The following is a 57,671-nucleotide window of genomic DNA, read 5'->3' as shown; positions in this document are numbered from 1 at the left end:
GCCTATAGGAGATGTAGAGTTTGAAGAAGTCTACGAAATCTTTAAAGAGCAAGTTGTTGCAGGTGAAAAAGCAGGCTGTGATGTCATTCTCTGTGAAACTTTTACTGACCTTTATGAGCTTAAGGCAGCAGTTTTAGCAGCTAAAGAAAATACATCTTTACCTGTATTTTGTACGATGAGCTTTGAAGAGAATGGTAGAACTTTCTTTGGAACAAGCATCGAGAGTATGATTTTAACTTTGGAAGGTCTTGGTGTTTCAGCCCTTGGTGTGAATTGCTCTTTAGGGCCTAAGCAATTAAAGGAAATTGTAAAACGTATTACTAAGCTTAGCCATATCCCGGTTATGGTGCAGCCTAATGCTGGACTTCCCGTTATGCAGGGAGAAAATGTATACTATGATATTACGGCAGAAGAATTTGCAGAGATTATGAAAGAGTTTGCTGAGGATGGTGTGAGTATTTTAGGTGGATGTTGTGGAACAACACCAGAGTATATTGAGAAAACTGTGGATAAAACTAAAGACATACCTTATGAATTACCTGAAAGAGAAAAGGTGAGAGGTATATGTAGTAGTTCAGAGGTTGTTTATTTTGATGATGTCGTAGTTATTGGAGAACGACTTAATCCTACAGGCAAGAAAATGCTTCAACAAGCGCTTAGAAATCATGATATGGATTATGTTTTAAGAGAAGCCATTAAACAGCAAGAACAAGGAGCTCATATCCTAGATGTTAATATGGGATTACCTGATATCGATGAAGTAGAAATGCTAAAACAAGCGGTAGTAGAAGTACAAAGTATTGTAAGTTTACCACTACAAATTGACTCTTCTAATGTAGATGCCCTAGAGGCAGCAGTTAGGATTTATAATGGAAAGCCACTTATTAACTCTGTTAATGGTAAGAAGGAAAGCTTGGAGGCTGTTTTACCTATTGCTAAAAGATATGGGGCATGTATTTTAGGATTGACACTAGATGAAAAGGGAATTCCAGAAACAGCAGAGGAAAGGTTAATCGTAGCAAGGCGTATTGTAGATGCCGCAGTGAGAGAGGGTATACCTAAAGAAGATATTTTTATTGATTGTTTAGTTGTAACTGCTTCGGCCCAGCAGAGTCTTGTGAAAGAAACATTAAAGGCTGTGAGATTAGTTAAAGAGGAATTAGGTGTTAAGACGATTTTAGGAGTAAGTAATGTATCCTTTGGATTGCCACAGCGTCCTATTATTAATAAGACGATGTTAGCTATGGCACTTATAGAGGGACTAGATGCACCAATTATGAACCCTGGAGATGCAGGAATGATGGAAGCCATTTCAGCTTATAGAGTACTTATGGGAAAGGATCAAGACTCTAAGGCATATATAGATAAGTATTCTGGTGAAAATAGTAGTACAGGAGCTGCAATGAGCAATGCCGTTCATAATGAAATTATTATGAGCATGAATTTAGCTATTAAAAAGGGCTTGAAAGAAGAAGCTAAAACGGTTACTTTAGAATTAATGAAAGAAAAAAGTCCCCTAGAAATGATTGAGTCGGATATTGTTCCAGCTCTTAATGAAGTAGGAAAACTCTATGAAACGGGTGTGATTTTCTTACCACAGCTTATCAAATCAGCTGAAGCTGCTAAGGCAGCATTTGAGATTTTGCAAGTTGAAATGAGTAAGCAAAATGTAGAAGCTAGAACCACTAAGACAAAGGTGATTTTAGCCACCGTATATGGTGATATCCATGATATTGGCAAGAATATTGTAAAGGTCATTATGGAAAACTATAACTTTGAAGTAATTGATTTAGGTAAGGATGTACCTAGTGAGAGAGTAATCGAGGCAGTTAAAAAGCACGAGGTTAGAATTGTTGGATTAAGTGCACTTATGACGACCACTGTAAATAGTATGAAAGATACGATTACTTTACTTAGGAAAGAATGTGAAGAAGTAAAGGTTATAGTAGGTGGAGCAGTACTTACTCCAGAGTTAGCACAGTATGTAGGAGCTGACTATTTTGCTAAGGACGCAATGGAAACTGTACGTATTGCAAGTAGCCTTTAAAGATAACCAACAAAATCCTGTAGACTATTTGATTTTCCTTGAAATTTGTTATAAATTAGTATATAGGTAAAGGAGAAGATTATGAGAAAAATAGCTATTGTTACAGACACAGCATCAGACATTAGTATAGATGATGCTAAAAAGTATGATATTAAAATATTACATTATCAAATTGTTTATAAAGATAAGACTTATAAAGACCAATTAGAGATTACAGCAAAAGAAGTTATTGATACCTTAGAGGAAGAAGTACCGACAACTTCATTACCTTCTTTAGATGAAATACATGAAGTCTTTGATGAATTAGTAAAGGAAGGGTATAAAGAAGTTTTAGTTATTCCATTATCCTCAGGTTTATCAGGGTGTTTCAATGCCATCAACATGGTCAAGGAAGATTATCAGGACTTAAATGCAGTTGTATATGATTCACGTACTATTTCAGCAGCTCAAGCTGTTTTAGCTATTAAAGCAGCTGAAATGGCAGATGCAGGCTGTGAAATGAAACAAATTATTAGTGAACTAGATAAGATGAGAGAAAATCAAAATACTCTATTTATAGTAGATACACTTAAATATCTTTTATTAGGGGGGAGAATAGGACATGTATCTGCAGCAGTAGGTAAACTGCTTAATCTTAAACCAATTATTACAATTGGGGATGATGGTAAGTATGAAACTGTAGCTAAAGTAAGAGGCAGAGCTAAAGCAATTAGTTACTTTGTAAACAAAGCCCAAGAAATATTAAAGGATGGAAAAGAATACAAACTATACTTTTCACATGCGGCAGGAGAAGAAATTAAAGATAAAATTATTGCTTTAATTAAGGAAGTAAAACCAGATGTCAAGATTGAAGGAGTATGTTGGATTAGTCCAGTAGCTTGTGTTCATTGTGGGCCTGGTTATGTGGGAATGCTTATTCAGCGTATTTAATTTAAAGTAGGGGGGAAGAGCATGAACACTGATTTAATAGAAAATCAAGAAGAAAGTGTTGAATACTTGCAAATAGAATTACAGCAACAACGCGGAATGCTCTGGCTACTGGGAGAAATTATGAAAGCAGCCATGAACATTACTTCCTTTAAGCAGCTTATGTCTGTTTTAACAGATATGCTTATGGGAGTAATGGGAGTTACAACTTGCTATCTTTGGTTAAAAAGAGAAACAAGCGCAGTAGAAGATTATAAGGTTTATTTTAGAAGTATAGAGCTTAAAAATGAATTTAGAGAAATTAAGCATATTGCCATACCAGCTTCTATAAAAGGCGTAGCAGAATCTCACTCCTACTCAAAAGAAGAGATCAATGGATCATTAATTGACTGCATTAACATACCTTGTTCAAGGCTTGCAGTACCTCTTAAAAATTTTAACGATGATAGTATTTTTGGAGCTCTAGTTTTAGAACATGAGGAAGAAAATTTCTTTACAGCTAATACGATTGCTTTTTTCGAAACGCTAACTGTGTTTATTGCAACTAATGCTCAAAATTCCAAGTTATTACAAAGTGTATCGACGGAATCAATAACAGATCCCTTAACAGGAACTTACAATAGGCGTCATTTAGATCATATGCTAAAAGAAATATGTGTAGATAATAAGGATATGACAGTAGCCGTAGTGGATACAGATAACTTTAAATCTATTAATGATGTGTTAGGACATTTAGAGGGAGATGCTGTTTTAAAAGCGATTTCCCAGCTAGCTAAAGGCAGTGTAAAAGAATATGGAGGAGAAGTAATCCGCTATGGAGGTGATGAGTTTGTACTGCTCATTCCTAGACCTTTAGATGAAGCTATACATATATTAGAAGAATTTAGGCAAGCTGTATACTATATTCGTATAACATATGAATTAGCAACACCTATAACAGTAACACTTGGAGCATGCTCTTATCCTGCTATGGCAGCAACACCAGAGGAAGCTATTGAGGCGGCAGATAATGCCTTAATTAGAGGAAAAGTAAAGGGAAAAAATAGGGTTGTTTTAGCAACTGATGAGGATATTGAAGCTTGCCGAGTCAATAAGTTATAAAATAATCCCGAAGAATTAAGGAGTAAATACAATGGATAAAATTCGTGTAATGAGTGTATTTGGTACAAGGCCAGAAGCTGTGAAAATGGCACCGCTTGTAAAGGAGTTAGAGAAACATCAAGATATTGAAAGTCTTGTATGTGTTACAGCACAACATAGGGAAATGTTAGACCAAGTACTAGAACTTTTTGATATTAAACCTGATTATGATCTAGATATTATGAAGCAAAGGCAAACCTTAACAGGTATAACTAATCGTGTATTAGAAGGGCTCGACAAGGTTTTTGAAGAAGCAAAGCCTGATATTGTTTTAGTTCACGGGGACACAACGACTTCTTTCGCAGCAGCATTAGCAGCATTTTATAAACAAATAAAAGTAGGTCACGTAGAAGCAGGACTAAGAACTTATAACAAATATGAGCCATTTCCAGAAGAAATGAATCGTAAATTAACAGGTTCACTTGCGGATCTTCATTTTTCTCCTACCCCTCTGGCAAAAGAGAATCTGTTACGTGAGGCAGTAAGTGATGAGCATATTTATGTAACTGGTAATACAGTTATTGATGCTTTAAAAACAACTGTTGAAGCAGAATATAATTTTACCGTAGAAGAACTTAATACTATTGATTATACTAATAAACGTGTTATTACTATGACAGCTCATAGAAGAGAAAATCTCGGGCAGCCACTTCATAATATATGTGAGGCTATTAAAGAGGTTTTATTAGAAAATGAAGATACTGAACTTGTTTATGCAGTGCACAAAAATCCAGCAGTAAGAGAGGTGGCATTTGGGGTATTAGGAGATTTACCTAGAGTACATTTGGTAGAACCATTAGACCTTAAAGATATGCACAATCTTATGAAACGTTCTTATTTAGTTCTAACAGATTCAGGTGGGTTACAAGAAGAAGTACCATCTCTTGGAAAACCTGTTTTAGTACTTAGAAATGTAACTGAAAGACCAGAAGGTATTGAAGCAGGTACTTTAAAGCTTGCAGGAATTGAACAAGAAACAATTCATGCTCTTACTACAGAATTATTGACAGATAGAGCATTATATGACCAAATGGCACAAGCTAAGAATCCATTTGGTGATGGAGAAGCTTCAAGACGTATTGTAGAGGCTATTCTTTATGAATTTAATAAAGTAGAGACTAAACCAGCAGATTACTGCTATAAAGCCTAGAATAAAAAAGTAATACATCCTTATAAGTGTGGATGTATTACTTTTATTATTTATTGAGATAATAGGTGAAGAAACAAAATTTGTGATTATTAAATGGCTTATTTGCAGAAGCATAGAAAGGGTAATAATTAACAAAAAAAATATTATATGTTACCAATAAATCAGAAAAAAATTCTTGTATTTTAGGGAAAAAACGACATTTAGAAACAGTATATGACAAATATACATTTTGAAAGAAATGTATATTGTACAAGTATCCAGAAGCTGTTTCTCTTGAAATTTTATGGGTTTTACTATAAAGTATAATTAATATGGGTTATTATGTAGAAAGTAGGGTGTAAATCGTGAAAATTAGTTCGTGGGCTAAGAGTTTAAGTTTAATTTCCCAATTAGGGATAACAATGATTACACCTATTTTAATTTGTACTTTTATCGGGATATTCATTGATGAAAAAGTAAAGACAGCTCCAATTTTTACTATCATTTTTATTATTTTAGGAGTAGGGGCAGCTTTTAGAAATTTATTTTATTATACTAGTAAGCAGGCTAAGAAAGAGGATAAACATGAATAATGAAATGTTTAAGAAAAATTTCATGTTAATTTGCATGATATTGTTTTCATTAATTGTATATATTATAGGCATACTATTGGTAGCCGATAAGCTAGGCTGGACCTTAGGGATTACTTTTGGTTTAGTTTTTTCCTTACTTAAGTTAAAGCTTATGCAAAATACTATTGCAAAAGCTATTGCTATGCCGGAAGGAAAAGCACAAAAGTATGCAAACGTTCAGTATATGATTAGATATATTCTTACAGGTGTTGTACTGGTTATAGCAGCGCTAGAGCCAAGTATTAATTTGTTAGGTGTGTTTTTTGGACTTATTTCCATGAAGGTAGGTGCTTATGCACAGTTAGCCCTCAATAAAAAAGCACAGTAGAATTGGCAAATGGAACCTTTTAGGTTCTTTGCATATATATTTTAGATGGAAGGAGCGTGAGTAAGTGGGTGACAATCTAGATTTTGGTGCACAATTGTATTTTAAGCTCTTTGAAGTAAATGGTCAGCCTGTTTATCTAACTCAAACTATTGTTAGTACATGGCTTATTATGCTTGGACTTATCCTTGTGTCAGTTATTTTAAGAGTCAAAATGAGAAAATTCAAAGAAGTACCAGAAACAAAATTACAAACCACCGTTGAAATGATAGTAGATATGATCAATAACTTTACTATCTCCAGTATGGGACCAGCAGGGAAAAAGTTTGCGGGCTATTACGGTCCACTTCTTATTTATATTGCGGTTTGTAACTTATCTGGCCTTATTGGCATCAGACCACCGACAGCAGATTTTGCAACGACACTTGCCTTTGCACTCATTACATTCTTTATGATTCATGGCTTTGGTATTAAATCAAAAGGAGTTGGGTACTTTAAAGGTTTCTTGGAACCTTTCCCACTTTTACTGCCAATCAACATTATTGGTGAACTTGCAACGCCAGTTTCATTAAGTTTCCGTTTGTTTGGTAATATCCTAGGTGGATCAATTATTATGGGGCTTGTTTATGCGATGTTCCCTAAAATTGTAGTTTTCCTTGGTATACCAGCAGTGCTTCACGGATACTTTGACGTTTTTGCAGGTGCACTTCAAGCATTTATTTTCGTAATGCTTAGTATGACATTCGTGTCAAGTGCCATGGAATAGGAATGAGGTGAAAAAATGTCAGGATTTATGGACTTTTTGTTTGGTTGGATGCAAAATGTAGACCCTAAAGCGCTCATTTTAGCCTTTTCAGCAATCGGAGCAGGTTTTGCAATGATTGGCGGTATTGGGCCGGGAATCGGACAGGGTTATGCAGCAGGGAAAGCAGCGGAAGCTGTGGGGAAAAACCCAGGAGAAGGTAGTAAACCAGCTACACTTGTTATGCTTCTAGGAGCAGCTGTAGCAGAGACGTCAGGAATTTTCTCTCTGGTTATTGCTATTATTATGTTATTTGCTAATCCATTAGTAAATAAAACAGGTGTTGGTTTAGTGCTTGCATGTTCAGCAATTGGAGCAGGATTATCAATGATTGCAGGTATTGGACCTGGAGTTGGACAAGGTTATGCAGCAGGTAAAGCTGCAGAAGCAGTAGGTAATAGACCTAAGCTTCAAGCTACAATACTTAGAACTATGTTACTAGGTCAAGCAGTAGCGCAAACAACTGGTATTTATGCCCTAATTATTGCCTTATTATTACTCTTTGTAAACATCTTTTAAGACTACTTCTAGCAAAGTTCTAGATTATTATAGGATTTTAAGAGACAGCATGGGATAGGCATAAATAAAAAGATTTAAGTTAATTTAAATAATTTTAAAAGCAACTATTTAAGGAGGATTTTAATTATGGATAATCAACAAATCGATGGAAACGCTTTAATCTTAGCATGTTCAGCAATTGGTGCAGGTCTTGCTATGATCGCAGGTATTGGACCTGGTATTGGACAAGGTTATGCAGCTGGTAAAGGTGCAGAAGCAGTAGGTCGTCAACCAGAAGCTCAATCTACAATCGTAAGTACAATGCTTTTAGGAGCTGCTGTAGCAGAGACAACAGGTATTTACGGTCTTATCGTAGCTATTATTCTTTTATTCGCAAACCCACTTATTACAAAATACCAATCTTTATAAGAAGCGAATTAAAATAATAGCAACATAGACGAGAAAGGAGGGAGCTTCCCTTTGAATACATCATTAATTACTGTATTAGCTGCAACTGAGTTGCCAGGAAGAATCATAGGATTTGATGCTCAGTTACTAACTGATTTAGGGTTACAATTATTCTCTACTTTAGTTATTGTTGTAGCACTTTACTTCATTCTTCACAAACCAGTGACTGCGATGCTTGATAAGAGAAAACAAGCTATTGCGAATGAGATTAACGAAGCTAAAGCTACAAATGCAAATGCAGCTAAGCTTAAAGCAGATTATGAAGATAAAATCGCGGGTATTGAAGAAGAAGCAGCACAAATCCTTAAAGAGACTAGAGCAAAAGCTTTAGCTAGAGAAGAGCAAATGGTTGCAGAAGCTAAGAAAGAAATCGAAGCTATGAAAGCCAAAGCTGCAAATGACATTCTTCTTGAACAAGAACGTGTTAAAGATGAGATGAAAACTCAGCTTATTGATGTTTCTACTCTTATGGCAAGTAAATTTGTTGCCCTCTCAATAGATGAAAACAAACATCAAGAAATCATTGACGATATTATTAAAGAGATGGGGGATGTACAGTGGCTAAGTTAGTTGTTAAAAGATATGCTACTGCCCTATTTGATATCGCTAGTTCTGAAGGAAAAATGGCAACCTATGAAGAAGAGGTAAAAGTCATTATTAAAGCACTTCAGGATGAACCAGACTTTATGGCAGTTTTAGAAAATCATAAAGTTACAACAGAGGAAAAAATCAGTCTCCTTGAAACTATTTTTACAGGTAAAGTAGAAAACTCTATTTTAGGACTTTTAGTTTTACTTGTGAAAAAAGGTAGACAATCTGAAATGATAAATGTACTTGAAGGTTTCCTTGAACGTATTAAAAAGGAATCCGGTATTGTTAAAGCAACTGTTACATCGGCTGTAGCACTTAAAGAAGGCCAAGTAGAAGCTATTAAAGCAAAGCTTGAAGCAAGTACAAAAAGCAAAATAGAACTTGAAACAATCGTAGATGAAGGCATTATAGCAGGACTAGTGATTAGAGTTGGCGATAAAGTTGTAGACGCTAGTATTAAAGGCGAGATGCAAGCTTTAAAGAAACAATTATCAAAGCTTAGACCTGCATAGAAAGGGGTGTATTCAGTTAATGAATCTGAGACCAGAAGAAATCAGTAGTATTATTAAAGACCAGATTAAAAACTATAAAGCACACCTTCAGGCAGAAGAAGTTGGAACTGTTATCACTGTTGGTGACGGTATCGCACGTGTACATGGACTTGAAAAGGCTATGTCAGGTGAGCTTCTTGAGTTCCCAGGTGAAGTTTATGGTATGGTACAAAACTTAGAAGAAGACAACATCGGGGTTGTTCTCTTAGGTTCTGACCAAAACATCAAAGAGGGTGACACAGTTAAATCAACAGGACGTGTTGTAGAGGTACCAGTAGGTGATGCTCTTAGCGGGCGTGTTGTTAATGCACTTGGTCAACCTATCGATGGAAAAGGTCCAATTAACACAGATAAATTTAGACCAGTAGAACGTGTTGCATCAGGTGTTATCGACAGAAAATCAGTTGATACACCACTTCAAACAGGTCTTAAAGCAATCGATGCCATGGTACCAATCGGTCGTGGACAACGTGAGCTTATTATCGGAGATAGACAAACAGGTAAAACTGCTATTGCTATCGATACAATCATTAACCAAAAAGGTAAAGATTGTTTATGTATCTATGTTGCAATCGGGCAAAAAGCTTCAACTGTTGCACAATTAGTTAACGCTTTAGAAAAAGCAGATGCTATGAGCTATACAACAATCGTAGTAGCTACAGCTTCAGAAGCTGCACCTCTTCAATATCTTGCACCGTATGCAGGTGTTACAATGGGTGAAGAATGGATGGAACAAGGTAAGGACGTTCTTATCGTATATGATGATTTATCAAAACATGCGGTAGCTTATCGTACAATGTCATTACTTCTTCATAGACCACCAGGTCGTGAAGCTTATCCAGGGGATGTATTCTACTTACACTCTCGTCTTCTTGAAAGAGCTGCTAGACTTTCTGATGAACTTGGTGGCGGTTCAATCACTGCACTTCCAATTATTGAAACACAAGCAGGGGATATCTCAGCTTATATTCCAACAAACGTCATTTCTATTACAGATGGACAAATCTTCCTTGAAACAGAACTTTTCAACGCTGGTGTACGTCCTGCGGTTAACCCAGGTCTTTCAGTATCTCGTGTTGGTGGTGCTGCTCAAATCAAGGCAATGAAACAAGTAGCAGGTCCTATCCGTACAGAACTTGCACAGTACAGATCACTTGCTGCATTCGCACAGTTCGGTTCTGACCTTGATACTGCTACTAAAAATGCACTTGCACAAGGTGAACGTATTACAGAGATTCTTAAACAACCTCAGTACTCACCACTTGAAGTAAGTAAACAAGTTATTATTCTTTTTGCTGCAACTAGAAAGTTCCTTATGGATATTCCACTTTCAGAAGTAGCAAGATTCCAAAGCGAACTCTTTGATTTTGTAGATACTAAGTATCCAGAAATGTTAGTAGAAGTAGCTGGTAAAGAGGGTCTTACAAAAGAATTAGAAGCTAAATTAAATGACATCGTAACAGAATTTAAAAAAAGCTTTAGTATAAAGTAGAAAAGGGGTGAACGAGGATGGCGTCTTTGCAAGATATTAAAGGGCGAATCAGAAGTATCGATAGCACTAAGAAAATTACAAGTGCTATGAATCTTGTTGCTACCTCTAAGCTTAATAAAAGTAAAGAGGCAGCTCTTAAAACAAGACCCTTTTTCAATAAAATTCTTTCAACTATGCAATCAATTGCTGCTAATGCTAATGGACAAGGTTCACCTTTTCTTAAAGCAAATGGCTCAGATGTGAAAGCATATATTACTTTATCAGGAGATAAAGGACTTTGTGGTGGTTACAATTCAAATATTTGTAAGCTTACTATGGGTGCTATCGAAGATAAAGAAAAAACCCACTTAGTAGTTGTAGGGAGAAGAGGTATTGATCAATTTAGGTCAAAAGGTTTTACAGTAGCAAAAGGTGTAACTGATATTTCAGAGTCACCTACTTATTTCTCTGCAAAAGAGATTGCAGATTATGTAACTAACCTATTTTTAAAAGGGGAAATTGGAGAAGTTTATTTATCTTATACAAGCTTCAAATCAACCATCCAACAAGAACCAACGATGGTAAGAATTTTACCATTAGATATAAATCATGTTGAAAAACCAAAAAGTGAAGCAAACGAACCAAGCGATCTTTTAAGTTATGAACCATCACCAGAAGCTGTACTTGGATATATTATTCCAAGATATGTAGCGGATGTTATTTATGGTGCACTTTGTGAAGCAAGTGCTAGTGAAAATGGTGCGAGAATGACAGCTATGGATTCTGCTACAGAAAATGCGCAGGAGATCCAAGATAAGCTAAGCATTCAGTACAATAGAGCTAGACAAGCAGCTATTACACAAGAATTAACGGAAATCGTTGCGGGAGTAGGCGCACTCAAATAAGTAATAAAGGAGTGAACAAATAATGGCACAAAATGTAGGACATATTGTTCAAATCATCGGTCCTGTACTTGACGTTAAATTTAGTGCGGAACACATGCCAGCAATCTACAACGCTATTGAAGTTAAAAAACAAGATGGCACACTGCTTGTGGTAGAAGTTGCACAACATCTTGGAGATGATATCGTACGTTGTATTGCTATGTCTGCCACAGAAGGATTAGTTCGTGGTATGGAAGCAGTTGATACTGGCGCACCAATTTCAGTTCCAGTAGGTGAACAAACACTTGGACGTATCTTTAATGTTACAGGTCATGCTGTAGATGGAAAGCCAGATCCACAAGTAGAAAAATGGCCAATTCATAGAGAGGCTCCATCTTTCGAAGAACAATCAACATCAGCAGAAATCTTAGAAACAGGTATTAAAGTTGTTGACCTTATCTGTCCTTACCTTAAAGGTGGTAAAATCGGTTTATTCGGTGGTGCCGGTGTAGGTAAAACAGTACTTATTCAAGAACTTATTCGTAACATTGCTACAGAGCATGGTGGTTTCTCAGTATTCGCCGGTGTAGGTGAACGTACTCGTGAAGGAAATGACCTTTACCACGAAATGACTGACTCAGGCGTTATCGCTAAAACAACAATGGTGTTCGGTCAAATGAATGAGCCACCTGGTGCACGTATGCGTGTTGCTTTAACAGGTCTTACAATGGCTGAATATTTCCGTGATCAGTCAGGACAAGACGTACTTTTATTCGTAGATAATATTTTCCGTTTCACACAAGCAGGTTCAGAGGTTTCTGCGCTTCTTGGACGTACACCTAGTGCGGTAGGTTACCAACCAACTCTTGCAACAGAAATGGGTACACTTCAAGAACGTATTACATCGACTAAAAAAGGTTCTATTACATCTGTTCAAGCTGTATATGTTCCTGCCGATGACTTAACTGACCCAGCTCCAGCTACTACTTTCGCTCACTTAGATGCGAAAACAGTACTTTCTCGTGCTATTGTAGAACAAGGTATCTATCCAGCGGTAGACCCACTTGAATCTTCATCACGTGTACTTGATCCACAAATCGTTGGAGAAGAACACTATAGCGTAGCACGTGGGGTTCAATCTATTCTTCAACGTTACAAAGAACTTCAAGATATCATTGCTATCTTAGGTATGGATGAACTTAGTGAAGAAGATAAATTAACAGTTGGTCGTGCACGTAAAATTCAAAAATTCCTTTCTCAACCATTCTTCGTTGGGGAAATCTTTACAGGAACACCAGGACAATATGTACCAGTTAAAGAAACTGTTCGTAGCTTTAAAGAAATCCTTGAGGGTAAACATGATGAGCTTCCAGAAAACGCATTCTACATGGTTGGTACAATTGAAGATGCAGTTGCAAAAGCCAAAACTCTATAATTAGGGGGTTAATGATGGCAAAAAATAAAATGAGACTTCAAATCATCACACCGATGAAAACAATTTTAGATGAAGAGGTAGACTCAGTGATTCTTTCAACAACAGAAGGAGAAATGGGTATATTATACGACCATGAACCAGTTGTTGTGCTTCTTGGATATAAGACGCTGTCTTATACACAAGATGAGGTTAAAAAATATGCAACAACTTTAGGTGGTTTTGCAGAAATCACTAAAGATAAGATTGTAGTTTTAACAGATGCATCTGAGTTTGCGGATGAAATTGATTTGGAAAGAGCTAAAAGGGCAAAGGAACGTGCTGAAAAACGTTTATCAGATAGCAATATGGATCATCTCCGTGCTGAGATTGCGCTCAAGAAGGCTATTGCTAGAATCAATTTAAAAGAAAGTAAATAGTAGTATAAAAAGGCACCAATAAAGGTTTTCATAAACCTTTATTGGTGCCTTTTGAAGTAACAGGATTGAGGGGACTCTACAAGTAGATAATATACGCAAATCAAAAATGCTAAAGAACACTACAATTTAAATAATAAAGCATAAAGCAAATTACCGCTATGTAGTCCGGCTAGTGGACTTGCTTACAGCTGCTGTCTCACTCCGCTAAGAAACTCTAAATTCGTAATCCTTATGAACGGGCGAAAACTCGCAAGCTCAAACACTCGCCCTAAAACCCATAAGGATTACTTCGTTAAGAGTTTCTAAGCTCTGCTCCAAGGCATCTTCCAGCAAGTCCACTAGCCTCCCTACATAGCTACTATTTTGCAAAAATCAAACTATTAATAAACTTAAGAGTTCCCCACCCCTCCCATTTCTATCAAACGTTTTTGAGCTCACAAACATCTTTACGTACTTCTACTAGTGTACATGTACTGGTATCAAAGACTCTGGTAAGAAACTCTAAATTCGTAATGAGCAAAAACGCCATATAGACGTAGGAGAGAAGTAGTGGTAGACTTCTAATAATATTTTAAGGGACAAGGGGAGATTGAAGATGAAGATATTAGTGCTTTTGGCGAAGGGATTTGAAATGATGGAGTTTGCTCCTTTTGTGGATGTTATGGGTTGGGGAAGAAATGATTATGGTTATGATATTGAGGTAGTTACCTGTGGTTTTCAAAACCAGGTGATGAGTACTTTTAATATTCCAGTTATTGTGGATAAGACAATAGAGGAGATTGATATAGCAGAGTATGCGGCGTTGGCTATTCCAGGTGGGTTTGAAGAGTTTGGGTTTTATGAAGAAGCTTATGATGAGAGATTTTTAGAGTTAATACGTGAATTTGATAGTAATAATAAAGTAATAGCTACAATATGTGTTGGGGCACTTCCTGTTGGAAAGAGTGGGGTACTTGAGAATAGAAGGGCAACAACGTATCATTTAGGAGATGGTTATCGTCAAAAGCAGCTTAGAGAGTTTGGAGTTCAGGTGGTAAATGAGCCAGTTGTCATTGATGATAACGTTATTACTTCATACTGCCCAGAAACGGCATCTAGTGTAGCATTTAAGCTTTTAGAGAAATTAACCTCTACTGAGCAAATGGAAGTTGTAAAGAGTGCCATGGGTTTTAAATAATAACCCAATAATATGCCTGTCATATGTAATTAGAATTTCTCTAATGATAAAGGCTTTTAGGTACACATAAAGCTATAGCCTACTATGTGCGATGGAGAAGAATGTTGTTTCCTGGGAAATAAAGTCGAGTGAGATTTCGAGGTATAAAATATAGTGGGTTTTCTAAAAATAATGTAGAATATAAGCAAGTTGATAGTGAGAGAGGATTTTAAGATGACTTATGCAGATTTAATAATAGAATGGTTTGATAAAAATAAAAGAGATATGCCTTGGAGGAGAACTTCTGATCCTTATTGTATTTGGGTATCAGAAGTAATGCTTCAACAAACTCAAGTTGTGACAGTTATTCCGTATTACTTACGTTTTATAGAACGTTTTCCAAATGTGAGTGCTTTGGCTGAGGCTAGCCTTGAGGAAGTACATAACTACTGGCAAGGTCTTGGGTACTATAGACGTGGTGAAAATCTTTGGAAAGGTGCTAAGCTTATCGTAGATAAGTGGCAGGGAGAATTTCCGAGAGATCCTAAGCTTATTAAGGAGATTCCAGGAATAGGACCATATACTTTAGGCGCGATTTGTAGTATTGCTTTGCATTTGCCACTACCAGCAGTAGATGGAAATGTTATGAGAATATTAGCGCGCCAATTTTGTATAGGTGAGGATATTGCCAATCCTAAAAATAGGAAGCTTTTTGAAGATAAAGTAATGGAGCTTATGCCAAATGACCCTAATCGTTTCAATCAAGCCTTGATGGAACTAGGTGCTTTAATATGTACACCTAAAAATCCAAACTGCAAAGAATGTCCAATGAAACCTATTTGCGAGGCATATCAAAAGAATGTACAGGAAGAATATCCAGTAAAACTTAAGAAGGTTAAGGCAGTAGAATTAAATTATAAAGTATTACTCATTGAAAAAGGAAGCAAGATAGGAATGATCAAAAGGCCGGAAGAAGGTCTACTTGCAAATTTATGGGGATTTCCTATGATTGAAGAAAAAGATTGGGAAAGTATAGACCTAGAAGCAATAAAGCCTGTCTACTTAGAGCAAGTAACTCATGTGTTTACACATCGTAAGTGGCATATGAAACCAGTTACTTTGAATTGGTCGCAGCCACTAGAAAAAACATTGGGGCCGTTACTCCAAGAACAAGGTGAAATTCAATATATTGAAAAAAATAATCTTAAGAATTTGCCGATAGCCACTGCTTTTAAAAAAGTCATGAAGAAAAAGCAAGTAACTGTTTAGCTAAATAAATGGGAATTTGTCTGATCGTTTATGAGAAATGCTGCTGGGCGGAAATGAGAGAATAAGGGCTACCTTTCGGAATTCCACTCCGTATTTTTTGAAGCACTAAGGCTCACTTTTTTGATGAACGTGCGAAAACTCATTTCATTCAAACACTCGCACTAAAACCCATCAAAAAAGTTCGCCAAGTGCTTCTAAAAAATACTACGAAGTCATTCCTACAGGCATCCCTTATCCTCTCATTTCTTACAAGCATTATTAACCTCATAAACGTTCAAGCCCCTAAACGAGGAGTGCAGAAAAGACATAACAAAAAAATATTTCTCTTGAGAATATTTTATAAGAGTGACTTATACCGTTATTTTTTTAATTTTTATTGAATATAAAAGTATTTATTTCATTTTTTATTAGGGATTCGGCTCCTTGACTACATATACATAAGTGTAAAAACAAATAAATAACTTCCCACGGCATAATTACCACAGCTTCAACCTGAGGAACTGACCGGGTCAGCCAAGTCTCAATCTATTGTTATAGGTACCTCTGGACTTAAGGAAAATGTTCACTTGTGCGCTGCAAGGAAGGCGCCACTTATAAGTTGTTTTAAATGTTTTTATACCTAGCATTACCCAATAAAGTTTTAAACCAGAGTCTTAAGGTCTTAGCTTCCTAGCATAGGGTGCACCGGCCAAGACTTTTAGGAGCTCCTCACTCATTGGTTTGACTTTCATAACTAGTCTTCGTAGGCACTACGCTATATAACGCATACGTGCTGAGGAGCCATTTTGCGCCTTGTTTAAGGTCTACTTAGCTAGCTGCGAAAGTTCATTTCAAGAGTCTGGAACAAAAAATAGCTCTTCAAGTATTGATACTACTTGAAGAGCTATTTTTGTTGTCTCTAAATGCTATCAATAAAATGAATTGGCTTTTCTTTTTTCTTGAAAACACTTCAGGAGAGTGACTTTACACATTATTGTTGGTAGAACTGAGAGAGGGTGGCTGCCTGACGGGGTGACTTCGAAGTATTTTCAGTAGGCACTTAGCGAACGTTTTGGATGGTACTTAGCCCACGTGTTTGAGGGAACCGAGTTTGTGGGCGTTCATCCAAAAAAAGTGAGCTTAGTGCCTACTGAAAATGCGGAGCGGAACAACGGCAGGTAGCCACCCTCTCTCAGTTCCGCCCCAAATGGCTTATTAAAGCTACCGACAAATTTCTAGTTGTAAACTAATTGTAATATGATTATACATAAATATATCCTAAGAAATACTTATGTATGGCCCTTGAATGGTCGATAAAATATATGGAGTATTATAATTTTATTTAAAATTTCACATAGATGAACAAGACAGAGAGAGGGGAAACGGATGATATGAAAAAAGTTGTTTCTAAAATACTTGTATTTGTAATGGTGATTGCAAGCCTTCAGGGGATTAATTTAAATGAATTAATGGCAGCTGATACTAATTTATATGGATTTGAAATGCAGAAGAAGATACTTGCAGAAGATAGCAAAGGTTTGGAGCTAAGCAATAGAATAGGTACTGATTATACTGAGACAGCTGTAGCAAAATGGGATATCTCTAGTGCTGCAGATTATGTATTAACCTATTACATTGAAGCTATGGATAATACTACGCAAAAAGTAGAGTTAACACTTGAAAATGCCGGAGATGATAATGTAACGCTTTCTGGGAAAGTTTATAATCAAGATGGAAGTACCAAAAGTATTGATTATGTAGAAAGAGTGCTTAATAGTGGGTCCAATAGCTGGGAAAATAAAAGCAAAGAAATAGGAAAAACAGAATTTACTGCGGGTTTAAAGCTAGGAACTTATGCAAGTACTTATCAACAATATAATGTTAACCTTACCAACGTAAATGTAGCAGGAAAGAATTTAAATATTCGTTTGAAATTAGATGGGAAATTAGTATATGTATATACTACTGGAATTAGTAAGGGAAATATCAATGAATTTGAGCTAAAAGTAGATGGTACTACTCAAGCAAAACAATCATTTTTTAATGGACCTAAAAACTTTGAGATTAAACCAGTTCATTTAAAGGATAATACTTTAGAATCTATTGAAGTTATTGAGGACTTAACTAAAGAAACACCAGGTTCAAAGCCAGGAGTAAAATTAAGCTTCGCCCAAATTAAGGTTTTAGAAGGGGGAAAATACACGATACCTTCTAGTAGCACTAAGCTTGATGAAGTTGTAGTCAAATTACAGCCACAATATTCAATTGGTAGCTCAGTTCAAGATGGTGATGATAGTATTCGTCTGGATTTTAAACCTATGACTGGTGAAAAAATTAAGATTGATACTAAGGATAGTAGTTATACAGTTGGAGCGGTAGATACTAATGGTCAAATTAATATTTATTTGGCTAATGGAACTAATCTAGAAACAAGCGTCATCAAATGGGATGTACTTGAGCCTAGTATGGTAGTTGATTCGCTTTTTACTTATGGTAAAGATGCAGATATTTATAAGCCGGAAAATAAAGGGCATACTTATCTAGATTATAGTTTAAATAAAACAACAAATAATCAAGTGCAATTTACTATTAAACCATACAATATTAATTCAGCAGCTACTTATACTATCTTAAGCTCCAATACAAAAGATGGTCAGTTTACTGCAAGAACTACTTATGAATATGATCCTAATAAAACCAACAATAAAGAAATTACAACCTCTATTTCATCTACTAATGTTACTTATTTCAAGGTGAAAATAAAGATAGATAATAATGAATATGAATCACAGGTGGTTAGGTATAATCCAGGGGACTTTAGCCCTGTTCCTACAACTCCTTCCATTAAAAATATAGATAACGTATACGTTGTTCCAACTAATGAGAACAGCAATACCTCTAGTGCTAAAGCTATTGGATTTGATATAGAATGGTTTGCACCTTCTAACTTAAGGACTCTTTTAAATGGAGGTACTTTATATTATGAGATGCTTATACGTAAAGACAAGGATGACCTTGATCCGTTAAAGTCACCTCATTTGGCAGGGACTTCTGGTTATGCAGCATACTCCAAGGTATTTAAGGTAAGTCTAGATCCTGTAACAAATCAGATTATAGTAGAAACTGATTTAGGAACAGCGGGACAAAAGGATGTTACAGAAGAAAATGCTAATAAGATTATTAGATATAATGAGAGTAAAGGAACCTTCAAAATGGAGAATGTTTCTTTAATGAACTTTAGTGAAACCACTAAAGACTGGGAGCAAATAGAAATTCCTGAGGGGTATGACTATAATACAACAACCAAGTCTTTAAAAGAATCAGGAGCTGAAGCTAAGGATAGCTTAAAAGATATGGTTATACCAGGAAACTACTATGTATCTTTAAGAACAGTATATGTTGCAACAGATGATACTAAAAGAATCACTTATAGTAATGAATCTAATCTGGTATCCGTTGCTTTAGATATCACAAAGGAAGTAGTACCTGTACCTACAACAGTGGTAGCTGAGGATGCAAGTATTGATAAAACACAAGTTATAGAAGAAATTACATATTCTTATGTAGACATACAAGCATATGTTAAGAAGATGTTAGAACCGGCAGAACTTAAATTATATACTGGAACTAATAAAGATGAACGCTTTAGTGGGGAATATGAGTTCTACTTATATCAGAATAAAGATGCCCTTAAAAACAATGATCCTGATAAGATGGATGCAATGAGTTTAGGAAGTGACGCTATCTTAAATTTAGCTGATACCACTATTAATAGCCAATCAGCTATAGAGGTGTTAAAAGCAGGGGGCGTTATACCTTTTAAAGTCCATATTAGTTCTTTAATAGGAATAGGGCAAGGTAAACTCAAAATTAAAGGCTTAGATTCTAATACGGTATATTATTTGCAACTTAGAACGAAATTGTCACCAATAAGTGAAGCAGGACCGGTATCACCTAGAGTATCAGAGTTATCTAAGGTATTTACCTTTACGACAACCACAGAACCTATGCCACCAACACCAGAAGATAAAGTGCCACCAACACCAGAAAAAATCTGGATAGAGGAGCAAGCTAACAATAGTTCTGTCACTTTAGGTTGGGCACCAGCTAAGTTTGAAGAAGATGAAGATATAGACTTAACCTACTATGAATTCATAAGGACAGAAAAGCAGCTTACTAAGGATGAAGAGAAGCTAAGTGTTGAAAAGCTAGTACAAGGCAATGAATTAAATGTTGGTTTCCGTTCAGACAAAGATACAGCAAGAGCAGAAAATGAACCAGCTTACATGAGTACGTATACATATAAGAATCAAATATGGACTAACTTAGAGCCACTACAGCTTTCAAGTAAGTTCCAGCTTTATGATGATTCTTTAAATCCTAACAACATTTATTATTACTATGTAAGAACCGTGTGTATGGTTGATGGTAAACCTATTAAGTCAAAGTGGATTATGGTACCTGTAACAACAGCACCAGTACAACCACCTATTAATTTAAAAGTAGAGGCGCCAAAGACCTATTCACATGATACTAAGAGAGAAATTGTTATTAGTTTTGATGCGCCCGTGCCAGCAGATGCCAAAGTGCCAGATGAGTTTGCATTTGATATTGCAGTAAAAAGTGAATTAGATGATACCTATAAGCTAGATTACAGTGCAGTGAAATTAACTTCTGTTCAAGATGACAAGCTAACACCAGAAGGCTACACGCACTTTGTGTATAAGATTACAGGTTTAAAACCTAATAAACGTTATGATATTAAAGTAAGAATAGTGGATAAAACAAAAACACTTTTGGAGGGTGGTAATTATCCAACTTCTTTATACTGTGATAAGGTAAGTACGAGAACAGACTATGATGAAGATGAAGCAGAAAAAGATAATAAATTTGAAGAGTATCTCAAAAAGTTTGACTCAGAAGCTGAGAAGTTAAGAAGAAGACCGTATTGGGTAGTGGAACAAGGTGAAATCTATAAGTATAGAGAAAGTTACCTAAAAACAGAAATAGGCTTACAAAAAGAATATGCTTTAGTAGCAGAAGAGAATGCTAATTCACTATATTATTACATACCAGCTTCTGTAATGATAGATGAAAGTAATACGAATACAGTACTCAATGTAACTATTGGTAATCAGACATTAAACATTAGACCATATACCTTAACTAGCGAAAATACTGCCATTAAAACAGCCATAGAAAAAATGGCTTCTGATGAAATAGAAGATTATTATGTGGGCATCAAGTTCTATACCCAAAAAACGTCAGAAAGTATTAACGGGCAGGGAGCTTTGTCACCAAAGCTTAATGTTAATATGGAGCTAGTTTATATGAAGCAGCGTGATTATCTAACAGAAGATGATATTATGATTGCTTTAAATGATATTATTGCAGAGGAACGCAATAGTTTTATTAATAAGCTTGAGAAAGAAGTTTATAATGGTGTGATTGAAGAAGACGTATTAAATGAACTTATTACAGATTCTATGGCAGATATTGAAAAAGATCATGCAAGACAAGTTGATAAGTTAATGGATCGTTATATAAAAAGGACAGTGAAGATTACTGAATTAGATAAGCCACTGTTTATTATAAGCCAAATAGATGCATTTGCAGCAGATGCTTATTACTACAGTAATGGATGGGTTAATGTAGAAAGCTATCAAGTAGGAAAAGGTTTTGGTATTGAAGCAGATAAACTAGGAACCTATATCTTTGTAGGTCAAGCTGATCTTGCAAATACGGTACCAAGCTTAGGACCTTATCAAAGCTTCATAGGAAAATATGGCCTAACAGAGTTCTTTAGATTAGATACCTACATGATTAAAACAGCTGCGACAAAAGAACAAGTATATGGTGCTACAGCACGCGTACTAGGAGCTAAAAAAGGAACTGATTATATTGTATTTCTTAAAAATGCAGGGATAAAAGGTGTAACGAGTATAGGATTAAGTAAAAATATTAGACAAGATGAAGCTATTTATATTATGATGCAAGCTTATGAAAGATTACATAATAGAAAAGTGAGTTCAATAGTCATTAAAAATAAACAAGGCGTACAAAACATAGGTGCTTTCCAAAGCGTTTATCGTACATATGTTTATGCAGCAGTAGAACTTAAAATTGTAGATAATCCAAATTCAAGAGTTCTTCCAAGCAAAGAAATGACTGCAGAAGAAATTATCAAGATTCTTTATAAAGTGCAGGCACAATAGGAGGAAGATAACATGAAGAGACGACAAAGAGTAGCCGCATTATTAGCTGTTATAATGATGCTTAGCTATGTTAATGTATTTGCAGATATGCAGGAAAGACTACCAGTGGGTGGACTAGACTATGTGCAAGTCAGTCATACTTCCAATGATAATGGTGAAAATATTTTACCAAGTGCACAGGTAAGTTTTACAAAAGTAAAAAATGAACATAATCCACCAGTAACAGGGGATAATCATGCCACAGAGTTTTATGACCTTTTGTTAACGGATTCTTTAGGTGAAAAAGCTGAAGGTTCTATTAGCGTAGCAGAAGCCAATAAGACTCCAGGTGATAAGGCAACTATTAACCTTGAAGGTTATCTTGAGGATAGAAATGAATTTAAAAATGGTCGATTATATGAGTTAAAAGTACAACCAGGACATAACCATGTATCAGATGACGGGGAGAGATGGACAAAAGCACCACTTAACTCAGCTACTAAAGACCCAGTTAAGTACTTTGTTACAGACTTAAATACAATTGCTAGGGAAACAGAAGATAATATAGAGGTGGTTTGGGAATATATTCCTGGAGCTACTTACAAATTAGTTTACATTGCAAAAGAAGCTAATAATAAAAATGAAGTAGATGGTGTAGAAAATAACGTAGCAGGAGTAGGATCTAATTCAGTAACGCTTAAAGCCAATGATATGAATGTATTTACAGAAGGTGGCATTAGAAAAGTTAAATTTACTATTGATGATACAATTCCGGGTCAAAAGTACTCAGCTTATGTTATTGTAACAGGCATTTCAGGTACTTTTATAAAGGACAGTTGGAGCAATGTAGGTGTTAATACAACCACACCTAAAATTGCACATGCTACAAGAAGTATTAAATTAAACATTACTAACATAGGAAAAAATAGAATAGAGTTAAGCTGGAATGTACGTTCTTGGATGACTAGTGAAATAGAAATGGTTAAAATCTGGAGAAAAGTTGAAGGTGAACGTAATTACACACTTATTGGAACAATGAATAATGCTGACCTTACTGCTACAGATACAGGTAGGTTTGAGCATGACGAACCGAAAAAGACTAGCTTGTATTACGTTGAATTCTTCATCAAAGGTGAAAGTAACACTATTAAGACCAATGAAGAACCTTATGTACCGTACGAATTAAGTGAACAGCCTCTAAAGCCACAAGTACCAGAGCCTTTTAATTCTTCTATTTCTTTAGAGGAGTTGAGTACCACTAAAAATAATTATTTAGTTAAAAATGATGATGTTACAGTGGATAAAATGAAAGATAATACTTTCCATACTAAAAGCTTAACTCCGCTGCAAGTACAACTTGTTTGGGATGCTCCAATGAAGAAAAATGAAAATGGTAAAACCGTTCCTGAACATGAAATGCTATATGATATTTGGGTTACAGAAAGCAATGAACAGCTTGATGATACTGCTACAAAGCCTATTTTAGAAAACTTTTCTATACCAGAAGGTCAAGATGATAGTTTAATTAAAACACAAGCTAGTAAGGAAGTCGTTGGTTTTAAGACTCTTTTAACGCAGTACACTAATAAAACTGGTAGTGTTAAAAATCTACTTTCTAATAAAACCTACTATATTAAAATTGTAGCTAAAAGAGACTATAGTGGAACCTATGTGGAATCTCAGCCAACAGTAGTAGCGATTACAATTGATAAAAAAGGTGATATTTCAAGACCACCAGTATTAGCAAAGCCTCCACTTCGTGTACAAGAAGGAGGAATAGAACAAAATGCTATTACAATTGAGTGGCTAGAAAAATGGTATGAAATTAAAGCAAAAGACCCTTCTCGGTATAGCGCTGATGCCGATGAATATTTCCTTGCAAAAATGTGGAATAGCGTGGTTTATACAGGAGGAATACCAGAGATTAAATTTAAAGCAGGGCAAAATCTTACTGAACATCGTCTTATCAATGAGAATGAACTGAAGGCAGTTAAGGCAGCTGTGCCTAACTATAGTGCTAATTATGAAGATAGGGAAGTAAGCCTAGGAGAAGATGTTAAATATGAAGTAAAACCTATTTTATATGATGATGTGGTACTTGCTTTAAAATCTGACACCACTTCCCCAAGCGCCATTAAAATTGAAAAATGGATTGTAGAAAATGAAAGTGATTCAGTAGAGGGATGGACTACTATCACACCAAGTGATGTTAACCATAATGATGGTTTATCTTGGAAGGATTACAAAGTATCAAATCTCAAAGCAAATACAAGATATGTCATTCTCATTAGAGCTTACCGTACTTTAGAAGATGGAACAAAGCTCATGCAAACTTTCCCAAGCTTTGTTATTGCTACCACAGACTCGGATTTTGAGGAACCAGAAGCAATACCTATGGTACCAGTGCTTAATCCAAATGGTGTAACAGACAGTAGTGTATCTGTCTGGTGGCAGTATAATGAAGACTTTAACTATGAGATTGTATATAGTCGTTTAGACAACCCGGAATCTGCTATTAGCTGGCCAGTAGAGATTTCTACAGTGCCAGGAGAAGATAATTATGTGTCTAATGGGGCAAAAGCACAGGTAACTATAACAGGACTTATGCCAGATACCACCTATAATGTATGGATTAGAGCAAAACAGAAAAAAGGTGATAAGGTATCTGCTTGGAGTAATCCAGTTACTCAAACAACCTTATCAATAGAAAAGCCAGATGTACCAAGAGGATTAGGACCAGCTGCGTATCAAAGCATATTAGAAATCGGTCAAGATTTCATGCCAGTAACAGGAGACTACATTACAGTAGAATGGCTTAAAGATGTGGAGGATGTAGAAGCCACAGATGAGAGCTTAAAAGCCTATTCATACGTATTAGAATTCGCTAATAATCCAGAGTTTTTAGATGCTGTTGTAGTGAATACCAGTGATGCTGGAAAAGGTAGTTATGAAGTATTAGCTAAGAATATGGTAAAATTCACAGGGTTAGATGCTAATAAACCTTATTATGTAAGAGTTAAAACAGTACTTACTTTTACAGATCCAGAAAGTAAAAGAGAAATTGTTAAAGAATCAGATTTCTGTGCTATCGTTAGAATTATGACTAAGACTTCAGATGGGGAATATGATGGCGGGGATAATGACAATATTGTTATTTATCCAGAAGCAATAGTAGATAGTTATACTAATGGGGTTTGGACAAAAGAAATTGTAGACACAGCTAAAATCATTTCTCAAATCCAAAACGCTAATAAATACTTCCTTACAATAACAATGGAAAATTATAAAAATAAATATGATGCTGATGTAAGACGATTAAAGATGCCTAAAAATATAGTGGATGCTCTTATTAATCAAGGCATGGCACTAAAGGTTATCACTAATGTCGGCATTTATGAAATTCCAGGCAAGGCGCTTAAAATTTATTCTAATCAATATAGTGCAAGAGATATGGTGCAATTTGATTTGACTAAAGCTACAACCACGAATCTTTTAGCTATAGGAAGAAGCTATCCAGAAGCTTTTGTTAAAGGAGAACGCTTTGCGGTAATGTTTAGAGGTAACAATAAAAACACAGTTGTACAGAAGCTAGATGATTATATGAAGGTAAAACTTAAACTAGAATTAGTAGGTGAGTACAACTTTGCCAATATCAACACTTATATGTATAGTTACAATACCAATACATGGAGTAAACAAAACCCAGTTATTGAAACACAAACAGATAGCTATTTTGTGTATAGCACACCTTATACAGGTTTACATGCCCTATATGAAAGAGTGACAACAACAAGTAGTTCAAGCTCTACATATGTAATGGATGAATTAAAAGCAGCTTATGACATTAGAGGGCTTGGAGATATTTATTTTATGCAAGATTATGTTTATGGCAATCAGTACATTCAGTTAGTAATGGGAATTGCGCAAAATAAATCTTCTATCGATTTAACAGCTAGCGTTACTAATGATTTAAGAAATAAAGCTAGAACATCAGGTATTTATATGAGTCAAGGTTCAGGAGTAGTTACTAAGGAGCAAGCTATAGCTGGCGTAGTGAAACTCTACGAATTAAAGCAAGGTTATCAGGTAAAGCCATCTAAAGTAACCCTTACAGGAGTAAGTAGTACTTATAAAGATGCGGTTGGTAAAGCTTATGCATTAGGACTTATTGATGAAACCATTAATCCATCAGGAAAAGTAACCTATAGTGAACTTTGTGATTGGATTATACAAGTAATTGAATAATAACTGAATAAAAATTAAAAAAGCATCCCATACTCTAAAAAACATAAGAGGAAGGGTGCTTTTTTATGAATAGAAGAAATATGCTACTTGTAGCGGTTATTATGATTTTATGTACAACCTACATATTTGGATTTGAATATTACGATAGAATGCCTGATAGGCTACAACAGCTAAGTAAGCAAATAAATGTGCCAGAGATAAAAGTTACAGAAGTAGGAGTGGAACTTAGTGGTATCCATTATGGAGAAAAGCTAGATCTTCAAACGCTAGTAGTTAAGGAAAATGAAGTGATAGAAGCTCTCGCCCATGAAGTGAGCTGTTCTAAACTTTGTCAGGCTTTTCACTATAATCCATCAGAAACTAGTATAGAAGAGACAACTAACCAAATCAAAGTATCAGCAGTTAATAAAGAAGATGAGACACCTTATAAGTTAACCATTAAAAATCAAAAAGATAAAAATGATAATACCTACTATGATTTAAGACTTACAAGCATGGATAATTTGGAACAGTTAGATATGAGAAGAGGCAGAGCAAAAGATCTCTTTAGAAAATGGGGAGCTAAGCCTAAGGAAAGTATTTACTTTAAAGCTGAATTAATAGAAGAAGTATCAAATGAGAAGCGTTTGACGCTAGTGGAAACTATTTTTAATAATCTTAAAGGGAAAATGATTAATGTGTATCAAGATGATAGAGATAGCCACACTGTAGCGTACTATGGCTATACGAAAGAAGTGCCAGAATATATAGAAGGAGCAGATGGTAACAAAACTAATATCCAAATTAGCTTTATCTATAATGAAATAACAGATAAAACAGAATGCATTATAGCGTTTCCTTTTTATAATGCACCATTTTAATTCATAAACTTGTCTCACTTTCATATACTTGTATAAGCAGATTTTTATTTTAGATAGTGAGGGAGGGACTACTGTGAAAGAATATCTTAAGTCAGCTGCTATTATAGGATTATGTTTGTTTTTAATCCCTATGATTATTGTATATGCCAGTGGGTATGATACAGGGAAACTATTAAAAACTATTGAAGATGCTAATGGGGAGGAAACTCATGGAGCATCTCTAGATATTATAAATGAAGAAACACTAATAGGTATATTAGCTAAAGAGATTCCTTATACTTATGAAGAAGAAGCTATCAAGGTACAAGCTGTAGTGACTAGGACTTATATGGCAAGACGTATTCTAGGTATTCAAAGTAAAGGAGCTCTTAAAGGTTATTCGGTAGAAGAAATGAAGGCTATCTGGCAAGATGATTATGATAAAAATTATGCTATTTATAAGGCAGCTGTGGAAAGTACGTATTATGAGATGATTTTTTATGATAATCAACCTATAGAGGCTTTATATCATAGTGCCAGTGCAGGGAAAACAAGGAATGCAGCAAGTATTTATAATAAAGACATTCCATATCTGCAAAGTGTGGATAGCAAAGTAGATCATATTAGTAAACAAGTCAGATTGGCGAAAGGAAAAACAACAGAACTTATCAAAACGAAATATCCAGAATTGATAGTAGATATAGGTACCTTAGAAAATCAAATACAAATCATTGAGAAAGATGAAGCAGACTATGTAAAAAGTATTCAAGTTGGAAATGTAACTCTTAAAGGGGAAGAAATTAAGGAGTTATTAGATTTACCATCTAGCTGCTTTAAGGTGTATGCTTCTGAAGATGAATTGATTTTTGATGTGAGGGGCATAGGTCAAGGGATAGGGCTTAGTCAAAATGGTGCCAATGAACTAGCTAAACAAGGTATGAATTATAAGGATATTATCAAATATTACTATACAGATGTGATGATAGAAAAATACGAGATTCAAAATTAAAATATGAATTAAAATATTTAGAAAGATTGAATAATAATGGGAATCTCTGGCGATAATTAGGATGTCGGAGGTGTTAATTATGAAAATTAAAAAATTAGGACAATTTCTAAAGAAGTATGGTTTTTATGTAGCCGTTAGTGTGATTTCTGTAGGTGCACTTGTAGCCATCTTCGTATTACCAAGTCAAGAAGGCAATGTTAAAAATGAAGCGAATCCTTATGCAAAAAATGAGAAAACAGACGGAATGCTTCAAGGAGATCTTCCCAATAATGTTATTATTGATGAAGAAGATGAACTTGACCAAACAGATAAGGTTACACAAAATGAAGCCACAGTTCAAGAAGATGAAACAAAAGCTTCAGAAGAGGTTACTAATAATACAACAGCAAAGGATGAAGTAAAACCAGAGGTTAAGACAGAAACCTTTGAATCTACTACAGCATCAGTAACAGAGGAACCTTTCTTTGCTGATGGGGATAACTTTAGTTGGCCAGTAGAAGGTAAGATTGTTGTACCTTATACAGATGAGGCTACAAAATATTGGTTTAGTGAATCACTTAATCAAACCATGCGTACCTTTGGTATTTGTATTGCAGCTAATGAAAATACAGAAGTAAAGGCTATAGCCAAAGGTACAATTGTTAAGATTGTAGATGATTCATCTAGTATTTTAGAGCCAGGTATGCCTTATGTAGGAAAGACAATGGTTATCGATCATGGTAATGGTTATGTAAGTGTATATGGTTTCCAAGGTGGAACAGTAAATGAAGATCTTTTAGGCCAAGTTGTTAATGAAGGGGATGTACTAGGTACAATTGGTACACCTAAAGGTGCATTCATTAATGTAGGTGATAATCTCTACTTACAAGTAAAGCATAATGACAAAGTTGTTAGTCCTATGGATTTCTTAAAAGACAGTGAAGAAACAGCTAGCGTGAAAACAGACAGCGTGGATGTTGGCTTTGCTACAAAATAACAATGATATAAAATAAAACAGGAGATGCTATGCCATCTCCTGTTTTATTTTATATTAAATAGTATTGCGGAATGTATTTGATTGCTACAAATCGGATAAAAGTATAAGAGTTTTAAAAATATAGTATATTTTGTTTAAAGATGATAAAATAGGATTGATTTCAAGATTATACATTATAAAAAATAATATTAGAGGGTAAAATATGTTATTTAATTCTATTAGTTTTTTAATCTTTTTCCCCCTTGTTACATTAGGGTATTTTATAATTCCTTACAAATGGAGATGGATTTGGCTACTGATTGCTAGTTACTATTTCTATATGAGCTGGAATCCAGTATATGCATTACTTATTGCCACATCTACTTTTATTACATACTTGTGTGGGGTTTTATTGCAAAGTACGGAACGTATAGAAGATGAGGAAAAGCGTATACGGCTTAGAAAGACTTGGTTAATACTAAGTCTAGTTATTAACTTTTCCATTTTATTTTTCTATAAGTACTACAATTTTTTAGGAGACAATATTAATAGAGTCATGGAACATTTCGCTATTAATATGCAAGTACCTTATTTTGATGTTATGTTACCAGTAGGTATCTCTTTTTATACTTTCCAAGCTATTGGGTATACCATGGATGTTTATAGAAGAGACATTAAAGCAGAAATGCATTTAGGAAAGTATGCTTTATTTATTTCCTTCTTTCCACAGCTTGTAGCTGGACCTATTGAGCGTTCAGGTAATTTGTTAAGACAGTTTTATGAAAAGCATACCTTTGATTTAGAAAGGGCTAAACGAGGCTTTGTGCTGATGCTATGGGGGTTCTTCCAAAAGGTAGTTATTGCTGATCGTGTAGCAATTCTAGTGAATCAGGTTTATGGCAATTATGAAGCTTATGCAGGCTTTGAGATTGCGTTAGCAACAGTATTATTTAGTATTCAAATATATTGTGATTTTGCAGGTTATACTTATATTGCTATTGGCGCTGCTAAAATCATGGGCTTTGAATTGATGCAGAACTTTGATACACCGTATTTTGCTAAATCAATTAAAGAATTTTGGCGTAGATGGCATATTTCTCTTAGTGGTTGGTTTAAAGATTATTTGTACATACCTCTAGGTGGTAGTCGCTGCAATAGACTTAAACGATATAGAAATATTATGATTACTTTTTTAGTAAGTGGTATATGGCATGGAAGTGGCTGGAACTACATTATTTGGGGAGGCCTACATGGTATGTATCAAGTTGTAGGAGATATCATAACACCAGTTAGACAAAGAGTGGCTAGGTTTTTCGGGTTAAGCAAAGAAAAGTTTTCTTATAAATCCTTACAAGTATTAACTACTTTTATTTTAGTAGATTTTGCTTGGATCTTCTTTAGAACAGCTGATTTAACAAGTGCACTTGGAATCATTAAGCAAATGTTTAGTAGTTTTAATCCGTGGATATTCTTTGATCAAAGCTTATATCAACTAGGTTTAGATCAAAAGGATTTTGGAGTTATGATGATTTCTATTATCCTTATGATTGGAGTAGAACTAGTAGGCAAGCACTTCGATTTTGAAGAAGCTATTGCTAAAGAACACTGTGTATTTACTTGGGCAGTGTTTATGGTAATCATTCTTGGTATATTGATTTTTGGTGTATATGGCCCAGGTTATGCAGCGAGTCAGTTTATTTATTTTCAATTTTAGTAGAGGATAGGAGTGAAACAGATGCAAAAAGGGGCGATAGAATTACTAGCTTGTATCCTGATATTTGGAATGGTTTTTAGTGGTACTACAAGGGTCTTTCAAATGAAACAGTTAGAGGAACCATGGGATATGACTAGAAAAGTAGAGGGGATTAAAAATGAAGAAAAAGATAGTGTTGATGTCATGTACTTTGGCTCAAGTCATATGTATACTAGTATTAACCCAGTTGTTGTTTGGGAAGAACAAGGCATCCCATCCTACATATTAGCAACACAAAAACAGCCTTTTTGGATTTCTTATTATTATATGAGAGAAGCGCTCAAATATCAAAAACCTAAAGTAGTAGTACTTGATATCTATAGAAGTGATTTTTTAGAAGAATATGAAGAAGAAAGTGTTAATAGAGCAGCTATTGACTTACTAGATTTTTCTTATAACAAAGCACAAATGATAGAGGCAAGTGTGCCAAAAGAAGAGCGGGCTTCTTATTATGTGAATTTGATTAAATATCATGGGCGCTGGAAAGAGTTAACCAAGGAAGATTTTGACTGGAGCTATCGTACGAAGCAAGATCCATTAAAAGGATATGTTTGTTTATACCCTACTACACCTATAGATAGAAGACAAAGTCTAGAAGAGGTGACAGAGGTTCAGGATATGAGTGATAAGACCAAAGAATATCTTATGAAAATCATAGAATTATCTAAAAAGAAAGGCTTTGAACTCGTACTTTATAAAGCACCTTCTAATGCTACAAAAGAGCAAAAGGCCTACTATAATGCTGTAGAAGCTATTGCAAAGGAGAACAATATTCATTTTATTGACTATAATATGCTTTATAAAGAAGTAGGACTGGATTTAAGTAAAGATTTCTATGATGAGAATCATGTTAATTTACTAGGTGCCAAGAAAGTAAGTAAGCATTTTAGTGCTTACTTAGCAGATGAGTTTCAGTTAGAAGATAAGAGAAACAAAGTAAGCTATAAAGAAACATGGGATCAAGCTGTGCAAATAAATGAAAGATGGGAAAAAGCCTATGAGCTCAGAAATATAGTGAACTTAAAGGATTATGTAGAAGCTGTAAAAGCAGAAGATTATGTGGTATTATTCACTACCGTTTCAAATGTTTCGCTAGATACTGTCTCAGAGGAAAGCTTAAAGGTGTGTCAAGACTTTGGCTTACTACAAAAAGAAAAGTTAAAAGGACATTACATAGCTATAATGAAAGATGGAGAAATACCTTATGAAGTAGACAGAGAAGCTCTAAATGATGCAATAAGAGACTTAGGATTACCTATTGAAGTGGCTTATAATGATCAAGAAAGATATACACTTAGTAATATAGATTATAAGGACCATAATTATTTTACTAGTAGAGGTAATATGAATATTATTGTATATGATAAAAAGCTCAATAAGATAGTAAGTAATGTACTAGTAGATTTAAAGACACAAGGTAAAATTGTACAATAAATAAAGAACTCTTCCTTAACTGTTGCCCCTAAGAGTCATCAGTTAAGGAAGAGTTTATTCATTTATAGCAGAAGATGGTTAATTAACGAAGGTAAGTACCATCTGTACCTAATTTACCTTTTACAGTATTGCTAGTAGTATCTAATACATAAACTCGCATATTTGCTTTTGAAATAGAATCAGATACTAATTTTCCGTTGGTTACATTAATCGTTTTACCAGTGATAACTTCAATATATTTTCCATTTGGAATGTTGTTAAAGGTAGCTTGACTAGACAAAGCAATAAGTGCAAATGAATAGGTATCAGCATCTTGATAAGCTCGTTTAAAAGCCATATTACCACTAATATCTTGAACACTATATTGGCCCTTTTGAAGAGCAGGAATAGATCTTCTAATAATATTTAAACGTTGAATATGTTTTGATAATGGGTGGTTTAAGGTTTCAGCCATTTTTCCACTAGCAGAACTATAAACACCAAAGTCAGTTACATTTACATCACCCTCAATATAATCTCCAAAATAAGCTCTTCCAGTAGTACTAAGAGGCGCATTAGGACCTACATCAATAGGAGCACCCTTCATAAATTCAATTTCACTACCATAGTAAATGGTTGGGATGCCTCTAAAAGTAAACATTAAATTTAAATTTTCAGCCCAAGTATCCTGGCTGCCAGAGAAACGTTTATTTTCAGGTGCATTATCAGGAGCATAATCGTGAGAGTCAACGTAAGTTACATTAAAGGTTGCATCATTATAATATTGATCTCCACTTACAGCGACATTAAAAGCATCGGAAGCGTTACCAAAATTCCAGTGCATAGGGAAATCGATAACATCTAAGCCACTACGCTCATTCCAATTAGGTGTATGGTAAGAATTTCCTTGCAACAGGTGGTTAGTACTAGTTGGCTGGCTACTAGGATTCATATTATCATTCCAAAAAGCAGAAGTAGAGTTTACTCTCTCTGCTAAGGTATCCCAGGCATAATCCTTGGAATCCTGCCAAGTGTAAAATGGAGCAGAGACGTTAGGAATATTACTGTTCCATACTTGGCGATATCTAGTACATACTTCACCAAACATAAAGAAATCATTGTTACCACTTTGTTTAGCAGTAGATAATAGCTGTGGAATAAAATTATTGTTTAATGTTAATCTAGAAATATGTTTAACGGTATCTAATCTGAAACCATCTACACCCATTTCAATATATTTAGAATAGGAATCTACTAAATAATTACTAACAGTAAGGTTCTCGGTATTTAGGTCTACACAGTCACCAGCAATTTGTCCTGTTTGAACGGTATAACCTTCCCAAGATAAAGATTTTTCGTGATGATAAATCTTGTTAGTATCTTCTTCATCAGTTTTCATGGCATTCAGTCTTGCTTGATACTGAGCCTCAGGTGTTAAGTCATCATAGTTAGCAGGTAATTTACCATCTGAGATATCAACTAGACAATCAGAAGAGCTTAAATCTCCTTGTTTAGTAAAGAGAGGATAGATATTTTCCTCACCAAAATTACCAGTATGATTCCAAACAACATCTTGAATGATTTTAAGACCTTTTTCGTGACAAGCATTAATCAAATCTTGATAAGTAGCCCCAGTAGACTCATATCGACTATCTACCTCACTATGATCTATAGCATGATAGCCGTGATAATCATAACCACTAGCATTTTCAACAACAGGTGTAATCCAAATGGCACTAAAACCTAAGGCTTTAATATAATCTAGTTTTTCGATAAGACCTTTAAAGTCTCCACGCCATGCAGGGTCAGAATCAGGATTTCCCGCTTTTTTATCATCCCAGCAATGGATATTATTGCTTGAGTCACCATCGTAAAATCTACTAGTCATGACAAAATAGATTGTTTCATCTCTAAAGTCACTATTGCCATAGTTAAATTCAACTGGATCAGGTGACTCATAAGGAGGTTCTGGATCAGGAGGATTTTCTGGGTCATTATCAGGATTATGGTCATACCATTTGCCTGCCTTATACCACCATTCACCTTTGGTTTGTGATAAGTCAGCAGTTTGGCTACTGCCGTTATTGCTAAAGATTAAATTAGTGCTAGAGGTATTGAGTTCATAGCCATACCAGTCATTACCTTCACTAGTCATACTTACTCCAGGCCATTTTACCGTGGCTAAAGTAGGAGTTGCTTTCCAGTAATACAGTGTAGCTGGAGAATTACTCTTATAATGAACTTTGATAGTATCTAGGGTAGGAGTAGGGGTAGGAGTAGGGGTAGGAGTAGGGGTAGGAGTAGGGGTAGGAGTAGGGGTAGGAGTAGGAGTAGGAGTAGGAGTAGGTGTAGGAATTGGTTCAGGATTAGTGTCGTACCAAGTACCATTCATATACCACCAGTTACCTTTAGTCAAATTAAGATCTTTAGTTTGATTACTACCCTTGTTGCTAAAGATTAAATTTGTAGAATTGGCATTTAATGTATACGTATACCAATTATTATCTTCCTTAGCCATAGATACACCAGGCCAACTTACACCGGGTAAACTAGGGCTAGCTCCCCAATAATAAATATATGGAGAAGACAAAACACTCTTTAAATGAACAACTATTTGGGAATCACAAGGAGCTTCAGGATTATAATCTGTCCAAACACCATTCATATACCACCATTCACCAGATGTTCTTGAAAGGTCTGCTGTTTGTGAACCTTTAGCATTATTAATAATTAAATTAGCACTAGATACATCTAAGACATAAGAATACCAGTTATTACCATCATTTTGCATAGGTACGCCGGGCCAATTAACTGTAGTGGTAGATGGATTAGTTTGCCAGTAATAGATGTAGCTACTTCCCCAAGTGCTTTTGAAATGTACAGTTAGTGAATTGTTAGCTCCTAATGTGGAAACGTTACCAAACAATAGTGAAAACAACATACACATTGCAGCTAATAAACTAGTACATTTTCTGATACTTCTTTTACGTTTCATATTTTACCCCCTTAGAATTTTTGTATATATTACAATAAACATAGAATGTTTACTAAAATATATATAGTGATTATACAATTTTAATCAATAAAAATTCAATATATTTTATATAATTTACAAAATTAAAATTTAAAACAGAAGATTGTTAGTTATTTAAGATATAGCTAGTATTCTTATAAAGAAAGCAAAAAAGCTAGAAAGGGTGATAATCTTGTCCTACTGAGACGTATTTTAAATGAAAATAATAAGTTGTATAATTTCCTAGCAAAAAGCTTAATTTATTTGTAATAAGTAGGAAGGGCCTCGCATAAGATTAAATCAAGAGCCAGAGTTAAGGGGGGCCTTTTCTTGAAAGCCTATATAGAAGAAAGAGCCATAGAGTCAGCAAAGTTTATTATTAATTCTAATGCTACTGTAAGGGAAACTGCAAAGAAGTTTGGGATTAGTAAAAGTACGGTTCATAAAGATGTAACAGAAAGACTAGAGAAGATTAATCCTAAACTTGCCAATGAGGCAAGGAAGGTTTTAGAACTAAATAAGGCAGAAAGACACCTAAGAGGTGGCTTGGCTACAAAAGAAAAATATTCTAGCTTAATTAAATAATTTTAATACATAGCACCTCATTTTGAGGTGCTATAATTATTTTTTAATTTTTTGCAAAAAATAGAGTTTTAATGTTATAATATGCTAAAAGAAGTGAACCCTAAAATACAATTTTACTATAACAAAGGAGAATTCAAATGTTTGGAATGGGAGCGGATATCGGAATTGATTTAGGGACTGCCTATGTACTTGTTTATGTGAAAGGGAAGGGCATTGTCCTTAGAGAACCATCGGTGGTAGCAATAAAGGAGAAGACTAAGGAAGTCATAGCTGTAGGAGAAGAAGCAAGACGTATGTTAGGCAGAACACCGGGGAGCATTACTACTGTTAGGCCTCTTAGACAAGGTGTTATATCAGACTATGACGCTACAGAACAAATGCTAAAGTATTTTATTCACAAAGCTATTGGTCACAGACTTGTAAAACCACGCATTGGAGTATGTGTTCCTAGTGGTGTTACTGAGGTGGAAAAAAAGGCGGTAGAAGATGCTACAAAACAAGCAGGAGCCAGATATGTTGATACGATAGAGGAACCTATTGCAGCAGCTATTGGTGCAGGCATAGATATTTCGCGTCCATGTGGAAGTATGATTGTAGACATAGGTGGGGGAACAACGGATATAGCAGTTATTTCATTAGGAGGAGCAGTTGTAAAAAAATCCTTAAAAATAGCCGGAGATGAGTTTGACGATACTATTATTAAGTATATGAGAAAGAAATATAGCCTTCTTATTGGAGAAAGAACAGCAGAAGAGATAAAAATTAATGTTGGAAGTGTATTTAAAAGAGAAGTTCCAGCCGAAATAGAAATTAGAGGTCGTAATTTAGTATCAGGATTACCAAGAAATATGGTAGTAACTTCAGAAGAAATTAGACAGGCCTTAGAAGAACCAGTAACAAGTATTGTTGATGGTATCCGATCTGTGTTAGAAATAACACCACCAGAATTAGCTTCTGATATTTCAGATAGGGGAATTGTGCTTACAGGTGGTGGAAGTCTTATTCAAGGTCTTGATCAGCTTATTTTGCAGGAGACAGGAATAAATGCAGTGATTGCAGATGATGCTATGTCATGTGTAGCTATCGGAACAGGTATGTGGGTTGAATATAGATATGCTAAAGGAGTAAGAGAAAGAGATTAAAAAAAGGAGGCCTTTAGATGGTAAGAGGACTTTATACAGCTGCCACAGGTATGAATGTACAGGCAAAAAGGTTAGAGATTATTTCTAATGATCTAGCTAATACAACGACTACTGGATATAAAAAAGATGTTGCAGTAGTTTCTTCTTTTCAAGAAGTATTAATGACGAGATTAAATGACACTCAAAACCAAGTGCCTAATAATGGACCAATAGGTAATATTACTTATGGGGCAAAGATTGACGAGGTCTATACAGATTTTACTCAAGGTTCAGTTATTTCAACAGGGGAAATGGTTGATGTGGCTATTCAAGGAGATGGCTTTTTTGTAGTGCAAACTCCAAATGGAGAAGCTTACACAAGAGATGGTAATTTTTCTATTAATCAATATGGAGATTTAGTGACTAAAGAAGGCTATCCTGTTATGGGATTAGATGGTCCCATTACTTTAGGCGAAGAATTTCTGGCCACTGGTGGAGATGTAGTGATTAGCAGTCAAGGAGAAGTAACATTAGATGGTCAGTATATTGATACCTTAGAATTAGCTAGATTTGAAGACAGTAGGGCATTAACAAAAATGGACAATAACTTATATAGTAGTACGGCGGCTAGGCTGCCTTTTGAAGGGCAGCTCATTCAGGGCTATTTAGAATCAGCCAATGTTAATCCTGTAACTGCTATGGTAGATATGATTACCGTTTCAAGAGCATATGAAACAAATCAAAAAATGATTCAAGTACAAGATAGTTTACTTGGTAAAGCTGTTAATGAATTAGGTAGAGTATAGGAGGAAGAATATGATTAGAGCATTATATACAGCGGCTTCAGGTATGACCGCCCAGCAACTTAATGTAGATACCATTTCTAATAACATGGCTAATGTTAATACAGCAGCTTATAAAAAAGAAACAACTAACTTTAAAAGCTTGCTCTATACAACGATGGGAGAAGCTAATGATCCTAATGCACAGGCGACACCTACAGTTAAACAAGTAGGGCATGGTGTACGTGCGCTAGCTAATTCTAGAGATTATACAAATGGCATTCTTCAAGAAACAGGTAATGAATCAGACCTTGCTTTAGTTGGAAATGGTTTTTTTGCTATTGGTCAGACAGATGGTTCTGAGGTTTATACTAGGGATGGTAGCTTTAGATTTGCTATGATTCCTGATGAAGGAAGTTATGCGTTAGTTACAGCCGATGGGCATCCAGTACTATCTACAGAAGGTGAGTCTATTGTAGTAGGGACAGAAATTCCTATGGATAAGCTTGAAATAGGGCAAGATGGAAATATTTATTATTTAGATGAGACAGGACTCGAAATGGATGTAGCTCAAATAAGAATTGTTCAATTTGCTAATAGAGCAGGACTTGAGGCTGTAGGAGATAACCTTTATAAAGAAACACCAGCTTCCGGAGAGCCTTTAGCAGAGGTTGATGATGATGGCTTAACTAAAACAACGATTCGTACAGGTTACCTAGAAGGTTCCAATGTACAAATAGCACAGGAAATGGTTAACTTAATTATTGCTCAAAGAGCTTATGAAATTAACTCAACAGCTATTAAAGCAGCCGATGATATGTTAGGACAAGCTAATCAGCTTAAGAGCTAAGGAGGATAGCTAGATGGAAATTTCAGGGGTTTCAAGTCTATTAGATTTGCAAAAGCAAGTAGCTACGGAGTCTGCTGATACAGCAGGAACAAAAGATTTTGAGGCTATTTTATCAGAAGCTATGGCAAAGAAAGATGACACAGAACTAAAAGAAGCTTGTGATGAACTTGAAGGTTATATGCTCAGCATGATGTTTAAGCAAATGAAATCATCTATGCTTTCAGGGGATAGTTTGATAGCTAAAGGTGATTATGAATCTATGTTTGAGGATACTTACATCAATAATTTATGTGATGAAATGGTTAAAGCAGGGGGCATCGGTCTTTCTGATGCTATGTATAAACAAATGACCAATACATATGCTGCTCAAATGCAGATTAGTGATGAAAATAAAGCAGCAATGGCTAATGAAGCTATCAAAACCGAAGAGGAAGTTTAAGAAATGTTCCTCTTGTTGACAATAAAAAATAATAATGTTAAAATAAATCGAAAATAGAATAAAAATTCTTATCCAGAGAGGTGGAGGGACAGGGCCCTATGAAACCCGGCAACCTAGTTTAAAGCTAAGGTGCCAATTCCCACGTATTTATTACGTAAGATGAGGATGACTGTGCGAACGCTAACCCCTCATTTTTAATGAGGGGTTTTTTATATGGTTTTCTGTCTTACACAAAATTAAAGGAGGCTATGATATGGCAAAAAGATTATTTACTTCAGAATCAGTAACAGAAGGGCATCCAGATAAAATTGCTGACCAAATCTCTGATGCAGTTTTAGATGCTATTTTTGCGCAAGATCCAAATGCAAGAGTTGCTTGTGAAACAGCACTTACAACAGGTCTTGTATTAGTAATGGGAGAAATTACAACAAATTGTTATGTAGATATCAATAAAACAGTTCGTGACACTATTAATGAAATTGGTTACAACGCACCAGAGTATGGTTTTGACGGACACTCATGTGGTGTAATTGTAGCACTTGATGAACAATCAGCAGATATTGCTATGGGTGTCAACAAAGCTTTAGAAGCTAAAAAAGGTGAGATGACAGATGATGCAATTGAAGCTATTGGCGCAGGGGATCAAGGAATGATGTTTGGCTTTGCTTGTGATGAAACACCAGAACTTATGCCAATGCCAATTTCACTTGCTCATAGATTATCAAAACGTTTATCAGAAGTACGTAAAGATGGTACTTTAAATTATCTTAGACCAGATGGTAAAACACAAGTTACTGTGGAGTATGATGGAGATACACCAATAAGAGTTGATGCAATCGTTGTTTCAACGCAACACGCAGCAGAAGTAACCCAAGAACAAATTCATGCAGACATTATGGAATATGTTATTAAACCAATTGTTCCAGAGAACTTATTGGATGCAGATACAAAATATTTTATTAATCCGACCGGACGTTTCGTAATTGGTGGACCAGTAGGAGACTCAGGTCTTACAGGACGTAAAATCATTGTAGACACTTACGGGGGTTATGCAAGTCATGGTGGCGGTGCTTTCTCTGGAAAAGATCCAACTAAAGTAGACCGTTCAGCAGCTTATGCAGCTAGATACGTAGCTAAAAACATTGTAGCAGCAGGTCTTGCTAAAAAATGTGAAATTGAGCTTGCATATGCTATTGGTGTAGCACAGCCAGTATCAGTACTCGTAAATACACATGGTACAGGTGTTGTTAGTGATGAAGTATTAGTAGAACTTGTTCGTAATAACTTTGACCTTAGACCAGCAGGTATTATTAAGATGTTAGATCTTAGAAGACCTATCTACAAACAAACAGCAGCTTATGGACACTTTGGTCGTATTGATGTGGATTTACCATGGGAAAGAACTGATAAAGCTGAAATATTAAAAGCTGCAGCAGAGAAGTAGGCGACTAGAATATAATCCGTATAGGAAAGCTTTGGTTGAATCCTGCTGTCTAGAGTGCCTTTTAGAAGAGTATATGAATTGTGAGATGAGAGAGTAAGAGAGTGATTAAAATAAAAAAGCGTTGTTACGAGGAAAAATCGTAGCAACGCTTTTTGCATGAACAAGAATTAATATTACAACTACATTACAATTATTAATTAATCATAAATTCTAGTGGTATCGAAATCTAAATGTGCTATAGTATTCTGTATAAATAAAAAAATATTTTATTAATTTGGTTTATGGAGGGGATTTGTAATGAAGAAAAAAGTATTAGCCTTATTGGTAACATTTGTAATGATGTTTACTATGGTAGGTTGTAATGCTCAAGGTGTAGAACTAATTAATGAGTTAAAGACAGTTTCTACATGGGAAGCGATGGAGACAAAAAGTAATTTAGACGTAAGCTTTACTTATCAAGGAGAATCATTTAAGGCAAATGCAGAAGTTGTAAGTTATTCAAATAGTAAAGACTTACAGATGGAAGCTACTATGACTATTAAGAATGTTGAATTTTCTGGTCAAAAGATTGACGTTACAAAAGCACCATTTAAAATTTCACCTATTAAATTCTATATGGATGGTATGAAGTTCTATGTAAGTACAAGCTTTATTAAAGATGTAGCGGCTATGGCAGGTGTTGATCCATCAACATTAGTAGATGTAAGTAAAGACTATTTAGCTCTTGATTTAACAAGTGCTATGGAAATGTCAGGAATGAGCAAAGAGCAAATAACGAAACTATCAAGTCAAGGTTTTGATATTTATGCTAATTCTAAAGTAGAGGTTCCAGTTACCAAAAAAGATAACACTTATACTGTTGAACTTAAAGATTCACAATTAGTAGATGCATTCTTTGATCTTTGTGCAGAAGCTATTGATGCACAAGCAGCTACATTAACAGAAACTTATAAAGCAATGGGTCTTACAGATGACCAAATCAAAGAAGCTCTTGCACAAGCAAAAGCTATTTATGGACCAGAAACAAAAGCTATAATTAAACCTATGGTTACTGGTAGTACTGCAAAAGCAAGCTATACATTCAATAAAGATAGCTATGTAGCTGATATGTCAGCCGCTATTAAAGTAGCAGTAGATAAAGAAAAATTTGATATTAGCGTAGCTGAAAAATCAGAAGTGAAAAAAGCAGATAAAAAAGCAATTACTTTCCCAACAAGTGTAAAAGTATACACTATGGAAGACCTTATGGCTATGACTACACCTAGTCAAGTTATTGAAGTAGCACAAAAAGATTGTATTGTAGAAAAAGGTGTAACATATGTACCTCTTAAAGCTACTTTAGCTAAGGTTGGACTTACAGTAGGTTATGATAGTAAAGCAAAAACAACTTATATTAAAGAGTTAAATAATATGCCTATCAAATCTATTGTTAAAAAAGGTGTATCATATGTTTCAGTAGACCAACTTGCTGAACTTGGCTTGGTATGTGAAATTACAAAATAACAAATGTAAGAAAACGAATAAGCTACAAAGTAAAAATAGGAACCGTTAAGTATATGGTTCCTATTTTTTATGCTACATTTAATTTGAATGCGTATGAGTTAAAAGAAGATAGGCAATAATTTTCATAAAATAGTAAGCCATTGTGACCTAAATGTGGATATGTTATACTTTTTAAATAAAGTTGTGGACAAGATAAATGGATAAGAAAGCAAAGTGGTGAATAAATTGAGCGAACAAGTGGTTTTAGAAGCGACAATAGAAGATATAATTTATCAAAATGCAGAAAATGGGTATACTGTTTGTACCATAGAGTACGAAGGAGAAGAGCTTTCTTGCGTGGGAGAAATGGCAGGTATTTATGCCGGAGAAGAAGTTAAAATTGTAGGAAGCTGGAGCACACATCCCATATATGGAAGGCAAATACGAGTAGAAATGCTAGAGAGAAGTATGCCTAAGACGGTACAAGGAATGGAAAAATATCTAGCTTCTGGTGTTATTAAAGGCATAGGGGCCAAGACAGCAAAGAAAATTGTCAAGCATTTTGGGTTAGATACTTTTAGAATGATTGAGGAAGAACCGCTTGTACTTGCTCAAGTAAGTGGCATTAGTGAAAAAAAGGCACAAGAAATCGGAGAAATTTTTCATACCCAGTATGAATTGAGACGTGCTATGCTATTTTTACAAGAATATGGGATTACACCTACTTATGCGATTAAAATATATAAGCAGTATAAAGATAAGACCACAGAGGTCGTTAAGAATACGCCGTATCGTTTAGTGGATGATATATTTGGTATTGGCTTTAAGAAAGCAGATGAGATTGCTTTTAAGGTGGGGATAGCAAGAGATGACCCTCATCGTATAAAAACAGGTATTTTATATATACTTAATAGTTTTTCAGCTAATGGACATACTTATGTCCCTAGAAATAAATTGTTAGAGGAAGCCATGAAACTATTACTACCAAATGAATATAATGATTATGTACAAGCAGATGAATATGAGCATCCATTACTTGAAAATGCACTTTTGGAACTTACCTTATCTAAACAAATTATTATTAAGAATTACGATGAGGTACCTTGCATATTCCTTTCATATCTTTATTACAGTGAACAGGCTGTAGCTAGAAAACTTATTGATTTAGCTGCTCTGTATCAAGCAGATAGTCAGTTAGATGTAGAAAAAGAGCTGATTAATACACAAAAGGAACTAAAAATTGAATTAGTAGAAGAACAAAAAGAAGCTGTTAGACAAGTACTTACTCAAGGTGTGACTGTGATTACAGGAGGGCCAGGAACAGGAAAGACTACTACGATTAATGCTATTTTACACATGCTACAAAAAGCTGGTGAAGATGTGCTCTTAGCTGCACCTACTGGAAGAGCAGCTAAACGCATGAGTGAAGCCACTGGTATGGAAGCACAGACAATTCATAGACTTTTAGAAATTAATTACATGAGAGAAGATACCAATAAGCAAATGTTTAGTCGTAATGAAGAAAATCCATTAGAGGCGGATGTTATTGTAGTAGATGAGATGTCGATGGTAGATATTACTTTGATGCATGCTTTGATGAAAGCTGTAGTGGAAGGACAACGCTTAGTACTTATTGGAGATGCAGACCAGTTACCGTCTGTAGGAGCAGGAAATGTCTTGAAAGATATTATTAAAAGTGGCAGGATTTCAACAGTAAGATTAGTACAGATTTTTAGACAAGCTTCTAAGAGTGCTATTGTTATGAATGCTCACCGTATTAATAAAGGTGAATATCCTATATGTAATGAAAAAGGAACAGATTTCTTCTATATGAAACGTAGTATGCAAGAAGAAGTTAAAGAGACTATTATAGAGCTGATTACAACCAGATTGCCTAAATACCAGGGCTTTGATAGCCTGAAAGATATTCAGATTTTGGCACCTATGCGTAAGGGAGTAGTTGGCGTTAACGAACTTAATAAAGCTGTTCAAGAAGCCTTGAATCCACATCATCAATTGAAACCTGAGAAAGAATACAGAGGCACCTTATTTAGAGAAGGTGATAAAGTGATGCAAATCAAAAATAATTACAACACACCTTGGAAAATATTAGGGAAAAGTGGTATGCCTATAGACGAGGGAACAGGTGTATTTAATGGAGATTGTGGGATTATAACCAGTATTAAAGAAGAAGCAGAATTATTAGTAGTTACTTTTGATGATTTAAAAGTAGTAGAATATGAGTTTAACCAATTAGATGAACTAGAGTTAGCTTATGCTATTACCATCCATAAATCCCAAGGAAGCGAGTATCCAGTGGTCATTTTACCTATTCATAGTGGGCCACCTATGCTTCTTAATAGGAATTTATTATATACAGCAGTAACTCGTGCTAAAAAAATGGTAGTAGGTGTAGGACTTACTGAAACTATGGAACGTATGGTGGATAACAATAAAGAAATAGAACGTTATTCAAGTCTTGCTAAGCACCTTGCAGTCATGTTGTAACACCTTATATGATGCTAATGGGGGAGATGGAGGTCTTTAATGGATGAATTCCTAGGACGATTAAAAAAGCTTATTTACCCTGATAAATGCACGATATGCAGAAAGTTACTTTCTGCAGAAACAAAAGAAGTATTATGCGACAGGTGTTATAGTCACTTATTAAAAGAAAACTTATGCAATAGGTGCGGTAGGCCATACAAGATAGAAAACGAAGGTTGCTTGTGCTGTAAAGAGGAAGAAGATTCCATAGTAAAGCGTACTATAGGATTATTTCCGTACTGCGATCATTATAGAAAAGCTGTCCTGAGATGGAAATATCGTGGAATTAGAAGATATGCAAAAAGCTATGCTGATTTATTCGTAAATGATTTGGTGGTTACAGCTATATTAGAGTTAGATGCTTTTATTCCGGTGCCTCTAGCACCTTCAAGGGCTAAAAAAAGAGGGTTTAATCAAGCTAAGGACTTGGCTAGAGAAATGACTTTGCTTACTGACATTCCCACATATGATTGTTTACTAAGAACCAGAGATACTAAGCCGCAGGCAGAATGCACTAAAGAACAAAGAAATAAAAATGTTAAAGGAAGTATTGCTATTAATCAGAAATTCACATTACCACAGCTAAGGCGAGTAGCTATTGTTGACGATATATATACAACAGGCAGTACAGCCAAAGAATGTATAAAAATCCTAAAACAAGAGTACGCCATGAAAGATGCAGAATTTTATTTGTTGGTGGTATGTATTGGTGGGTAAAAATAGGAGGGATTCAAATGGATGTTAAAGTATGTAAAAACTGCAAAAAGATATTTCAATATATTGCTGGACCAGAGATATGTCCAAGATGTAAGCAATTAGAAGAAGACATGTTTCAAAAGGTAAAGACGTATTTAAGAGAAAACCCTGGTGAAAGTATGCATGTAGTAAGTGAGGAAACAGAAGTATCTGTTGCACTTATTGAAAAGTTTTTAAGGCAAGGACGTTTGGAAGTATCACCAGATTCACCCATTACCCTAACCTGCGAGATGTGTGGAAGAAAAATTACTTCAGGTCGCTTTTGTAGTAATTGTAAAGGCGAGCTAACTAATCATTTAAATGAAGCTAAGAAAGCTTTATCTGCCCAAAAATCAGAAAAAACATCTGCTGCTGATGCTAGAGAAAAAATGAGATTTCTAAAATCAGATTCTATTAGACGCTAGATAGAAGCTTTGTATTGTAATGCTGTCATATGCCTCCCAGGCCATCAATCTATGATTGAATAGCCGTGAGAAATGGACAGCATTTTTTATAAAAAAGAATAGAATAATATATTTTTGATGAGCAGGATGAAAAATAATATTAATGAAGCGAAAATAAGGACCGATATAATATACAGAAGAAAATAATGTGAGAAGGAGAGAGGGATGACCATGAGAATAGATCCAATTAGCAGGGCATATGAAGCTTATAAAAGTCAAAAAGTGACTCCAGCTAAAAAAATAAATTCAGTATCAACTAAAGACCAAGTAGAATTTTCTAGTATTGCTAAAGAGTTTGGTAGTGTTTATAAAATGGCTTTAGAAGCGCCGGAAGTTAGAAAAGACAAGGTAGAAAGCCTTAAAGAACAAATCAAGTCAGGTACTTATAATGTTAAGTCTGAAGAAGTGGCTGAAAAGATAATGTCACAATTTGATATTAAAGGATAAGGTAAAAGCTATGGCAGGGATAATATATGAGCTAATTGACGTTTTGGAAGAACAGAAAGAATGTTATGAAGGCTTAAACACATTAGCTACCTATACAGAAACTGCTGTTGTAAATAAGAATCTAGAATTCTTAGATGAAGTCGTTAAGACAGAAGAACAGTTTGTTGGTAGACTAGGGGTATTAGATAAAAAGAGAGAAAGCTTAATGAAGGATATCGCTATTGTAACGGGAATGGACTATAAAGATGTTACAGTAACGCGTATTATTGATAAATTAGGAAATGAAAGTGAAGTTGGGAAAAAACTAGCTGTATTAAGGGGAGAGATTAGAGAATTATTAAGTAATTTAAAAAATCAAAGTGAACTTAATAAGGTCTTACTTAATCAATCATTAGAATTAGTAGACTTCACAATTAATGCGATCGGTAGCACCAAAGGATTTAGTCATGTCGGAAACTATAATAGACCGGGCGAAGACATGAGCATGGAAAGACAACAAAGTATTTTTGATAAAAAGCAGTAGAGGTGAGTGCATATGTCATCAATTTCAAGTATAACAAAAGCTGTATCAGGTCTAGCAGCCGCTCAAAAGGGGCTTCAAGTTACAGGACATAACTTGTCTAATGTGAACACTGAAGGCTATACAAGACAACAGCTTCTTCAATCAGAATCAGATTATTTAGTGATAGGGAATCGTGGAAGTCGATATTTACAAGTAGGGTTAGGCGTAACCCAAGATGAGATTAGACAAATTAGGAATGAATTAGCGGATAAAAGGTTAAGAACAGAGAACTCAGTTTTAACTTATTATCAGACTCAAAATTCTACTATTGCCGAAATAGAAGCTATTTTAGATGAGCCTTATGGTGAAGGGGTCACAAAACTGCTCAATAACTTTTGGTCACAAACACAAAAGCTCAATACAACGCCAAATGGTGTAGAAGAGAGACAAAGTTTTATTTCTGCAGCTAATGTACTTATTAAAAAGATTAATGATATTTCAGATTCGCTAGATAAGTTCCAGGCCAATACAAATAAAGAAGTTATTAGTTCTGTTAATAGAATCAATCAGATTATCGAGGGGATCAAAGAATATAATGATATTATTAGTAGAGCAGAAGTAAATGGTGATAATGCTAATGATTACAGAGACCAAAGAAATAATCTTTTAGATGAGCTTTCTGAATATGGTAAAGTTACTTATCATGAAGAGGTGGGAAGCAAGGTAGTTGTGAAGTTTGAGAATCACCTTGTTGTGGATGGGCCTTTCACAGCTACTATGAACCTGGAAGAAGCAGAAGCAAAGAGCGTTTTTGTTAAGCCGGTATGGTCTGATACCAATAGTGATGTCTACCGCTTTGATGAGACAGTTACATCAGTAAAAGGCAATGATACAGGGAAATTAAAAGCATTACTTATTTCTAGAGGGAATAACTACGTAACTGAGGATACCAAGTGGGAAGATATTGCTTTTAATGATAATTTTAGTGTAGATGAACCAGGTAACAGCTTTATTATTCCTAAGATTCAAAAGATGTTAAGTGATTTTACAGGAGTATTAGTTGAAACAGTAAATAGCTGCTTTGACGGGACTGGAATCGGTAGTCATGAAGGAAAAGCAGGAGTTCCTGTTTTTGTACCTATTTTATCTACTCAGGAATATGAAGCTGCCAAGAAGAATCTAGAGACAGTTCTAAATGATCCGGCATCTACAGAAGATCAGAAGGAAACAGCACAACAGGCATATGAAAAAGCAGCTAATAAAGCTATGACAACTGGAAATATTCAAGTAAATCCAGAACTTCTAGCTAATGGTGGTTATAATAAATTAGGAACAGTAAGTACTGAAGGTGCTTCTAATAATGTAGGTGATAGTAGTAAAGTAACAGAGTTTCTGAGCGAGTGGGGAAAAACAAGAGAATGGTATAGTGATAGAAGTGAGAAAGGTGCACCTAATTATAAGAAGGTAAGCATCACAAGTTTTTATTCAGAATTTGTTACGGATATAGGAACAGATGGTAGCAATTATAGTGCAGTAGCTAAGTCTAGGCAAACGAGCATTCTTAACATTCAGAATGAAAGACAAGCCATGGGTGGTGTTTCTCAGGATGAAGAATTTGCTAATATGCTTAAATACCAATATGCATACAATGCATCAGCTCGTATGATTACTATGCTAGACACGATTATTAATAAAATGTAGAGGAGGATGGCAATGGCTTTTTTTGAATTTAATGTAGCATTAAGTGGATTGTTTGCAGCGCAAAGAGGGCTCCATGTGACCTCTAATAATATTACCAATGCCTCTACAGATGGTTATTCAAGGCAGATACTTGGACAAAGAGCAGATACGCCTTTAAGTGGTTTTGGAGTAGGAATGACTGGAACAGGGGTTATGACAACTAATGTTACTAGGGTGAGAGATTCTTACTTAGACCTTAAATTGTGGACGCAAAATCCAAAATTAGGAGAATACAATATTAAAGTAACACAAAATTCTCTTATTGAAGGTGCTTTTGGAGAACCAAGTGATGCCGGTTTTACAAAGGTATTTAATGATTTGTTTAACTCCTTTGATGAAGTAAGTAAAGATCCTACTTCAGGTGCAGCTAAGGTATCTGTTAGAGAGAATCTTATTAGCTTTGGGAAGTATTATTCTAATATATCTACAGCACTTACAGGTTATCAACAAAATCTTAACTATGAAATTAAGGCAACTGTGGATGAAATTAATATTTTAGGCACTCGTATTCAGAACCTTAACAATCAGATTTTCCAAGCTGAGATTTATGGTGATGATGCCAATAGTTTTAGAGATGAGAGAGATGTTTGTATTGATAGATTATCAGAACTTATTAACGTAGAAGCCAAAGAAGAAGAGAAAGTAGTAGAGGGTAAAGTACTTAAAACCTTTTCTGTAAAAATAGCAGGACAAACCTTTGTGGACCACTTGAATCTGAATACGCTAGGTGTAGAAGTAAGAGGGGAAAAGGAACAGAAAATAGATGATATCGTTAATACATTATCCGGCTTGTATGAGAAGTTAAAAAATGGTGGTTTAACAGTCAACGAAATAACTAATATAAATGAACAAATTAAGTTAGAACAAAAAAAGTTAACAGACTTAACACCGGAATGTACTATAGATGTGAATGGAAATATTACATATAATAGCCCGCTTGAAGGCAAGATTGAGGTTTTAAAAGTAAATCCGGACTTTTCTACTGAGATTAAGACTGCTGGAGATGGCAAGTTTAATGTAGAAGATGTAGATGGTCTCTACAATGTTATTTGGCAAAACGGGCTATCCTTTGATATGGGAAATGCTAATTTATCAGGAGAATTAAAAGGGCTTATTGACCTTAGGGATGGTTGTGGAACAGCAGAATCCTCAGAGGTTACTTATAATGGGATACCTTATTATATAAGCCGCTTAAATGGCTATGTTAGACAGTTTGCCCAAACTATGAATGATGAATATAGCAAAGATAAAGATGGTACGATTATGATTGCTGGAGGATTAACCTATGGCGGCAAGGAAGTTGCTTACATAGAAAGAGATGAATCAGGAAAGATAGTTAAATGCTATGATGAAGATAAGAACGAAATAGCAGGTTTATCAGCAGGCGAACTAGAAGAAATAGGAAATAAATATACTACCAAATATAAATTGTTTTCTTATTCCACAGGTAGTAGTACAGGGATACCTGCTACTGGAGAGGATCTAGTAGGAAATGACTACAGTAAAATGACAGCGACTAATATTACGATATCTAAAGAAATATATGAAAATGCAAGTAATATGAGATCGACGTATGATACTGATAAAGAGTCAGGAGGAGACTTGTTTAGAAATTTATCTAATCAGAAAGATAACTCTAAAATGTTTAAAGAGGGTGATCCAAAAGACTATATGGCATCTATCTTTAGTGAACTGGGTATTAATGCCCAAGAAGCTATTATGTATCAAAGCACACAAGAGTCTGTGACTGGTATTATTAAAAACCAACGATTGTCTGTATCTCAAGTAGATTTAACAGAAGAGTTTACAAATCTTATTAAATACCAACAAGCCTATCAAGCTTCGGCCAAAATTATGAATACAATAGATGGTATTTATGAAACGACTATTTTTAAATTAGGGAACTTCTAGGAGGGATACATATGCGCGTTACTAATGGAATGATTCGGAGTAATACTTTAAACAACTTATATAAAAATATTTCAGCAGTTAATCAAAGCTTTGCACAAATGAGTACAGGAAAGAAAATACAGACAGTTTCTGATGACCCTATTATTGCAGGTAGAGCCATTAAATTGAAAGTAAATGTATTAGAAACTCAGCAATACCAAAAGAATGCTAAAGAAGCAAGATCATGGATGGAAATCACAGAAACTTCTATGGACAATATGACAGAAATTCTAAAGTCAATTAGAACTAAATGCGTTCAAGCTTCTACAGGAACACTTGAAAACAAAGATAAAGAAGTACTTAAAGCGGATATAGCTCAGCTATGGCAGCAATTACAAGAGGAAGCTAACGTTACTTATGGTGGACGATATATTTATAGTGGCTATAAAACAGATGAGCCACTTATGCTTAACAAAGATACAACATTAAATGAAGAGTGTACTTTGAAAGCAAATATGACGGTAGCAAATAACATTGCATTGAATCCAAATTCTGTATTAAAAACTGGAACTACATTGGCAGAAGGAACTAAGTTATCAGCAACAGATGCCACAGCTATGGGCTTTACAGTAGCACCGGGAGAAACAGAATATACATTAAGTGAGGACTACACATTGGGTGCGGACCATACTTTAGCAGATAAAGCTACGTTAACATCAAACTCTAGTATTGCTAAGGAAAGTATATTAGCAGCTGGTACAGTAGTTGATTCAGGAAATTTGAATCCTAAGGTATATGGACAAATAACAGGACAAGAAATGAGATATGAAGTAGGGACATCTAATACGATTAATGTAAACACCTTGGGAATGGATGATACCTTTAATACTTTAATAGGTATGATGCAGGACATTATTACGACCGTAGATAAATCTTTAGAAGAAGACAGTGGAGTTACCAGTGATGACCTGCATGACTTATTCAATAACAAACTAGGTGAAATTGATGAAATAATGTCAGATATCTCTACTAAAACCTCTGATTTGGGAAGTAGAATGGCTAGATTAGATTATGTAGATAGCAGACTTACAGATAATAATGCAGATTACAAAGAACTGCTTTCTAACACAGAAGACATAGATGTGGAAGAAACTTATGTAGAATTTAATTCACGTTATGCTGCTTATACAGCGGCACTTCAAGCAACCTCAAAAGTAATTATGAATACTTTAGCAGATTATTTATGATTATTTATAATAAAAAAGACTATAACCTTGAACAAAATGAATGTACGTGGTTATAGTCTTCTTTTATAATGGTATTAAGTAGCATCTATTAAATTGAAAATAGAGTAGTAATAAGGAGGAAGCAAATGAAATTACAAACTAAAAATTTCGGAACAATAGAATTTGATAGCAATAAAGCCATTATATTCGAAGAAGGAATACCTGGGTTTAATGAATTAAAGAAATATATCATTATCGAAGATGAGGAGGAAGACAGTCCGTTTGCATATTTACAAAGCATAGAGGATGGTGGTGTTAGTTTTATTATTATTAGCCCATTTGTACTAAAACAAGATTATACTATAGAAATTAAAGATCAGTATGTAGCAGCGCTAGGAGGCGGAAGTAGTCAGGACTTTTCAGTGTTTGTAATCGTTACAATGATTGACAAATTTGAAGTAGCTACTGTTAATTTAGTAGCTCCTCTTATTATTCAGAGTGAAACTAGAAAAGGCATGCAAGTTATTTTAGAGAATACTAACTATACAACGAGACATAATATTGTTGAACTTCTTGGACAAGGGGGATGTTAATATGTTAGCACTTACGCGAAGAAAAGATGAGGCTATTATTATTAATGGCAATATAGAAGTAAAGATTTTAGAGGTGATAGGAGATAAGGTGAAAATAGGGATTTCCGCACCTAAAGAGATAGGTATATATAGAGAAGAAGTATACGCACAAGTGTTAGAAAGTAATCGTAGTGCTATAAACACATCTAGAGAAGGAATAGAAGCCATTAAAAAACTAATGAAGTAGAAGATAATATCAATTGATATTAGTAATAATGTATAGGTAAAGAAAAAGATATTGGATATAATGCTAAACTATAAAAAAAATAAAATAAATTAAAGAAAAGCTAAAGTAAGTTGAAAAGTGTACGATATATATAGTGAAACAAAAGTTAAATGGCCAAATAACTTTTAAACAAAACAAATTAAGGCATGGATGCCTATATAATTCAAGGAGGGATTTACTATGATTATTAATCACAATATGAATGCAATGAATGCACACAGAAACTCAGTTGTAAACACAACAGCTTCAGGAAAATCTATGGAGAAACTTTCTTCAGGTCTTCGTATCAACAGAGCTGGTGATGATGCAGCAGGTCTTGCTATTTCAGAAAAAATGAGAGGCCAGATTAAAGGTTTAAATCAAGCACAAAGAAATGCACAAGATGGTATTTCTTACATCCAAACAATGGAAGGTGCTTTAAACGAAGTAAGTGATATGCTTACACGTGCTAAAGAACTTTGTGTACAAAAGGCAAACGGTACATATAGTGCTAATGATATAGCTAACGTTAATGCTGAGTTAACTAAATTACAAGAAGAAATTACTCATATATCATCTAATACTAAATTCAATGGTATTGGAATGAACACAGCTGTTAATATTGCTATTGATGATAATGCTACAACAGTATCTATTGCTGCAACAGATATTTCAAGTGTTGCTCTTACTTCTGCAACAACAGCATCTGAAGTTACTACAATGATTGAAACTGTAAGTACTGCTAGAGGTAATTTAGGAGCAATGCAAAATAGATTAGAGCATACTTCTAATAACTTAGGAACAACAGCTGAGAACATAACAGCTTCTGAATCACGTATCCGTGATACTGATATGGCTAAAACAATGTCAGAGTTCTCTTCTAAGAACATTATTACACAAGCATCTCTTGCAATGCTTGCACAAGCTAATCAATTACCACAAAACGTACTTAGTGTTTTAAGATAATAGATTAAAAATAAAAGAACTGTACAGATGTCTTATTTTAGACTCTATGCAGTTCTTTTATTTTGGCTATAGAAGGTTAGGGATAAAATAAGGAAATTCTTATTATATATAGTGATAAAATTAAAAAAAATCAAATAAAAGCTAAAGTAAGTTGAAAAGTGTACGATATATATAGTGAAGAAAAAGTTAAATGGCCAAATAACTTTTAAACAAAACAAATTAGGGCATGGATGCCTATATAATTCAAGGAGGGATTTACTATGATTATTAATCACAATATGAATGCAATGAATGCACACAGAAACTCAGTTGTAAACACAACAGCTTCAGGAAAATCTATGGAGAAACTTTCTTCAGGTCTTCGTATCAACAGAGCTGGTGATGATGCAGCAGGTCTTGCTATCTCAGAAAAAATGAGAGGCCAGATTAAAGGTTTAAATCAAGCACAAAGAAATGCACAAGATGGTATTTCTTACATCCAAACAATGGAAGGTGCTTTAAACGAAGTAAGTGATATGCTTACACGTGCTAAAGAACTCTGTGTACAAAAAGCAAATGGTACATATAGTGCTAGTGATGTAGCTAACGTTAATGCTGAATTAGATAAATTACAAGCAGAAATTACTCATATTACAACTAATACTAAATTTAATGGTATTGGCATGGACGCAGATGTTGATATTGCGATCGATGACAATGCTACAAGCGTAACTATTGCTGGAACAACTCTTACAGGTGTTTCTCTTTCTTCTGCAACAGTAGCATCAGATGTTACTGCAATGATTGAAACTGTAAGTACTGCTAGAGGTAATTTAGGAGCAATGCAAAATAGATTAGAGCATACTTCTAATAACTTAGGAACAACAGCTGAGAACATAACAGCTTCTGAATCACGTATCCGTGATACTGATATGGCTAAAACAATGTCAGAGTTCTCTTCTAAGAACATTATTACACAAGCATCTCTTGCAATGCTTGCACAAGCTAATCAATTACCACAAAACGTACTTAGTGTTTTAAGATAATAGATTAAAAAACAAAAGGACTGTGTAGGCAGCTTATTTTAAGCTTCTATGTAGTTCTTTTATTTTGCCTCAATCTTTATTGTTAATATAAAAACGTCGATATTATAGATAAATATAAAGAATAAAACATCTGGAGGAGATCATGAAGCTTTCTTTGTGTATGATTTGTAAAAATGAGGAGAAAAAAATAGCACGCTGCATTAATAGTGTGAAAGAAAAAGTAGATGAGATAGTAGTTGTAGACACAGGGTCTACAGATCAAACCATAGATATTGCAAAAAAACTTGGAGCGAAAGTGTTTGAAATACCCTGGGAGAACGATTTTTCTAAAGCAAAGAATTATGCCATTAGTAAAAGTCAGGGAGATTGGATTATCTTTTTAGATGCGGATGAATATTTAATGGCATCTCATATAGGGTACTTGAGAAGTTATATATTAGAGGCTGAGAATAGAAAGAAGGATTCGATTTTTATTGAAATAGTTAATCTAGAGGAAGAAAAAGTTCAAGGTATTTTCAAGACGATTAGGATATTTAAACATCATACTGATATTAGTTTCAAAGGGAGAATCCATGAGAGTTTAAGTAAGAAAGGTGGAAAATTAGAAGCAATTACTTTTACTGAACCACTAAGAGTACTACATGATGGATATAGCAAGGAAGCGATGGAGGAAAAGAATAAAGTAGATAGAAATTTAGAGATGCTCTTAAGGGAGTATGAGGTGGACCCAATGAGTAGTGATTTGTGTTATTATTTAATGGATACTTATTATGCAAAAAAGGACTTAGAACAGACATGGTTATTTGGTCAGAGAGTATTAGAGTATGATAACGGTAGTTTGTTTGGAATTAAGCAAACCACATATAGAAGGCTGTTAGAAATATGTCATAAGATGCAAAGAAAATGTGGAGAAATGAGGAAGCTCTATGAAGATGCTGTTGCATATGATGCAGATTACCCAGATTTTGATTATGAATACGCTTCTTATTTTTGTGAACACAAAGAATATGAGAAAACAATAAAATATTTAAATAGTTGTCTTAGTAAGATGGACAAATATAAGGGGATAGCCGAGTCAAATGTTATGGGGAATGTTATTGTAGTATTACAATTATTAGTACGCTGTTACATAGAAGAAGGTAGATTGCAAGAAACAGTTCCACTATTAGTGAAGATTTTACGTGTAAACCCTTATGAATATACTAGCTTATATAATTTACTTTCAATTGTAGGGGGATTAGAAACAGGTGAAGCTCTTGGTGAATTCTTAAAAAAACTATATGATTTTAATAATGTTAAAGATCAAATGGTACTTATACAAATGAGTCAAAAGGTAGGTAATCAAGGACTATATGATTATATAGTAAGAGGGTTAAGTAAAATGGACAAAGAAAGATTAGGTATAAAGTAAGGAAATCTCTTTAATGAATATAAAGAAAAATCCTATATAGACGATATATAAAGAAATAGATAACGATTATTGGGAGGTGGGTTAGTATGGCAATTAGTAATACAATAAATACAATGAGCGGCATTAATATACCAACTAGTAGTGATATGACAAGTGGAGTTTCTACCCAATATTATGAGACGAAAACTTCTACTCCAAGTGGGGTGGGTAAGGTAGAAGGTACAAATGGTATAGAAAAACAATTAATTAATGCCATAGAGAAAGCGAATCAGTTAAAAAGGGGAACAACAGAATGTCAATTCTCAATACATCAAGAGACCAAACAAGTGATGATAAAACTTGTAGATAGTACAACCAAAGAAGTAATCAAGGAAATACCATCTGAGAAAATATTAGACATGTTTGCAACGATGTGTGAAGCAGCGGGATTATTTGTAGATACCAAAAGGTAAAGGAGTGATAAAACATGGGAAATACAATTAGATTTACAGGGCTTTCTTCTGGATTAGATACAGAAAGTGTAGTTAAGGCAATTATGACACCTTATCAAAATAAGGTAGATACACTTAAGAAAAATAAAGTATTAGCAGAATGGCGAAAAGATGTTTACAAGGAAATGAGTACAAAGATACAAAACTTTAGAAATAATGCTGTATCTAAGCTTAAATATGTTGGTGACCTCAACAAGTCTAAGGTAACTTTATCTCAAGAGGGCGCTATTAAGGTAGATACCAGTAGCTATAAAGAAGATGGTACTCACAGAATTGAAGTGAAACAATTGGCGGAAACGGCAACTGTTACCGTAGGAACCATTAAAGATAAAAATGGCAATAAGCTGACTAAAGATAGCCTCGTGACCGATATTGCAGGCATAGAGGCAGCAGGTTCTAACATTCTTAAGATTAATGGTGAGAGTTTTGATTTCGCAGGCAAGACTATTTCAGAATTAGAAGCAGCAGTAAAAGAAAAACTTGGTGATGAAATTAGCTTTAAGTTTGATAATAGTGTAGGCGCATTTTTAATTAGTAGCAACAAAACAGGAGAAAATCAATCTATTGATTTAACTGGTACAGATACCAATGTTTTAAGTGCTATGGGAGTTAAAGCTAGTTCAACTAATTCTTACAAATATGATGGAAAAAATGCAGAAATTCTTTATAATAATGGTGTAACAATCAGTTCTGAAACCAACGACATAGAGGTTAACGGATTAAAATTTACAGCTGTAGCCACAACAACTACACCAATTACAGTCACAGTAAGCAAAGATGTAGATAGTATGGTAGAGGCTGTTAAAAACTTTGTTAATGAATATAACACATTATTGGAAGAAATTAATGGAAAATTATCCGCTGATTCAGCTAAGGGCTATGATCCACTTACAGATGAAGAAAAAGAAGCTATGAGTGAGAAGGAGATTGAATTATGGGAAAATAAGATCAAAAGTTCTCTTCTTAGAAACGATAGTACTTTAAAAGACCTTAGTAGCATGCTGAGAAGCGCTATGACTACAGATTATTCTAAAACAGACGCTGGTTTAGATGAAAAGTGCAGTATGCTTTCGCAATTAGGCATCTCTTCTACTGGATGGAGAGATAAAGGAAAGCTTACAATTGATGAAGATGCACTTAAAAAGGCCATTTCAGAAAATGGAGATGGAGTTGTTAGTCTAGTAACTACTATTGCTAATAAAATTGACCAGGAATTAGATGCGCGTTCAAAGAGTACAGAGTTTAGAACTTATGGGCAGTACTTTAGTGATAAAACTCAAACGACCAATATAAGTAGATATGAAAGGGAAATAGAAAGTGCCCAAGAACGCTATGATAGGCTAGAGGCTGTGTATTATAAAAAATTTACAGCTATGGAGCAAGCAATGCAAGAGATGAGTTCACAAAGTAGTCTGTTTTCAAGTATGTAAAATGAAATTTATCTAGAAAGACAGCAGAGCTAGCATAAGGAATGTATTGAGGAGGACAGTATGGGAACCAATCCATATATGAAATATCAAGAAAATAGTATTACTACAGCCTCAGG

48 protein-coding genes, 1 pseudogene and 1 riboswitch (2 of these 50 running past the window's edge) are annotated in these 57,671 nt (G+C 34.8%); of the genes and pseudogenes, 48 read left to right on the top strand and 1 reads right to left on the bottom strand.

Annotated elements, in window-relative coordinates; translation table 11 throughout:
- The 25 genes and pseudogenes from EKH84_RS21705 to EKH84_RS21590 form a co-directional block, all read left to right on the top strand.
- Positions 1–2,047, top strand: the 3' portion of a protein-coding gene (locus EKH84_RS21705) for a homocysteine S-methyltransferase family protein (RefSeq protein WP_207669752.1). Its footprint begins 197 nt before the window's first position; only the last 2,047 of its 2,244 coding nucleotides appear in the window; its start codon lies off the left edge, out of view; the stop codon is at positions 2,045–2,047.
- Between the two features lie 81 nt (positions 2,048–2,128).
- Entirely contained in the window at positions 2,129–2,977 is an 849-nt protein-coding gene (locus EKH84_RS21700; RefSeq protein WP_127067914.1) for a DegV family protein, read from the top strand.
- A gap of 21 nt (positions 2,978–2,998) precedes the next feature.
- Positions 2,999–4,075: a sensor domain-containing diguanylate cyclase gene (locus tag EKH84_RS21695; protein ID WP_127067912.1), complete on the top strand. Its 1,077-nt coding sequence runs from the start codon at positions 2,999–3,001 to the stop codon at positions 4,073–4,075.
- A gap of 31 nt (positions 4,076–4,106) precedes the next feature.
- On the top strand, positions 4,107–5,264 hold the full coding sequence (wecB, locus tag EKH84_RS21690; RefSeq protein ID WP_127067910.1) for a non-hydrolyzing UDP-N-acetylglucosamine 2-epimerase: 1,158 nt from the start codon (positions 4,107–4,109) through the stop codon (positions 5,262–5,264).
- Positions 5,265–5,608: 344 nt separating this feature from the next.
- Positions 5,609–5,836, top strand: a complete 228-nt coding sequence (locus EKH84_RS21685; RefSeq protein ID WP_013658587.1) for an AtpZ/AtpI family protein — start codon at positions 5,609–5,611, stop codon at positions 5,834–5,836.
- Positions 5,829–6,203, top strand: coding sequence for an ATP synthase subunit I (locus EKH84_RS21680; RefSeq protein WP_013658586.1), 375 nt, complete (start codon positions 5,829–5,831; stop codon positions 6,201–6,203). The genes EKH84_RS21685 and EKH84_RS21680 overlap by 8 nt, the downstream gene beginning before the upstream one ends.
- Positions 6,204–6,267: 64 nt before the next feature.
- On the top strand, positions 6,268–6,966 hold the full coding sequence (gene atpB, locus EKH84_RS21675; RefSeq protein ID WP_127067908.1) for a F0F1 ATP synthase subunit A: 699 nt from the start codon (positions 6,268–6,270) through the stop codon (positions 6,964–6,966).
- Between the two features lie 48 nt (positions 6,967–7,014).
- A pseudogene (locus EKH84_RS22875) lies at positions 7,015–7,278 on the top strand (ATP synthase Fo subunit C); the annotation flags it as partial.
- 15 nt (positions 7,279–7,293) lie between these two features.
- Positions 7,294–7,521, top strand: coding sequence for an ATP synthase F0 subunit C (atpE, locus tag EKH84_RS22870; protein ID WP_334290689.1), 228 nt, complete (start codon positions 7,294–7,296; stop codon positions 7,519–7,521).
- Positions 7,522–7,647: 126 nt separating this feature from the next.
- A complete protein-coding gene (gene atpE / locus EKH84_RS21665; protein ID WP_013658583.1) occupies positions 7,648–7,929 on the top strand; it encodes an ATP synthase F0 subunit C in 282 nt (93 codons plus the stop codon).
- A gap of 51 nt (positions 7,930–7,980) precedes the next feature.
- The gene (atpF, locus tag EKH84_RS21660) at positions 7,981–8,538 is read left to right on the top strand and encodes a F0F1 ATP synthase subunit B (RefSeq protein WP_013658582.1); all 558 of its coding nucleotides are present in this window, start codon (positions 7,981–7,983) and stop codon (positions 8,536–8,538) included.
- Entirely contained in the window at positions 8,526–9,071 is a 546-nt protein-coding gene (atpH, locus tag EKH84_RS21655; RefSeq protein ID WP_127067906.1) for an ATP synthase F1 subunit delta, read from the top strand. The genes atpF and atpH overlap by 13 nt, the downstream gene beginning before the upstream one ends.
- Positions 9,072–9,090: 19 nt before the next feature.
- Positions 9,091–10,602 carry a F0F1 ATP synthase subunit alpha gene (gene atpA, locus EKH84_RS21650; RefSeq protein WP_127067904.1) on the top strand — a complete coding sequence of 504 codons (1,512 nt, stop codon included), beginning with the start codon at positions 9,091–9,093 and terminating at the stop codon, positions 10,600–10,602.
- A gap of 17 nt (positions 10,603–10,619) precedes the next feature.
- Positions 10,620–11,486 carry an ATP synthase F1 subunit gamma gene (gene atpG, locus EKH84_RS21645; protein WP_243118625.1) on the top strand — a complete coding sequence of 289 codons (867 nt, stop codon included), beginning with the start codon at positions 10,620–10,622 and terminating at the stop codon, positions 11,484–11,486.
- 22 nt (positions 11,487–11,508) lie between these two features.
- A complete protein-coding gene (gene atpD / locus EKH84_RS21640; protein ID WP_127067902.1) occupies positions 11,509–12,900 on the top strand; it encodes a F0F1 ATP synthase subunit beta in 1,392 nt (463 codons plus the stop codon).
- Positions 12,901–12,914: 14 nt separating this feature from the next.
- Positions 12,915–13,316 carry a F0F1 ATP synthase subunit epsilon gene (locus EKH84_RS21635; protein WP_127067900.1) on the top strand — a complete coding sequence of 134 codons (402 nt, stop codon included), beginning with the start codon at positions 12,915–12,917 and terminating at the stop codon, positions 13,314–13,316.
- Between the two features lie 595 nt (positions 13,317–13,911).
- Positions 13,912–14,493 (top strand): DJ-1/PfpI family protein, encoded by a 582-nt coding sequence (locus tag EKH84_RS21630; protein WP_127067898.1) that lies wholly within the window; start codon positions 13,912–13,914, stop codon positions 14,491–14,493.
- A gap of 213 nt (positions 14,494–14,706) precedes the next feature.
- Complete coding sequence (gene mutY / locus EKH84_RS21625) at positions 14,707–15,741, top strand: A/G-specific adenine glycosylase (RefSeq protein WP_127067896.1); 1,035 nt, start codon at positions 14,707–14,709, stop codon at positions 15,739–15,741.
- A gap of 1,370 nt (positions 15,742–17,111) precedes the next feature.
- Positions 17,112–21,935, top strand: coding sequence for a fibronectin type III domain-containing protein (locus EKH84_RS21620; RefSeq protein ID WP_127067894.1), 4,824 nt, complete (start codon positions 17,112–17,114; stop codon positions 21,933–21,935).
- 12 nt (positions 21,936–21,947) lie between these two features.
- Positions 21,948–26,159, top strand: coding sequence for a fibronectin type III domain-containing protein (locus EKH84_RS21615; protein WP_127067893.1), 4,212 nt, complete (start codon positions 21,948–21,950; stop codon positions 26,157–26,159).
- 65 nt (positions 26,160–26,224) lie between these two features.
- Entirely contained in the window at positions 26,225–27,019 is a 795-nt protein-coding gene (locus tag EKH84_RS21610; protein WP_127067892.1) for a YwmB family TATA-box binding protein, read from the top strand.
- A gap of 73 nt (positions 27,020–27,092) precedes the next feature.
- Positions 27,093–28,007, top strand: coding sequence for a SpoIID/LytB domain-containing protein (locus EKH84_RS21605; protein ID WP_127067891.1), 915 nt, complete (start codon positions 27,093–27,095; stop codon positions 28,005–28,007).
- Positions 28,008–28,086: 79 nt separating this feature from the next.
- Positions 28,087–28,983: a M23 family metallopeptidase gene (locus EKH84_RS21600; protein WP_190283426.1), complete on the top strand. Its 897-nt coding sequence runs from the start codon at positions 28,087–28,089 to the stop codon at positions 28,981–28,983.
- Positions 28,984–29,185: 202 nt separating this feature from the next.
- Positions 29,186–30,676, top strand: coding sequence for an MBOAT family O-acyltransferase (locus EKH84_RS21595; protein ID WP_127067889.1), 1,491 nt, complete (start codon positions 29,186–29,188; stop codon positions 30,674–30,676).
- Positions 30,677–30,688: 12 nt separating this feature from the next.
- Positions 30,689–32,149: a hypothetical protein gene (locus EKH84_RS21590; protein WP_127067888.1), complete on the top strand. Its 1,461-nt coding sequence runs from the start codon at positions 30,689–30,691 to the stop codon at positions 32,147–32,149.
- Positions 32,150–32,231: 82 nt separating this feature from the next.
- Here EKH84_RS21590 and EKH84_RS21585 read toward each other — a convergent pair whose 3' ends face one another.
- Positions 32,232–35,123: a starch-binding protein gene (locus tag EKH84_RS21585; RefSeq protein WP_127067887.1), complete on the bottom strand. Its 2,892-nt coding sequence runs from the start codon at positions 35,121–35,123 to the stop codon at positions 32,232–32,234.
- Between the two features lie 348 nt (positions 35,124–35,471).
- Between EKH84_RS21585 and spoIIID the strand changes: the two genes are divergently transcribed.
- From spoIIID to fliS, 23 genes are all read left to right on the top strand, one after another.
- Complete coding sequence (gene spoIIID, locus EKH84_RS21580) at positions 35,472–35,726, top strand: sporulation transcriptional regulator SpoIIID (RefSeq protein ID WP_013658567.1); 255 nt, start codon at positions 35,472–35,474, stop codon at positions 35,724–35,726.
- Between the two features lie 137 nt (positions 35,727–35,863).
- Positions 35,864–36,868, top strand: a complete 1,005-nt coding sequence (locus EKH84_RS21575; protein ID WP_127067886.1) for a rod shape-determining protein — start codon at positions 35,864–35,866, stop codon at positions 36,866–36,868.
- Between the two features lie 17 nt (positions 36,869–36,885).
- Positions 36,886–37,653 (top strand): flagellar basal-body rod protein FlgF, encoded by a 768-nt coding sequence (gene flgF / locus EKH84_RS21570; RefSeq protein WP_127067885.1) that lies wholly within the window; start codon positions 36,886–36,888, stop codon positions 37,651–37,653.
- A gap of 10 nt (positions 37,654–37,663) precedes the next feature.
- A complete protein-coding gene (locus EKH84_RS21565) occupies positions 37,664–38,479 on the top strand; it encodes a flagellar hook-basal body protein (RefSeq protein ID WP_127067884.1) in 816 nt (271 codons plus the stop codon).
- A 13-nt stretch (positions 38,480–38,492) separates the two neighbouring features.
- A complete protein-coding gene (locus EKH84_RS21560; protein WP_127067883.1) occupies positions 38,493–38,918 on the top strand; it encodes a rod-binding protein in 426 nt (141 codons plus the stop codon).
- Between the two features lie 65 nt (positions 38,919–38,983).
- Positions 38,984–39,084, top strand: a riboswitch (SAM riboswitch).
- Positions 39,085–39,171: 87 nt separating this feature from the next.
- Positions 39,172–40,362, top strand: coding sequence for a methionine adenosyltransferase (metK, locus tag EKH84_RS21555; RefSeq protein WP_127067882.1), 1,191 nt, complete (start codon positions 39,172–39,174; stop codon positions 40,360–40,362).
- A gap of 297 nt (positions 40,363–40,659) precedes the next feature.
- Entirely contained in the window at positions 40,660–41,865 is a 1,206-nt protein-coding gene (locus tag EKH84_RS21550) for a hypothetical protein (RefSeq protein ID WP_127067881.1), read from the top strand.
- A 225-nt stretch (positions 41,866–42,090) separates the two neighbouring features.
- Positions 42,091–44,352 carry an SF1B family DNA helicase RecD2 gene (gene recD2, locus EKH84_RS21545; RefSeq protein ID WP_243118624.1) on the top strand — a complete coding sequence of 754 codons (2,262 nt, stop codon included), beginning with the start codon at positions 42,091–42,093 and terminating at the stop codon, positions 44,350–44,352.
- Between the two features lie 39 nt (positions 44,353–44,391).
- Positions 44,392–45,108: a ComF family protein gene (locus EKH84_RS21540; RefSeq protein WP_127067880.1), complete on the top strand. Its 717-nt coding sequence runs from the start codon at positions 44,392–44,394 to the stop codon at positions 45,106–45,108.
- A gap of 17 nt (positions 45,109–45,125) precedes the next feature.
- Positions 45,126–45,551 carry a hypothetical protein gene (locus tag EKH84_RS21535; protein ID WP_127067879.1) on the top strand — a complete coding sequence of 142 codons (426 nt, stop codon included), beginning with the start codon at positions 45,126–45,128 and terminating at the stop codon, positions 45,549–45,551.
- Between the two features lie 204 nt (positions 45,552–45,755).
- Complete coding sequence (flgM, locus tag EKH84_RS21530; RefSeq protein WP_127067878.1) at positions 45,756–46,037, top strand: flagellar biosynthesis anti-sigma factor FlgM; 282 nt, start codon at positions 45,756–45,758, stop codon at positions 46,035–46,037.
- A gap of 10 nt (positions 46,038–46,047) precedes the next feature.
- Complete coding sequence (locus tag EKH84_RS21525) at positions 46,048–46,560, top strand: flagellar protein FlgN (RefSeq protein ID WP_127067877.1); 513 nt, start codon at positions 46,048–46,050, stop codon at positions 46,558–46,560.
- A 12-nt stretch (positions 46,561–46,572) separates the two neighbouring features.
- Positions 46,573–48,240, top strand: coding sequence for a flagellar hook-associated protein FlgK (gene flgK / locus EKH84_RS21520; protein ID WP_127067876.1), 1,668 nt, complete (start codon positions 46,573–46,575; stop codon positions 48,238–48,240).
- A gap of 12 nt (positions 48,241–48,252) precedes the next feature.
- Positions 48,253–50,190 (top strand): flagellar hook-associated protein FlgK, encoded by a 1,938-nt coding sequence (gene flgK, locus EKH84_RS21515; protein ID WP_190283425.1) that lies wholly within the window; start codon positions 48,253–48,255, stop codon positions 50,188–50,190.
- Positions 50,191–50,201: 11 nt separating this feature from the next.
- Entirely contained in the window at positions 50,202–51,416 is a 1,215-nt protein-coding gene (gene flgL / locus EKH84_RS21510; protein WP_127067874.1) for a flagellar hook-associated protein FlgL, read from the top strand.
- A 125-nt stretch (positions 51,417–51,541) separates the two neighbouring features.
- Complete coding sequence (gene fliW, locus EKH84_RS21505; protein WP_127067873.1) at positions 51,542–51,988, top strand: flagellar assembly protein FliW; 447 nt, start codon at positions 51,542–51,544, stop codon at positions 51,986–51,988.
- Between the two features lies 1 nt (position 51,989).
- Entirely contained in the window at positions 51,990–52,214 is a 225-nt protein-coding gene (csrA, locus tag EKH84_RS21500; protein ID WP_127067872.1) for a carbon storage regulator CsrA, read from the top strand.
- 219 nt (positions 52,215–52,433) lie between these two features.
- Positions 52,434–53,198: a flagellin N-terminal helical domain-containing protein gene (locus tag EKH84_RS21495; RefSeq protein ID WP_127067871.1), complete on the top strand. Its 765-nt coding sequence runs from the start codon at positions 52,434–52,436 to the stop codon at positions 53,196–53,198.
- A gap of 260 nt (positions 53,199–53,458) precedes the next feature.
- Complete coding sequence (locus tag EKH84_RS21490) at positions 53,459–54,223, top strand: flagellin N-terminal helical domain-containing protein (protein ID WP_127067870.1); 765 nt, start codon at positions 53,459–53,461, stop codon at positions 54,221–54,223.
- 142 nt (positions 54,224–54,365) lie between these two features.
- Positions 54,366–55,634 (top strand): tetratricopeptide repeat-containing glycosyltransferase family 2 protein, encoded by a 1,269-nt coding sequence (locus EKH84_RS21485; protein WP_127067869.1) that lies wholly within the window; start codon positions 54,366–54,368, stop codon positions 55,632–55,634.
- A gap of 86 nt (positions 55,635–55,720) precedes the next feature.
- Positions 55,721–56,086 carry a flagellar protein FlaG gene (locus EKH84_RS21480; RefSeq protein WP_127067868.1) on the top strand — a complete coding sequence of 122 codons (366 nt, stop codon included), beginning with the start codon at positions 55,721–55,723 and terminating at the stop codon, positions 56,084–56,086.
- Between the two features lie 14 nt (positions 56,087–56,100).
- Entirely contained in the window at positions 56,101–57,555 is a 1,455-nt protein-coding gene (fliD, locus tag EKH84_RS21475) for a flagellar filament capping protein FliD (RefSeq protein ID WP_127067867.1), read from the top strand.
- Between the two features lie 60 nt (positions 57,556–57,615).
- Positions 57,616–57,671, top strand: partial view of a flagellar export chaperone FliS gene (gene fliS, locus EKH84_RS21470; protein WP_127067866.1) — the beginning only. The gene runs 313 nt beyond the window's last position; only the first 56 of its 369 coding nucleotides appear in the window; its start codon is at positions 57,616–57,618; its stop codon lies off the right edge, out of view.

Origin of the sequence: Cellulosilyticum sp. WCF-2, from assembly GCF_003990395.1 — a bacterium.
GTDB lineage: Bacteria > Bacillota > Clostridia > Lachnospirales > Cellulosilyticaceae > Cellulosilyticum > Cellulosilyticum lentocellum.
Note: the sequence above shows the minus strand (reverse complement) of the source record. Positions and strands in the feature narration are given on the sequence as shown.

Bases quoted from the DNA above. Each gene is read 5' to 3' on its own strand.
- EKH84_RS21700 (WP_127067914.1), top strand. From the start codon at position 2,129: ATGAGAAAAATAGCTATTGTTACAGACACAGCATCAGACATTAGTATA.
- EKH84_RS21695 (WP_127067912.1), top strand. From the start codon at position 2,999: ATGAACACTGATTTAATAGAAAATCAAGAAGAAAGTGTTGAATACTTG.
- wecB (WP_127067910.1), top strand. From the start codon at position 4,107: ATGGATAAAATTCGTGTAATGAGTGTATTTGGTACAAGGCCAGAAGCT.
- EKH84_RS21680 (WP_013658586.1), top strand. From the start codon at position 5,829: ATGAATAATGAAATGTTTAAGAAAAATTTCATGTTAATTTGCATGATA.
- atpE (WP_013658583.1), top strand. From the start codon at position 7,648: ATGGATAATCAACAAATCGATGGAAACGCTTTAATCTTAGCATGTTCA.
- atpA (WP_127067904.1), top strand. From the start codon at position 9,091: ATGAATCTGAGACCAGAAGAAATCAGTAGTATTATTAAAGACCAGATT.
- atpG (WP_243118625.1), top strand. From the start codon at position 10,620: ATGGCGTCTTTGCAAGATATTAAAGGGCGAATCAGAAGTATCGATAGC.
- atpD (WP_127067902.1), top strand. From the start codon at position 11,509: ATGGCACAAAATGTAGGACATATTGTTCAAATCATCGGTCCTGTACTT.
- EKH84_RS21635 (WP_127067900.1), top strand. From the start codon at position 12,915: ATGGCAAAAAATAAAATGAGACTTCAAATCATCACACCGATGAAAACA.
- EKH84_RS21630 (WP_127067898.1), top strand. From the start codon at position 13,912: ATGAAGATATTAGTGCTTTTGGCGAAGGGATTTGAAATGATGGAGTTT.
- mutY (WP_127067896.1), top strand. From the start codon at position 14,707: ATGACTTATGCAGATTTAATAATAGAATGGTTTGATAAAAATAAAAGA.
- EKH84_RS21620 (WP_127067894.1), top strand. From the start codon at position 17,112: ATGAAAAAAGTTGTTTCTAAAATACTTGTATTTGTAATGGTGATTGCA.
- EKH84_RS21615 (WP_127067893.1), top strand. From the start codon at position 21,948: ATGAAGAGACGACAAAGAGTAGCCGCATTATTAGCTGTTATAATGATG.
- EKH84_RS21610 (WP_127067892.1), top strand. From the start codon at position 26,225: ATGAATAGAAGAAATATGCTACTTGTAGCGGTTATTATGATTTTATGT.
- EKH84_RS21600 (WP_190283426.1), top strand. From the start codon at position 28,087: ATGAAAATTAAAAAATTAGGACAATTTCTAAAGAAGTATGGTTTTTAT.
- EKH84_RS21595 (WP_127067889.1), top strand. From the start codon at position 29,186: ATGTTATTTAATTCTATTAGTTTTTTAATCTTTTTCCCCCTTGTTACA.
- EKH84_RS21585 (WP_127067887.1), bottom strand. From the start codon at position 35,123: ATGAAACGTAAAAGAAGTATCAGAAAATGTACTAGTTTATTAGCTGCA.
- EKH84_RS21575 (WP_127067886.1), top strand. From the start codon at position 35,864: ATGTTTGGAATGGGAGCGGATATCGGAATTGATTTAGGGACTGCCTAT.
- flgF (WP_127067885.1), top strand. From the start codon at position 36,886: ATGGTAAGAGGACTTTATACAGCTGCCACAGGTATGAATGTACAGGCA.
- EKH84_RS21565 (WP_127067884.1), top strand. From the start codon at position 37,664: ATGATTAGAGCATTATATACAGCGGCTTCAGGTATGACCGCCCAGCAA.
- EKH84_RS21560 (WP_127067883.1), top strand. From the start codon at position 38,493: ATGGAAATTTCAGGGGTTTCAAGTCTATTAGATTTGCAAAAGCAAGTA.
- metK (WP_127067882.1), top strand. From the start codon at position 39,172: ATGGCAAAAAGATTATTTACTTCAGAATCAGTAACAGAAGGGCATCCA.
- EKH84_RS21550 (WP_127067881.1), top strand. From the start codon at position 40,660: ATGAAGAAAAAAGTATTAGCCTTATTGGTAACATTTGTAATGATGTTT.
- EKH84_RS21540 (WP_127067880.1), top strand. From the start codon at position 44,392: ATGGATGAATTCCTAGGACGATTAAAAAAGCTTATTTACCCTGATAAA.
- EKH84_RS21535 (WP_127067879.1), top strand. From the start codon at position 45,126: ATGGATGTTAAAGTATGTAAAAACTGCAAAAAGATATTTCAATATATT.
- flgM (WP_127067878.1), top strand. From the start codon at position 45,756: ATGACCATGAGAATAGATCCAATTAGCAGGGCATATGAAGCTTATAAA.
- EKH84_RS21525 (WP_127067877.1), top strand. From the start codon at position 46,048: ATGGCAGGGATAATATATGAGCTAATTGACGTTTTGGAAGAACAGAAA.
- flgK (WP_127067876.1), top strand. From the start codon at position 46,573: ATGTCATCAATTTCAAGTATAACAAAAGCTGTATCAGGTCTAGCAGCC.
- flgK (WP_190283425.1), top strand. From the start codon at position 48,253: ATGGCTTTTTTTGAATTTAATGTAGCATTAAGTGGATTGTTTGCAGCG.
- flgL (WP_127067874.1), top strand. From the start codon at position 50,202: ATGCGCGTTACTAATGGAATGATTCGGAGTAATACTTTAAACAACTTA.
- fliW (WP_127067873.1), top strand. From the start codon at position 51,542: ATGAAATTACAAACTAAAAATTTCGGAACAATAGAATTTGATAGCAAT.
- csrA (WP_127067872.1), top strand. From the start codon at position 51,990: ATGTTAGCACTTACGCGAAGAAAAGATGAGGCTATTATTATTAATGGC.
- EKH84_RS21495 (WP_127067871.1), top strand. From the start codon at position 52,434: ATGATTATTAATCACAATATGAATGCAATGAATGCACACAGAAACTCA.
- EKH84_RS21490 (WP_127067870.1), top strand. From the start codon at position 53,459: ATGATTATTAATCACAATATGAATGCAATGAATGCACACAGAAACTCA.
- EKH84_RS21485 (WP_127067869.1), top strand. From the start codon at position 54,366: ATGAAGCTTTCTTTGTGTATGATTTGTAAAAATGAGGAGAAAAAAATA.
- EKH84_RS21480 (WP_127067868.1), top strand. From the start codon at position 55,721: ATGGCAATTAGTAATACAATAAATACAATGAGCGGCATTAATATACCA.
- fliD (WP_127067867.1), top strand. From the start codon at position 56,101: ATGGGAAATACAATTAGATTTACAGGGCTTTCTTCTGGATTAGATACA.